The following is a 57,671-nucleotide window of genomic DNA, read 5'->3' on the forward strand; positions in this document are numbered from 1 at the left end:
CTTCGCAAGCCGTTTGTTCCCGGTTGGTGTTGAAGCCGGGGCCGCAGGTTGTACATGAAGTGGCGCCATTACCGGAGATGGTTCCGGGGGGACAGGTAACGCAGGTTTGTCCGTTGCTGAAAGTCCCGGCGGGGCAGAGTTCACAGTCGGTTCGTTGGGCGTTGGCGACGGAACCGGGAGGGCAAGTTGTGCATTGAGTCGCTCCCACACCAGAGATGGTGCCGGGGGGGCAGGTTATGCAGGTTTGTCCGTTGTTGAAGGTGCCGGCGGGACAACTTTGGCTCAGCAGGGAATAGGGCAGAAATACCAGAAAAAAGAAGGAAAGTACGAACTTTACGAGCATGGGAGCAGTGTTTCGGGGGGTGCGGGGATTCACCTATTAATTACCTCACCTGGGAAACCGTTACGGTAATAGAGGGAAAGTCTATCTAACCCGGCTTTTATACCATTAATTTGCACCTGCGGCCGCGCCCTGGTATTTTAAATAGTTACCGAAGGTCTGATATAGATTGGGCGTATAATGCAAGGATTAAACAGGTTCTTAAATGCTTCAAATTTCACTATGTACCAGATCAACCCCAACCTCCACAAAGCCGAAACCCTCCCAACTGATTTCTACCAAAATCCTGCGGTATGGGAAGTTGCTAAGGAGAAGATATTTTGTCGTAGTTGGCAGTTTGTGGGGGATGAGCGGCGGTTGTTTAACGGACCAGAGAATATCCACCCATCCTGGATACTGGAAAAATATCTCGACGAACCGATTTTGTTGACAAAGCAAGGAGAAGACATCAAATGCCTGACCAATGTCTGCACCCACCGGGGGTTCCTGATGGCGCAACATCCGGCACAGGTACGGAAGCTGACGTGCCAGTATCATGGTCGGCGGTTTGACCTCGACGGTAAGTTTGAGTTTATGCCGGAGTTTAAGGAGGCAGAGGATTTCCCTCGTCCGTGCGATCACCTGCACCAGCTGCCGCTGCTACGCTGGCGGCAGTGGTTATTCACGGCGGTTGATCCCCGGATTGATTTCCAGGCAATTGTTAATAAGCTGGAAGAGCGACTGTACTTTCTGGATTTCGAATCCTTCACCTTTTATCCAGAGTATTCCAAAACTTACAACGTACAGGCCCATTGGGCGCTGTATCTGGACAATTATATGGAGGGTTTTCACGTGCCGTTCGTGCACAACGATCTCGGCGCATTACTTGATTATGGAAGCTATGTGACGGAGACCTACGACAATATGGTGTTGCAGATAGGGTACGCGAGTAGTGGTGATTTTACCTTCAAGTTCCCGGAGGGGCACCCTGATTTTGGGCGTGAGGTTACGGCCTATTACGTTTGGGTGTACCCGAATTTTATGCTGAACATTTATCCCTGGGGCGTGCAGCTCAACATCGTTCGGCCGGTGACCCCGACGTTCACGAAGGTGGAGTTTCTGTACTACATACATGACCACGATACCTTCGAGCTGATGAATGGGGCCAACCTGGCCGAGAAAACGGAGCGGGAGGACGAATTCGTGGTTGAGGCCGTGCAGCGGGGTATCAGTTCCCGGTTTTACCAGGCGGGGCGGTTTTCACCCAAGCGTGAGAATGGGGTGCATGCTTTACACCAGATGATTGCCGGAGCGTTGGCCGAAGAATAGGCGCGGCTGCGGTCGCAGTAACCGCCGCAGGCAGCAGCTTAGCTAATGAGCGAATAGGGAAATGGTTACCTTTCGCATCCTTGCGCTTGCTCACCGTGGCGAATAAGCGCAGCGCATTGAGGAGTATCAGCGGTAGCCTTTCTCTCATTCACCATTCCCCCATTCACTTTTTTGGCGGGGCCGCAGGTGCAAGAAAAGTTGGAATAAGCAGGGTAGGGGCCTTTTGGTCTAAGGTCGTAAACTATTGGTCGATACTAAAATGCCTGGTTGAACGAAAGGGAGTCCAAGACGTATCTAGTGATACCACTCCCTTAGCTATGGAACTAACCTTTGTCGATTACCTGGGCTTTTCCGGCGTTTCCCTGATCCTGCTGGCCTTCTTTCTGAATCTGCGCAAAATGCTTGATACGGAACACCTGGTCTATATCCTGCTGAACCTGGTGGGGGCGGCACTGGCCTGCCTGGCTTCCATACTGATGGAGTACCTGCCGTTTGTGTTGCTCGAAGGCGTTTGGCTGTTGGTGTCCGCAGCTGCGCTGCGGCGGAAATACCGGCGTTGGCGGCTGGTTGACTAATTACTTTTCGCTGGACAAAATGTACTTCCGTAGAAGTACGGAGAGAGGTGGAGTTGATTACTCATCCGGAATTTTCTAAAAACCAAAATTTCACCCCCTCCAAACCAAACTGAAGTCTTCATGAAGCTTCCGACGGTCCATCAGCCGACCAGTCTTTCTATCCAACAAATTCTTTTGGTCTGGCGAAGCCGGTCAAAATGTTACCTGACGGCTAAGGACAATTGTGCCGGGAAGCAGGCTATTCCAACAGCTCCTTCATCTCATCAGAAGAGAGCACCTGAACGGGTCGATTGATACTTTCTTCGAGTGAGATGAAGGTTTCCGTGCGTTGAATACCCTCGTACGCCTGGATCCGGGCCAGCACCTTGCGTAAGTGGTTGGTATCCCGACAAACGACCTTAAGAAAAATGCTGTATCCGCCGGTGAGGTAGTGTGCAGACACTATTTCCTGAATTCCCTTCAGGTAGGCCGTAGCTGGCTGGTATTCGCCGCTGCTTTTGAGGAATACGCCGAGAAATGCCGTAATGTCGTAGCCCAGCCTTGTATGGTCTACTTCAAGCGTTTGCCCGGTAACGATGCCTGCAGCAATGAGTTTGTTCATCCGAACGTGGATGGTGCCTCCGGAAACGAAAAGCTTCGCGGCCAGGTCGGTATAGGGTCGCTTGGCATTCTCCATCAGGAGGGCCAGGATCTTACGGTCGAGGTCGTCGAGGTCGTAGGTTTTACTCATGGAAGTGGCTTGAGGGCGGGAAGATAACTAGCAGTATTGATGATTTACAGGCCGGTGATGGAAATGACTTAATATAACCCCGCTGGTATATAGGTTTTCTTCCCCTTGCTCCATTACAATTCCCTGCTGCTGCTGCTGTCACGCCTAAGAGAAATAGCAAATGGTAGCTTATTAGCTAATAAGCGGTAAAACAATCCGTTCGGGCCGATTTTACAGTCATTACGTTCGATTGTGCAATCACTTGCCTCCCCCTTGCGCTCACCTTTGTGGTATTCAATTACACACGGCTTCCACTGCTTTGGATTAGGAAGCTTTTAATCAATCCATAATGCGTTCGCTCTTTACCTCAGTCTGTTTCTCACTTCTTACCGTCTTCCTGTCTACGGGTTCGGTAGCTGCTCAGATCACGATCAATAACGATAACTTTATTCGTCCTTCCGGCTTCATCGATAGTTCCTATTCAGTGCCTCGATCGATGGTTCCACCGCCCGTAACTGGTGAGAACCTGACTTGGGATTATTCCGACCTGACTTATGACTCCACCTATTATCGCGAATTCATCGCTGGTATGGATACACTTCTGCCGACGGCACTGAATTATACTGAGGCAGGTATTTATTTTGGGGCCCTTCAGGCAAATTCCCAGACATGGGAGGGACAGTCCGTAAACGGTTACAGTGACTTAATTGGGATTACGATTCAGGATACGACCTTCAATATCACGCCATTGACCGGAGGCCCAACGGACAATTTTCACATCGTCGGTGGTACCATTCCCTACACAAACGGCGGTGCTAATTCACTGCCTTTTCCCATCACTTTTGGCAGCCAATGGGACACTGAATACAGCGAGGTAATCAATTATGATATTACCGTTGCCGCATTTGGCCTCAACTCGGTTCCCGGTACTATCCGCGAAGATGTGGCCGTCAGCCGGGAAGTTGTAGGCTACGGACGGGTCAGATTGCCGGGCGTAGGTGACGATCCCGACCCGTTCTACGATGTCCTGCTGGTAAAACTGACCAGGACGTCGGTAGACAGCGCCTTCCTGGGCGGTGCTCCGGCCCCGGTAGCATTACTGAATGCATTCATGTTTACTCAGGGAGAGGTGACCAGGGACACGGCATTCCTTTTTTACGGACTCGGAGAGTTTGGGGTTGCACTCATTAACCATAACCTTAGTAATGGCCAGGTTTTCTTCCGTCCCGTTGGCGGCAACCTCACCTCTACCTATACCCTACGCTTGCTGGAAAGTAATGTGTACCCCAACCCCATCGTGGCGGGTGACCAGTTGATTTTCGAAGTGCCCGAAGGTCTCCCTGCTGGCACTCAACTACAACTGATCGGAATGGATGGTCGCCTTACCTTTCAGAAAGTACTAACGACCAGACAGGCAGCCCGGATTGAAGTGTCCTTGCCCACCGGTCTTCCCGCTGCTCCCTACGTATATACCGTTCGTTCTGCCAACGGCCAATTGCTGGTCAGTGGTAAACTGGAGGTGCGGTAAGCGCTAAAAAAGATGTTTGAATTAATGAATTGCTATCGAATAACATTTTGAACAAGTAGGCTTATACTTTTAGGTGAACACGGCTCCCAACCGTTGTTCACCTTTTTTTTGCACCTTTATCTCCGAATTAAGGCTTTATCTCTTCGAATGGCTGTCCAAAACATTTTGTTTACGTTGCGGCTAGCTTTGATGGCCACCGTGAGTGTCGTGCCTGCCTTTCTCGCTGCGGACACCATTCCAACCTACATTTTCCAGATCGATGGAGATCAAAGAGTAATTCTGGACGATGCCGTGCGGTTATATCCCGACACCTCCTCCGCACTCACTATTGAAGAAATTTTAGCCGGTAGGGGTCCGGCCTTCGTGAAGCGCGATGCGCTTTCTTTTGGCGTAGATTCGTATAACCTGTGGTACCGGTTGCGGGCAAGTAATCCTACCAATCGTCAGGTAAGTAAAGTCGTCTTCGTTTCTCTCTCAATCCTGGAAGGAGATGTTTACGTCACGGATGGTGGTCGCATCATCAGTGAGGCAAAAACCGGGAGCCTTACGCCGCCTGGAGAGAAAGCCATTTACTCCCAGAAGAACTATTTGAAACTTGAAATACCGCCGGGGAGTACCCGTACGCTTTATCTGCGAACAAATAAGGGGAATAACTTCCTGTCTTGTTGCCCTAATCTGATGATTGCAAATTCTCCCCGATGGATGAGGGCCCGACTATTTAGGCGTGGAGTAGGGCGTTTCTTCTATCTGGGTATAATGGTGCTGATTGGGGTGATCAGCCTGTTCTCCTATTATTTATTTCGCAAGTCTATTTTTCTGTCATTTGGTGCACTAATGATCTTATTTGGTGGTTATTTCGTGGTGCAAACCGCTAATCAAGCGCCGCTTTTTCCTGGCGGAACCTCAGTTGCAACCGACACATGGATAAGGCTGATTTTGGCGGGAATACACCTGATGTTCTTTCTTTTTACGGTTTCGTACCTGAAATTGTCTGAAGCGTTACCCCGCATTTTCCAGGTTTATCGCATTCTTACTTTCTTATTGGTTAGCGAATTACTGTTTCTTTCGGTTTTGGGGCAATTGTCAGAAGGGTTTAACCAAGCTAGCAGGCTATTTAGCCTGGCCTGGGTCCTATTTACTTTCTACCTGGTGGTCAAACTTGCCATCTACGGAAGCAAAGCCGCACGTGTTTTGGCGCTCTCTTTCTTTTTGTTAATGATTGGAGCAATAGTTGACCTGGCAGCAATATTGCCCTATTTTCATAACAATGTACTGGTCTCTAATAGCCTTCAGATCAGTACTGTTTTCTTTGCTGGTATCATATTCCGGGAGCTCTTGGCAGGCTTTTCCGAACTCCGCCGTCAAAAAGAGCAACTCGCGGAAACAGCCACCCTGAAAAGCCGGTTCTTTGCCAATATTACCCACGAATTCCGTACGCCACTCACCTTAATGCTGGCACCCTTACGGCAGGTGATCAACCAGACAGAAGATACGGAGAGCATTCAGTTACTGGAGTTGGCAGAGCGTAATGCCGAGCGGCAATTAGAACTCGTGGACCAGCTGTTGGACCTGGCGCAATTGGACGCAAAGGCACTACGTTTACAGGCTGCTCGGGCAGACTTCAGCGCCTACCTTCAGCGTACCGTCGCAGCCTACGAATCATTAGCGGTACAACAGGATATACAGCTGTTACTGGACCTGCCCGAGATGCCGGTTACGTTATATTTTGATGAGGAAAAAACAGACCGAATAATCCTGAATTTGCTGTCTAATGCCTTCAAGTTTACGCCCGTTGGAGGTACAATAAAAGTGGCGATGACGCAGGATGCAAAAGAAGTTGAAATAGCAATATCTGATACTGGTCGAGGTATTACCCCGGAGCTTTTGCCCCATATTTTCGACCGCTTTTTCTTGGCTGGGAACAGCAAAACAGATACAAAAGGCACCGGTATCGGCTTGGCGCTGGTCCGGGAAATGGTTCTGTTACACCATGGGAGGGTCAGAGTGGAAAGTCAGGTAGGGGAGGGCTCTACTATCACTATTTGTTTTCCTCTCGGCAGGGAGCACCTTCAACCCGAAGACCTCTTTAAAAGTCCACTTTCTTCTACGGAGTTTCGCAGGAATAGGAGCTCAATTACCCTGAATGAAGCCAGCAGCGCAGCTTCAGGCAGAACCCTGGAACCAGCCAGCAGCGCAGCTGCAGGTACTCACTCCTCTGTACTCCTCATCGAAGACAACGCCGAAATGCGCGCCTTCATCACCCAGATGCTCGCTCCCACCTACCGGGTAATCACCGCTGTGAACGGCGTGGAAGGCGTTCGACTCGCCCTCGATTCACCTCCGGACCTCATCGTTAGTGATCTGATGATGCCGGAAAAGGATGGCTACCAGGTTTGCCGTGAACTGAAAGCTGATCTCCGTACCAGCCACGTTCCGATCATCCTCCTAACCGCCCGCGCCTCTCGGGATGCTCGTGTCATCGGACTTGACGAAGGTGCCGATGACTACCTTACCAAACCCTTCGATGCCCGGGAATTGCTGGCCCGTGCCGCTAACTTGATCCGCTCCCGCCAGATCCTCCGCGAACGCTTTGCCAGCTCCATCTTTGTTAAGCCAAGCGAACTCGCCGTTACCACTCTGGACCAAGACTTTTTGACGCGTGCCCTGGAACATGTAGAAACCCACCTGAATGATGCCAATTTATCAGTCGATCAATTAGCCGAGGTACTCAACACCAGCCGGACACAATTAAACTCGAAGTTGCGGGCCCTGGTCAATCAGTCCAGTAACCAGTTTATTCAGTCCGTAAGGTTGCAACGAGCGGCACAGTTGTTGCGCCAGGAAAATACCACGGCCAAGGAAGTTGCTTATACTTGCGGCTTCAGTAGCCCGGAATACTTCTCCCGACTTTTTAAGGCGGAGTACGGGATGACGCCAAAGGGGTATGCACGGGGGGACGCAGAGTAGTTTTATGTTTGGTACAATTTGCCCAGGTAGGCAAAAGCCTCCGACTGCTCCAATGAACCGTTCGAAAATGCCTCTTACCCTTTCATTGCACCTGCGGCCGCGCCTAAAAAGTGAAGGAGGAAATGGTTGAATGGCTGCCGCTGTTACTACTCACTGCGCTGCGCTTGTTCGCCATGGTATGCGAAGCGAACGATGCGTGTGGTAGCTATTCCCTCATTCGCCATTCAGTTATTTACTTACTCCGAAAGGCAGCCCATGCTCCCGGGAGGCCTCCGCAACGATCACCTGTTCTCCGGCGGGCATTCGTTCCAGCAGTAATCCCTCAAGGGCATTATCATAGCCGGTCTTACGTTCGGGCGTTTCCATCCAGAGTACGAAAACTGTTTTATTGACTTGTTCGCAGCGCCGCCGGGCTTCGGCCCAGAACCAATAATTGGAAGAAAACGGTTTGCGGGGCTGTCGCTCCAACCACCATAGCTGCAGCCGTCGCCACCAATGCCGCCTCAGGTAGGTATCTACGATACGAATGAGCCGCTGACTGTCGATGAATTTCGTCGCGACGTGGGCAGCCAATACCTCAGGTGGTTTCCGATTGGCCCGGTACTCCTTCCCATCGCGGTCACTGATGCGCGGGCGGTAGTTCTTTACTTCAATGAGCCATAGCTTTCCGTCCGGAGAAAGGCCAATAAAATCAACCCCTTTCAGCCCGTGGCCGCTGAGGCTCTGATACGCAACGGTATCGTCGTACTTCCGCACCGCCCAATCGTTGGGGAAGTAGAAGGTGAGATTGGATTCTTGAAATTTGATGGGTGTAAGTTACGGGTTACAGCGTCGCTTCGCTCCTGTTGCAGGTGTTGCAGGGTCGCTTCGCTCCTGTTGCAAGGGTTGCAGCAATCTCATTGGAATGCCTGCAACCCCTGCAACGCGAGCGAAGCGAACTCTGCAACGTGAGCGAAGCGAACTCTGCAACATGAGCGAAGCGAACTCTGCAACGTGAGCGAAGCGAACTCTGCAACGTGAGCGAAGCGAAATCTGCAACGCGAGCGAAGCGAACTCTGCAACGTGAGCGAAGCGAACTCTGCAACGTGAGCGAAGCGAACTCTGCAACGCGAGCGAAGCGAACTCTGCAACGTGAGCGAAGCGAACTCTGCAACGCGAGCGAAGCGAGTCTTTGCAACTTGAGCGGTAGCGAACTCCAGCAACTTGACTATCTTTGCCCCCCGTTAAAATTACCTCCCATGTTTCGTACCCACAATTGCGGTGAACTCCGCCTTTCCGACGCCGGTAAACAAGTTAGCCTAAGTGGCTGGGTTCAGATCGGCCGAGATTTCGGCGGATTGACCTTCGTTGACCTCCGTGACCGCTATGGCATTACTCAGGTAGTCTTCGATCAGGATGATAACTCCGGGTTGGCAGAGCAGGCACGGAAGTTGGGCCGCGAATGGGTGATCCAGGTAAACGGAACCGTTCGGGAGCGAACCAATAAGAATGCAAACCGCGCCACCGGTGACGTAGAGATCATCGCTAACGAACTGATCATACTCAACAGCGCCAAGACGCCGCCCTTTACCATAGAGGACGACTCCGACGGCGGTGACGACCTGCGGATGCAGTACCGGTACCTCGACCTTCGTCGTGGTCCGCTACAGCAGAACATTATGTTCCGCAGTAAACTGGCCCTTGCCGTTCGTGCCTACCTCGGTGGAAAAGACTTTGTCGAGGTAGAAACTCCTTTTCTCATTAAGTCTACACCGGAAGGTGCCCGCGACTTCGTAGTACCAAGCCGACTCAACGAAGGCCAGTTCTACGCCCTGCCGCAGAGCCCTCAAACCTTCAAGCAGCTGCTGATGGTAGCCGGTTACGACCGCTACTTCCAGATCGTAAAGTGTTTTCGTGACGAAGACCTCCGCGCTGACCGCCAGCCCGAATTTACCCAGATTGACTGCGAAATGGCCTTCGTAACCCAGGAGCAGGTACTGAATACCTTCGAAGGGCTGACAAAACACGTATTCCAGGAACTCAAGGGCATAACCCTTGAGGAGTTCCCCAGAATGCAATACGACGACGCTATTCGCCTCTATGGCTCCGATAAACCGGACCTGAGGGTTGGCATGGAACTGGTGGAGCTCAACGATGTAGCCCAAAACAAAGGCTTCGGCGTGTTCGACAGCGCCGAACTGGTCGTCGCCATCTGCGTGCCCGCTAAAGCTGACCTTACCCGCAAGCAACTTGACGGGCTGACCAATTGGGTGAAGCGCCCACAGGTTGGTGCGAAGGGACTGGTGTACGTAAAGTGCAACGAAGACGGTACCTTCAAATCAAGCGTAGACAAATTCTTCGACCAGGAAGCGCTGTCTGCCTGGGCCGCTAAATGCGACGCAAAGCCCGGTGACCTCTTGCTCGTCATCTCCGGAGATGACGAAAAAAGCCGTGGCCAGATCGGTAACCTACGCCTCCACGTAGCTAAAGAGTACGACATGATGCCGGAAGGGGTATTCAAGCCCCTGTGGGTAGTCGACTTTCCGCTGCTGGAATGGGATGAAGACAGCGAGCGTTTCCACGCGATGCACCACCCGTTCACCAGCCCCAAGCGGGAAGAGGTGGAACGAATGCTGACGGGCGATCACGAAACCATGAAGTCGCTCAAGGCCGATGCCTACGACCTTGTCATCAACGGCGCAGAAATTGGTGGCGGTTCCGTCCGAATCTACGACCGGGCACTGCAGGAACGTAACTTCAAACTCCTCGGATTCACCGAGGAAGAAGCCGAAGAACAGTTCGGCTTCCTGATGGGCGCCTTCGAATACGGGGCACCGCCTCACGCCGGCATTGCCTTCGGTTTCGACCGCCTGTGTGCCGTCATGAACGGCCAGTCCTCGATCCGTGATTTTATCGCCTTCCCGAAGAACAACCAGGGGCGCGACGTGATGATCGATGCGCCTGCGCGTATTGATGATGCTCAGTGTAAGGAACTGAATCTTAAGGTTACGGTGTAAGCTGGCCTTGTATTTGGTCAATGCAGCCAGTGGCTGCAAATAGATTAAATGCTCTCCGTGCACCACTTCCCCTACAAGTCGTACTGTTGAGGCAGCTTTACTCTTTTTGGTAAAGCTGCCTCATTATTTTCGTAGCCATTTGATGACCTCAAATCCGAACTGCTGCCATGATAGTATCATTTGATAGTATCTTGGTAGTTTCAGCAACTAATAATAATCATTGACGGGAGAAATGCTCTTTCCCTTGAGCCTCAGGTCAGGCATGCGCCAATATAACATTTGTGATTAGCCGGCGAATAGTGGTTCTTTGTGCCCTATTCTAATAACTATGGATATCAACAAGGTATTTGCGACGATACATGCCGGCTTGCCAGCTAAAAATACCGGCAAGGTAGCCGATTACATTCCAGAATTAGGTAAGGTGGACCCCGATAAATTCGGCGTACAGGCTACTACCGTCGATGGGCGTGAGTACGCTTTCGGAGAGGCAAAAGAGCCTTTCAGTATTCAGTCCATCGCCAAGGTGTTCACCCTGACGATGGCTTACCAAAGATTGAACAAAGAGCTCTGGAAGAGGGTAGGGGTTGAGCCCTCTGGCACCCCCTTCAATTCCTTGATCCAGCTCGAAGCTGATCAGGGTATACCCCGAAATCCAATGATCAATGCTGGTGCGCTGGTCGTTTGTGATGTGCTGTTGGATTACCTTAAGGACCCGAAGGCTGAGCTATTGTCTTTTGTCCGCTCTCTATCTTCCGATAAAAGCATCAATTATAATAAAGCTGTTGCGCAATCAGAGTTAGATAATGCCTCCCGGAATCGGGCACTACTCGAGTACATGCGCTCTTTCGGCAACATCCATAACGAATCAGACGACATTCTTGATTTTTACTGCCATCTCTGTGCGCTGGAAATGTGTTGCGGCCAATTGTCTCGTAGTTTTCTGTTTTTGGCCAATCAGGGCATTGCCCCCTTATCCGGCGAGCGGATCGTATCCAGCAGCATGACCAAGCGGCTTAATGCGATCATGCAACTTTGCGGATTTTACGATGAGGCCGGAGAATTTTCCTTCCGCGTTGGCTTGCCGGGTAAGAGTGGGGTCGGGGGTGGAATAGTGGCCTTGTTACCAGGGGATTATTGCATTACAGTCTGGAGTCCACCCCTGAATTATAAGGGGAATTCCCACCATGGGATGGCATTTCTGGAACAATTTACTACCGAGGTTGGGGAGAGTATTTTTTAGATGGAGCGTTAGTAAGGTTGGGTATTTAACTCGCTAAGTAACAAAGTCACCACTTGGATCATAAACGGGTAGTAACTATTTTGGTAGGTATAAATTTCCACTTTTGATGTTGTGGCCCTGCTTCACTTACTATCCCCGAAGAGATTAGTATTTATAATACTGACCTTAGTCGGGAACACGAAAAATATCCAATTCCGTATCTTACCCCCATGTACGAAACCATTCGTGAGAAAATCCGTGAAAACAGGGTCGCCGAAGCCCTGAAGGATATGGACGCGCTGCAATTGAGCCGCGAACACACCAGTAGGTTGGTCAATCTGCACCGTCGATACCGGGTTTACCAGGAAAAAGCCATTAGTAATTTGTCGGAAGAGCGGTTGCTACGGATTGAGGAGAATGGGATCGTAGAAGACATACTGACCTTTCTGGATATGGTAGAGTTTCCCGCAAAGTATGAGCAGGAAAAGGAGGGCGGGGTCGCAGGTGCAGCGGAAAGGACTAAAGAGCAAGGAAAGAAGGCTGGTTTGGGCCGATGGGTACTGCTTGTTCTCGGCTTGGCAGTGATGGCATTACTTGCTTTTTGGGTGCTGCAGCCAGACGATAAGCCTACACCAGTAAACCCAACTACGGAGCAGCCCGAAAGGACAGAAGATCCCGATAAGCCGGAGCGCCCTACCTTAACCAATCCAAGGATTCCTGACGGCAAGGTCACGCTCAACCCCGATGTCCTCGATCGGGTAGAACTAAAGCCTGCCACAGATTTAAAACTTGATCCCAACATATTATCCAGAGCATTGCTCCTGAAGCCATTCATGACCGAAGGTAAGCAAGTGCCCATGGCCCTGGCGGTCTACTACAATAAAAAATCCCCAACGGAATACAACGAAACCATGACCCGGCAGATGGGCGCTTTCGTCCGTAGCTTTCTTCAACGGGAGATCAGTATGGACGTACTGACCAAAGCTTTCCATGAATCAGATGTCCGGGAACGGATGGTGCTACGCGCGACGTCGGATGAAGACAAACGCTTGAAAGTGGAGCGCACGCCCTATTTGCTGCTCCTTGATATTCGAAGTGAGGCGCGTAATAAGGGGTCAATGAGGATTTGCCTGTACGATGTCTCCCGGCAGAAAGGGTTTACCAGGGGTAAATCAGTTCTTGTTCGGGATGGAAAAGGAAATATCGCTTATGGCGAGATGGCCGCATTTGTCCGGGAGTTTTTGACCGAATTACGGGAAAGAGGCTTGTTTAAATAAGGCGCTTAAATGGTAGATGCCAACCTTCTGGAGCCGTCAGGAAAAAAGCATCGCGTAATTTTAACACCTTCTATTACACCTAAGCAGCCTGCAAAAGCATTTACTTTAAGTCCCCAATACATTACCAGAATGCCTAGTCTACCAACTTTGCTCTCCTTGTCTTTTCCCCGCACCTGCGGTCGCGCCCTAATAAAAGGCGCAAATCGGAAAGGATTAAAAGGTGCCTTTATCATCACTTTCCTCTTTTTAACCTTTTCCCCTTTACTGCTGCAGGCCCAGACGGGCTACACCAAAGTAGACGGCAAATACTACCCATATATAGTAGACGATTGTGGCGATACGCTGATCGTTGCCCAGCTGGGAGAAATGTCAGTAAGCTCTCCGGAAGTCTTTGAAACCGAAGAAGAATACAAGCAGTATCGACGTTATCGGATCTATGCACAGCGTGCCTATCCCTACGCGGTTGACGCCATTCGGATCTTCCGTGAAACGGAATACATGACGCAAAGCATGGATAAAAAGGACCGAAAACGATACAATAAGCGGCTACAAAAGGAACTGGAAGAGAAGTTTGAGGGACCCCTTAAAAAGATGTCCAAAACTCAGGGGAAAGTACTGATCTCCATGATCGAGAGAGAACTGGATGTACCGGTTTACGACCTGATCAAGGACCTGCGTGGCGGCCTTACTGCTCGCTATTGGGCCACCCTGGCCGGTTTTTACGGCCACAGACTAAAGCACAAATATACCATCGGCGACGACCGTATTCTGGACGCGGTCCTCGACGATTTCAACGTCAGCTACGAAGTTCCTAAGCTCCAGCTGGACAGTACCGCCGTGAAACGGTAACCTCGTTTCCGCCCGCCCGCCGAGTTTATCGAGGCCTTTTTAAGTGCTAACAATTTCGTTTAGCCTTCGATTCAGGCTAAGGTTCTAACGCCACGGTATGCTTTAATTGTGGAATTATGTTTGAAAGTTAAATAGGGAACACCCTTCGGTACCTATCTTGGGCCAAGAGAACACGCGGCCTGGCCGCTACTATGAGACTATTTACGTTCAGAAACATCCACTTTAGAATGACCAAGCATTTTTTGTCGAGCCTTTTTCTATTGCTCGCCGTATCCTTCGTTTCCGCTCAGGAGACCTTGCCGCTGCCTTCCGGCACACCTCCCGAAGTACCGGGCAAATGTTACGCAGTTTGTTATATTCCGGCAGAATTTAATTCCGTAACGGAAAACATCAGCACCTATGGCGCAGGGGAACACATGCTGGTAATCGAGCCAACCTATGAAACCTTTTCGGAGCAGGTCATGATTAAGCCGGCGAGTTACCGCTTGGTTGATGTTGCAGCTGAATACACGACGACAGAAGACCGGATCCTGATCACCCCCGCCTACGAAGAGATGGTGGTAGAACCCGCGAAATTCGAAACCGTAACGGAACGCGTACTCGTCGAAGAAAGCAGCTCGAGCTACCGCGTTGGTCAGCCAGGCTTTACAACGGTAACTAACGCTAAACTATACTACGGTTCGCCCGAGGGAACTGAGCCTGGAATCGTCTCTACTGATTACGGTAACATCCTGGACCCATCCGGCCGCAAAGGCGTTGACGGAGTAACCGATCCGTTTAATCCGGGTAACCCCAATAGCTTTATAAATGACCCCAATAGCCCACTGAATGTCTCCCCCAGCCTTTACGCCAACTCTGACATGGCTAAGCTGCTGGACCCCAATAATGCCGATAGCCCGTTCAGTGCCACCTATATTAAGGCCAACGGGATCGAAGCCGCCCAGCGAGAAGGAAACCGACTGCTGCAGCGTATGCAGGTTGGAACCATTGCCCCTTACATCACCCAGGAAGCACGGGTCAAACTGGACCGCATTCCTCGTACGACGGTGACCGAATCAGTAGAGGTGGAAGTCAGCCCGGCTTACATGACCTATCAGCAAATGCCGGTAAAGTGTGAAACGGGAGACTGTGTCTCTTTCTGTCAGGTAGAGGTGCCCGCTCAGATGGAGACCATCAATAAAACCATCCCTCAGCCTTGTCCTGCCGGTTACACCGTTGCTGCCATGGAACAAGGTGGAGCTGATTACTGTGTACGCCTGTCTTACGAGCCCGCAGTTTACGGCGCCCGGCAGGTACTGGTTGGTGGTGCAGCCATCACCGAACGACAGAGCGATGCGAAATACCGCGACGTTAAGGTCAAGCGCCTGGTTAGCCCGGCCAAAGTAGTTACCCGCCAGGTAGAAGCTACTTATGAGACCATAACCAAGCGTGTGGTATCTCGTGAAGCCTTCACACGTTATGAGCTGGTTCCCGCTGAGTACAAGACAATCACTCGTCGCGTTCGTACCGGCCTGGCCGGTGCCGAGTTCATCGTTCCCGGAGGCGTATTAATGGCCCCCACCACCTACAGTGCTGGCACAGACAACGCACCTGGAACCATCGGTAGCCTGCCGACATTAGTCAACCCAGGCGCCGGAGGTAAACTCCCCGGCTCCGTTCTTCCCTACACCTTGGGCGCTGGCCCGGATCGGGCCGGAAACATCGAAGCTAATGGCTACGCCCCGATAAACTCAACACCTGGCAACGGAATCGAGGGTATGCCTGCCAACTACTATACTGCAGGCTGCCCTACCGGTTACCGCTACGATGCACTTGATGGCCTTTGCAAAACTACCGAAGCGACCTCGGGAGGTTCCGCCAGCTATACAAAGGCAGTTCTGACCGGGAAAGGTAACTTCAGCGACTGGGTGGAAGTCGTTTGTCCCGGAAAAGGATCGACTGCCTCCATTCGCGACGTGCAGCGGGCGCTCAATAAACTCGGCTACCCAGCGGGTACTGCCGACGGCATCATGGGAGCCCGCACCAAAACGGCACTGGCCAAATACCAGCGCGATAATGGCTTGCCCATCGGTGGCATGAATGCGCCTACCTTGAAGAAGCTTGGATTGCGGTAAAACACCACCTCTTACATTACACTTCCGTTCGGCCCCACGCTAAATCAATTAGTGTGGGGCCGTTTTTTGTAGAGCCTCCAGGCTCTGAGCACTACATGTCCGGTGCATAAAGCGCGTATAAACACCTGAAAACCCGCCGTGTAACTAAAGTTACTCCCAATACCCCTTAACTTCACAACTGTTGTAACACCTTTCCCTTCCGAGTAATAGAAGGAAAAAGGCTGCTGAAGGCTTGGTTGGGAATTCGCTTCCGGCCTGCAAACAGCCTCAATCGCTCTCAAACCACCCACCCATGCAAACCGGCTATTTGATATTGGCGCTCTTAAACGGGACCCTGGGCTTTATGCTTTGGTATGCTTTATCGTCTTCCCTGAGCCTGCCCAAATCTTTTCAGATTCAATACGATATTAATGTCTCTTACTTCAGGCGAATACTCCGGCGGAGGTTCGCAGGATTTCTGATCTACGGCGTGCTGCCCTTACTGCTGATCCTGAAATTCGACATCATTGGTGATGTTGACTTTTCCGAGCTGGGGATAAGCTTTGACTGGAATAGTAAGGTGACAATATGGCTGGCCGCCCTGTTACCCATCACCCTGATCCTGAACCAGCTTAGTGCCCGTTCCCGGGAAACACTGATCAATTACCCTGAAATCAGGGTGACGATCTGGACACCCCGCATGCTTTTCATGAGTGCCCTTTACTGGTTCCTGTACCTTGTGGCCATGGAGTTCCTCTATCGGGGGCTCATCCTTCAGTCCTTATTCATGAACACTGGGAGCGTTTGGTGGACGGTCATCATCAGTGCCTGCCTCTACGCCATGATCCACTATTTTAAAGACAACCGGATCTCAGTGATGAGCCTGCCTTATGGCTTGATCATGGCCTATGCCACCCTGGATTCGGGTAGCCTGTTACCGACCATCCTTGTACACGTCATCGGTGGACTATTGACGGAGTGGATGGCCATCCGGCGGCATCCGGAAATTAAAGTTCAATCCAAACTATATCACTGATCAACTTAGCTAACGTGAATAACAGACTCAAAAAAATATCTACGGATCGCTATACCTGGATCAATGCCTCCCGCAATGTGAAGGTCTGCCCGTTACGCTTCTTTTATCCGCGGAATGAGGAGGATATACAGCTCATCGTCCGGGAAGCGGAAGAAAAGGACCTTCGTGTCCGGGCCGTAGGCTCCGGCCACTCCTACTCCGAAGTAGCCAAGGGACGAGATTATCTGCTTTCCATGAAGTTCATCTCCTCGGTGGCCCTTACCCAGAAGGCAGGCCTGAAGCAAGCCTGGCAAGAAGCTCACCTCGCAACCGTTGGGGCAGGTACCATCCTGAAGAAACTTACCCGCTCCCTGGACCGGATGAACCTCGCCCTCTCAAATATGGGTGCCGTTGATTTCCAAACCATTTCCGGTGCGATGTTGACCGGTACCCACGGTACGGGCATTACCCGACCGGCGGTGCAGGATATGGTCCGCTCACTGAAAATGGTGGCCACGGGCGGAGAGATCCTGCAAATCGAACCCGCTGATGGCATTACGGACGCCGCGAATTTCTCCTCCTCCAGTGCCATCAGGCTGATTCAGGACGACGACACGTTCTATAGCGTGATCCTCGGTTTTGGCGCCATGGGCATCATCTATGAGTTGACGCTTGAGGTGGAGCCACAGTTCTGGATGAAGGAAAAAAGGTACCTCGTAAGCTGGGCAGAACTTCGTTCGGACCTTCTAAACGGAAGTTTTATGACGAAAGTCCGCAATACGGATTTCGTCGCCTTTCGGGTGAATCCCTACGAAGTTAAGGGCGAACACCGATGTGCGGTGGTCGAACAAGAAGTCATCCCTTTTGCCGACCGTCCGCGTGGTTTCGGCGCGTTTCGGCGCAACATCTTCTCCAGTATTTTGGGCAATCTTGAATTTCTGATGGAGAACACCATTGTTAAGACTAACCTGAAGCCCGACGGTGTCCGGAAATCTATCAATCTGGCACTCTGGGCAACCCAGGACATGCGGTTTTCGGGCAAAAGCCACGAGCTGCTGTACCAGAGTGGGGAGGCAGTGATCAGGTATGGCATCAGTTCCGAATTCGCGTTCCCGGCCAAGGCAGAGAAGATAGTCGAGGTTATGGAAGCCATTTTTGCTCAGGCCGAGCTGAATGCTGCCGAAGGCGGTGTTTACCAATCGGCACACATCCCGGTCAGGTTTGTCCCACCCTCAAAAGCGCTGTTATCATCAGCCTATGAACGGGAAACGGCCTATATAGACGTCCCGCTTTTGTTTGGGACGCGTGGAGACATCGACATCCTGGAGCGGTACCAGGAACGACTCATCGGGTTGGGAGGGATCCCTCACTGGGGCAAACACAATAGCCGTTTGTACCAGCACCACGATTTTATCAGGTCGCAGTTCTCCCGGACGGATGATTGGATACGCGTCCGGAAAGCCCTTGACCCTAAGGGCACTTTCCTGAACGATTTTGTGATCCAGATGGGACTGGCGATGCCTGATAACTCGACAACCTGACAACCCGATAACTAGATACCCCGACAACTCGACAAACTGCCCACCCATGCAAAAACCCATCAGAGTACTGACCATCGACGGCGGAGGCACCCGAGGCCTCTTTCCGGCCACCATCCTGCGAAAACTGGAGGAAGAAACGGGGCAGTCCGTTACGGATATGTTTGACGTGATCGCCGGTAATGCTACCGGCGGCATTATTGCCATGGGGCTTGCCGCTGGTATGAAGATCGAAAACATCGCCGAAATTTACCGGGATCAGGCAGGCTTTATCCTTCCTTCGAGCTTCTGGCGCAGGGTCTGGAACCCGGTCAATCTCTTTGCGCCAAGGTATCCGAATAAAAACTTTAAACAGTTGTTGACGGAGCGCTTGGGGGCTGATAGTACACTCGCTGATGTAACGAATCGTTTCGGTACGAAGACTATTTTTCTGACCGGCACCCTGGACATGAGCCCGGCCCTGAAGGACGGGGAGGCGCCCGGCTTTAAGATCGTGGTGTACAATTCGGCCTTTAAAACATACGATGACGAGTCATTGGTGGACATTAGTATGCGGACTTCCGCCGCTGCCGTTAACCTCCCATTGTACCAGCATTATTCGGAAAGTGGGAACTATGCAAATGATCCCGCCATGATGGCTTTGTCCTTTTGCATGAACCAACAGCGGGCCGCTTCACCGGGAGAGAGTATCCTCCCCGACAACGCCCTCGGGCTCAAGGCCAGACCGGAGGACATAAAGTTTTTGTCTCTTGGCTGTGGTTCAGACGGAAGTTCCTATGTACCCAGGGAGAAGATCGGGAAAGGGACCTGGGGGCTGATGAAATGGGCGGGACGGCTCATCAGCCTGGTCATCCATACCAATATGGCAGCCAACCAGTATTACGTACAACAATTTCTCAACCCCTCCCAGTACTTCCGGCTCTCTGCTTATTATAAGGCTGACGATGCTCCGGGGGTGCTGAAAGACAAGAAGTTGAAGATTGATGTAACCGATAAGGAGCAATTGCTGGCCATTCAATCCTACGCCGAAAAGACGTACGCTAAACAGCGGGAGGCGTTGCTTGCGTTTCTTGATCTTTAGGGCGACGGCGCGCGGGTGCAGAGGGGAGTTGTAAGAGCAAGGGGAACCCCTCGTTTTCGTGGAGCGTCACCTAACCCCGGTCGAAGGGGCTTCCAGCACCGAGCGTAAACGCCGGCCTCCGGCCGCGTGGCGATGAACAGCTAAATCGCAAAAAGACGCAAGGAACAGAAAGCCAAATAGGTCACGCGTGCGGAGCGCGGCGTTTCCGCTCGCCGTCGGAGACGGCTTCGTCCAGCCTGACGGCCCAGGTCCGGAGGTCCGTCTCTACTATCCCCCAGACATTCCAGTCTTGCTAATGAACAACTTTCCCCTGCACCCGCGTCCGCGCCTCCTGCTCACGATGGCTGAAACTTGATGATCTGGTAAACTCAGCGACAATATTTCTGGTAGCTACAAGGAAATCTCTCTGAATTAATTAGCTTTAAGCTTTCATTGTCAAAAGCTTATCACACACACATCATGACGATCTCTCTCCGTCCAGGCTTTCTTAGCCTGCTACTAGCCTTATTAGCGTTTCCCATACTCCTTCCAGCACAACTTAGCGAACCACTACGCCCCAAAAGCCAGGTGGTCAATCTTTCTCCCGCAGTGAAAGAAGTGGTCATGCCGGGCATTGACATGCCAGCCATTCAACTGGAGGACAAGCGTGAAGATAAATTCAACCAGCCAACCCGTTTTGCCTTCCCTTTTCCCGTAAATCTGGGTTTTAAGGATGGTACCTGGACCAACCTACCCAACGGCGACCGTGTATGGCGCCTCAGCATTAAGGCCCCCGGTGCACAGGGTATGACCCTGCTGTATGACCGGTTTTTTTTGCCTCCCGGCGCGACGTTGCACCTGAGCAACCCCTACACCAACGAACTGCTGGGGGCGTTCACGGAAAAGAACAATAATGAAGTGAAACGCTTCGCCACGGGCATCGTTCTGGGGGACATTACGGTTCTTGAATACTACGAGCCCGCCTCACAGCGTGGTCGTGGAGCTCTTAACGTGGTCCAGGTTGGCCACGCCTATCGTATGATGGGCGAACTCAAAGGATTGAACGATTCGGGCCCTTGCCAGGTAAACGTCAATTGTGAAGAAGGCGCCGATTGGCAAGACGAAAAGCGTGGTGTAGCCCACTACACCGTCAACGGAACAGCCACGTGTAGCGGATCGCTGATCAATAATACGGCACAGGACGCGACGCCCTATTTCCTGACGGCCGATCACTGTATCGGTAACCTGGATGCCCTCGGTAATATGGATGCCAGTGGCTACGTCTTTTATTGGGACTACGAACGTGCTGGTTGTACCAACACGGGGCCCGTACCCACCAATACTACGGCCGGTGCAACACTGGTGGCAAACAACGTAGATAGTGACTTCGCTTTATTCCGGTTGACGGAGTCGCCAAACATCGACTTTATGCCTTACTTCAACGGCTGGTCTGCCGAACAGACCCCCATTCGGGGTGGGGTAGGCATCCACCATCCGGCCCTTGATGCCAAAAAAATCGCTACGCACAGTATGGTGCCGACAAACTCTTCGGTATCCTCTGTGGTTGGCAATTTCTGGCGGATACTTTGGGATGCTACCCCCAACGGCCACTCCGTCACTGAAGGCGGTTCCAGCGGTTCTGCGCTGTTTAACTCCGAAAGCCGGATCATCGGTCAGCTTTTTGGAGGCTCTTTTCTTAACTGTGATGACCCGGCCAACGACCAGGGCCTGTACGGTAAAATTGCCTACAGCTGGGATGCCGATGGGGCCACTAACCCCGGACGGCGCTTACGCGATTGGCTGGATCCGGCCAATACTGGGGTGGATGTCTTGGACGGTGCCTACATCGTTCAACCACCGCCTACCGTTGGTTTTGCTAATGCTCTACTGATCAACAATACTTCCTTCCAGGAGGGCAGTAATGCCTTGGACGCTTTACCCGGCGATTGTCGCCCATACACTGACTACCCGGTTACCATTACGGCTTCTTACACCCTGTCGGATCCCTTCACGGCAGTCGTTGGTGCTTCGGGAAGTGCGTTAAATGAAAACGACTACACTATCTTTCCCTCCACCGTAACCCTGACGCCAAACAATTCTTCAGAAACGATTACCCTGCGCATCTTCGATGATTTTGGTATTGAGGATACGGAGCAAATTGATCTGGTGGTTACCGGAACCGGTGCCAATGCATCTATCGGTTCAAACAACCAACTAAGCTTCGGTCTGGAAGATAACGACCAACCCATTGCAGCTACCCGCCTGGCTCCCGCTGCGGCGACCGATTTTAACGCAGGAATCCCAGCAGACTGGCCAGTGGTAAACAACGGTAGTACTACTATGACCTGGATGAATGTGCCGAACTACGACGGAGGCAACAACATGAACGGCACCAGCTTTATCATTGTAGACAGTGACGCACCGGGCCAGGGTACGACTACCAACGAGACCATTACCACGCCGGTTAAGGACTTGTCCGCTTCCACGAACATCGTCTTGTCGTTCGATCAATACTTCCGGGCATACAACCAGGGGGGATTTGAAACGGCCACCGTTTCCGTTTTTGACGGAACCTCCTGGATTGACGTCTATAACCTCGACCAGGATAGCGGCAACGTAGGTAGTTGGGCTAACCCTGATCAGCAAAACCTCGATCTTTCCGCCTTTGCGAACGACGCCTTCCAGGTGCGCTTCCGCTATACCGGTGCTTATGATTGGTGGTGGGCGCTCGATAACATAGAACTGGTGTCGGAAGAATCAACAACGGTGCTGGAAAATGTCACGGAAGCCCCCCTCGAAATCTACCTGGATGCCTTTACTACCGTTGGGATCATTAACCCGGAGAACGGGGAACTGCTACTCGAAATAGAGAACCTCACGAGTACCGATCATGGCTGTACTAACGTATTTCTGGATCGCGTGATCAGTGACGGTGCGGACACTTATCCGCTGTTCTCGAATTTTCCTTCCAACGCAGTTATGGCGCGTGCCGTACGGATTGAACCCGCCAACAGCTCCGAAAATGGCAGCTTCAGGCTGCGTTATTTCCTGGGAGAGAATGACCTGAGCGGTTGGACCGCAGCAACGGGCGCTGGGTTGGGTGATGCTGGCATCATTCAACTGGCCGGCGTATCCGTATTAGACGTCAACCCAGGAAATTTTGCCGCTCAAACGAGCAGCTGGTACCCCATTACGGAGGGCTTTCTAGGAACGAATCAATACCTCGAGACTGAGATTAACGGCGGTTTTGGTGGGTTCGCCATCGGACGTGATCCGGAAAACAGTAGCCTTCCGGTAACCTGGTTGTCCTTTACTGGCCGCAACCTATCGGAAAAAGCAAATGAACTGAACTGGGCGACTTCCGAAGAAGTTGATAATGATCGCTTCGAGTTGGAGGTATCTCCTAATGGTCGGGATTTCCAATACGTGGGTACGGTTGCTGCCAGCACGAGCCAGGCCTACACTTTTGTCCACGAACAACCTTTCAGTGGAGATAACTACTACCGTCTCCGGCAAGTAGATGTTACGGAAACTTATTCCTTCAGCGAAGTGATCAATGTTGTCACACCATTTGGTGGTCTGGGCCGGGTCTTGGTTTCCCCTGTCCGGGCGGGCGTACTTTCCCTGAGCGTACGTGAAGATGTTCAGTCGGTTGAGTTAATCGATGCCGCCGGCCGGCAGGTTAAGGCTGTTCAACTGGCTTCAGGCCACGCATCGATCATCAACGTCGGGCTGCCGGGGCACCTTGCTGCCGGGGTGTATTTCGTACGCTTCGTTGGGGATGGTGAAATATTTGCTGACCGGGTGGTGATTCGATGACCGGGAGACTACTAAGTGATTGACTGGTTGCCGTTCGCAGCAGCGTAGCTAAGGGCCGCCGCAAGGCCCAATCACTTCGCTACGCTTGCTCCCACCTGGGCCTAGCGAAGTGAGCGTAAATAGCGGCAGTAAATCAGTGATTAACCAATACTTTCACTCACTTCCTGGCGCGGCCGCAGGTGCCGGGATGACTCATGTTTACCATTTTTTTAGGTGGCTAAGTCTATTGCTTTACGATGGTACGAAGTTGGCTCCGTCTACCGGCAGGGCGTCGGTGACGGCATCAGGCACGCCGGTCATTGGGAGAAGAGATGGACACAGGTTGGCGCTGGTTTCCGACGAGCAGAAATTAGCGAAGCGGACGATCTCGTCTTTCAACGGCGGGCTGGCAGAGGCATTAAGCGAACGGTAAATGCCCCATTTGGGACGGTTGATGATCCCTCCTCCACTGTTGCCTCTGAAAAGGTCAATGTCTGCGTTGGCATAACTCATCAATAAAGTGCCGGTAGCTACGTCGTTGACGGTCATGGAAATACTACCCGAGTTTTCATGAAAGATTTCCATTGTCACTTCCACCCATTTACCCTGAAAGTCACTCAGCGGAGCGGTAGCAACGGAGCCCTGGTCTCCACCGGGGTTATCGTCTCCGGCGTCGTGCTTCAGTTCCACCCTGTCGGTCCTTGCGGTCAGCGTAAGTATTGGGAAGTCACTATCGGTTCCGCCCAGAGCCTTTAATTGGAAAAGGTGGGAGAAACTACTGGCACCCACAAAATCTGAAGGTAAACGGAACTACAAAAGGTAGTAACTGGTGTTGCCGAAGTCGTGCTCTAATTCGGGATCGGTTTGCCCGGAGGGGCCACCTTTGATTTCGATCCGAACGCGATCAAAAGTGACACACCGGTCACTATCGTCGTCGATGTGACTGTGGAACTCAAAGACATTTTACTCAAGATCCGCGTCGGCAGTCTGGGTAATATGTTCTCCAAATGCCTGGTGATTCCCAGTACCGCCCCCCTGGCAGGCGGAGGAGCTATTGTCTGGACCCTCGATGGCAAAGCCAGCTGTCGTAAAAACTGAATAAGCACCACCAGAGGGGGCTGTGGCAGAAGCAGTCGCCTGGGCGCAAAGGCCGAAAGACAGTAGGCCAAATATAGCCAATGAGAAAAAGTAGCGTAATGTCATAACCGATCCTTTTTGTGCGTCAAGTATAAACATAAAAGAAAGTCGCCTCCAGTTTTCTCTACCAGAATAGGTTAAAAAGGTTTTTGTCTGCCTTTTAAACTGCTTTTTATGCACCTGCGTCCGCGCCGGGTTATTAACTGACCACTAGAAACCAGGGCCTTAAGTGGATTTTTCTAAATCTTTTCCCCTGATGTTGTCAGGAGTAACACTTTAAGCGAACCTCTCCGAGAGCCATGTGGTTATAGACCTACTAATTGACTAACCACTCGCTTTGAAAAGATCACATTATCTACCGGGCATTTTTTGTCTGATGGCACTTCTTGTTTCCTGTGCTGATTATAAAGTCCATGAGATGGACCTGGAAGGGCTGACCAGCGAAGCTGCCCCTTCCGGTGCGCTTGAATATTCCACCTTCCTGGTTGGAGATCTTGGGTACGACTACGATCGGGGGCTTACCACGCTCGATGCCATGATTCGTGCAATGCCAGAAGGGAAAAAGAAAAGTTCTCTGCTTTTGCTGGGGGACATTACTGGTGAAGAAGGGCTTAAAAAGGAAGGGGGCGCCGAACGTGACCACCTTGACGCTATCGGCCAGCGCCTGTTGAAAGTACCAGGGAAAGTTTTCTATACGCCCGGTGAAAATGAGCTTGGCCGAGCCAGTAAATTTGGCCGGCTGGACCGCCTGGAAGATTACTTCGAAGAGAACATCAAGAAGAAAGTTCGCTTCATGCCCAATAGGACCTGTTCTGGTCCTGACGATGAACAATTATACGATCGAGTTGGGCTGATCGGCATAAATACCGCTTGGTTCATGGCGGATTGGACGCGGGATGAGGAGGTTAGCGAGGGGTGTGATTACCGTAATCGGGACGCGATGCTTTTTGCGCTGACGGATGAAATCAAAGGCTACCGGGATCAGGTGAAAATCGTTATGATGCACCACCCATTACAGGGCAATGGAAACCGGGGAGGACAGTACAGTATCAAACAGCACCTGTTTCCGCTTACTGACGTTATTCCCGGAGCTTATTTGCCCCTGCCAGTTATTGGGTCAGTGCTGCGGGGAATTCAGAGTGTAGGCGGAGGCCCTCAAGACGTGAACAGCCTACTTTATCAGCAATTTGTCAATAAGGTGAAGGCTGGTATCGATGACGAGATCAACGTCATCTTCGTTAGCGCTCATGAGCAGAATATGATGCTGGTGCACGAAAAGGAATACCTCCAGGTGGTTGCTGGTTCGGGGAGTGTTCGCGGTCCTGCCCGTGGTGGGAATGACGCCAATTTCGTTTATGGGCAGGTCGGTTACAGCCGGATTGATTTTTACGATTCGGGTGAGGTGTACCTTGGGTTTTATACGGTTAACGAGGATGGGCAGGAAGACCGGATGTTCTACCGGCGGGTAATTGAAGACCGTTTTAAGCAACAGGACGAAGGGATTGAGGCAGTGAAGATTGAGCCCGTTACGGAAACGGTTGTTAAGTCCTCGGTTTACGGCAAAGAAGAAGACGAGAAAAATATGTTGGCGAAAGGTATTCTTGGCCGACATTATCGCTCACTTTACTATGTGCCAATTGAAGTGCCGGTACTGAACGTCGATACCATCTTTGGCGGCCTGGAACCCTACCGGCGTGGTGGCGGTATGGCCACCATGAGTTTGCATACCAAAGGAGGAGACGGTCATCTTTACCAAATGCGCTCCGTTCGGAAAAATCCGGCGCAGCTGTTGCCCAGTATGCTGGAAAAGTCCTTTGCGGCTGATCTTACAGCCGATGTTTTTACGAGTGTTCATCCTTATGCGCCACTTACGCTGCCGATAATGCAGCGAAAACTGGGATTGTTTGGGGCTGATCCTTATTTGTTCTATGTCCCGAAACAATCGGGACTCGGGGCGTACAATACCAATTTTGGAGGAGAAATGTACTGGCTGGAACAACGGCCGGATGAGGATTGGAGTGACACTCCTTACTTCGGCGGAAGTAAAAAAATCATCAGTAATTCTGATATGCGCGAGGCACTGACGAAGAACTGGAAGTCATACGCTGACGATAATAATTACGCCCGTGCCCGGCTCTTTGATATATGGATCGGTGATTGGGACCGACACCGGGACCAATGGCGTTGGGCATCTTTTAAGGAAGATGACGGCCGTACACGCTACGTTCCCGTGGCCCGTGACCGAGATCAGGTTTACTCAAACTACGACGGAGGGTTACTGGGCGCAGCCCGGATTTTCGTTGGGGAAGCCCGTAAGTTCCGTCCCTTTACCGGAGAGCTGAATAAAATAAAATGGCGGGCCATGAACGGTAAGTGGAATGACCGCTTATTCCTGAACCAACTGACACGAGAGGAAATGCTGGCGGAGGCCAGGACCATTGTTGAAACCATCACGCCCGAAGTGATTGATGAGGCAATGGAGTTTTTCCCGAAAGAAGTCAAAGCTTTTAGCCTGGAACAAGAAAAAATTGGGGAGAAGCTGAAAGAAAGGATGACCCACCTGGAGGAAGCAGCCGCAGATTATTATGCTGACCTTGCGGAGAAGGTGAATGTTTTGGGGACGGAAAAGGATGACGTAATCCAGGCCATGGGGTTGGAAAACGGTGATCTTCATGTGCAGCTTTTTGATGCGAGTAAGGAAGGGGAAGCTGATGAGAAATATTTTGATCGTGTTTTTCACAAGGACGAAACAAAGGAAGTTGTGATCTATGGTCTCGATGGTGATGATCGTTTTGAACTTTCCGGAAGCAAAAGTGACGTCCGGCTTCGGTTGATAGGGGGTACTGACGGCGATGAAGTAGTGGCCTCCGGCAGCCTTAGGGCAAAGGCCTACGACGAAAAAAAAGGGATGAAGTTCTCTGGGGAAACCTCGCACGTTAAGGACTTACGAAATGACCAACACCCGGAACTTAATCAGTACAATTTTGAAGAATACTATCCCGACTACACCACACCAGTCCCTGCTTTTGGGTTCAACGTGGACGACGGTTTGTTGATTGGCCTGGGCTTTTCCAGAACCAACCATGGCTTCCGTCCGGACCCCTTCAAAACACGCCACACCGCCCTGGCTACTTACAGTACCAACGAATTTTTAAAGCTGTCATATGACGGGATATTTAACGACTTCTTTGGTAGAAAGAAAGACTTTTTGCTAAAAACTCATTTTTACAGTGATGGCTACGTAGCTAACTTTTTCGGCTTGGGCAACGAAGGCCCGGGGCAACCAGAGGAAGGAGAAATTGAAGGCCTGGATGATGATTTGATCCTCGAATATAACCGCGCCCGTCGACGCGAAATCATGGTGAATCCTATGTTCCGGTTCCGGGGTAAACGCAATCGGCTGGAATTCGGTATCGGACCTTTCTACCACGCCTACGAATTGGATGACGATACGCCTGACTTTGCCCTGATTCGAAATACCGAAGGTATTCCTGATCGTATTTTTAACGATCAACCGTTTGGTGGTATCAAAGCACGGTTAAGTGCAGACAACCTTGCCATCCCGTTGATGGCCGACAACGGCATCAAATATGACCTTTACGCCAGTCAGTCGTGGAACCTGAAGGATGACGGGTTATCGACCCTGAAAGTGGGTGGACAGTTCAGCTTTTACCGCATGATTACCAAGGCGATCAATTTTGCCACACGCATCAGTATTGAACACAACGACGGTTCCCCGGAGTACTACCAACTGGCTACGATGGGTGGGCGAACCAATTACCGGTCTGCACGAGCTGATCGGTACCGTGGGAACACGATGTTTGTACACAATATCGACCTTCGTTTCCTGGGCTTTGCCCTGGGCAAAAAAGAAGCACCTACGGTGGCAGGGTTCATCCTGGGTATGGACTACGGCCGGGTATGGCTCGATGGGGAAGACAGCGATGTTTGGCACGTTGGCTATGGAGGTGGCTTGTGGGCAGCTCCATTGGGGGCAACTATTCTCAGCCTTACCTATTTTCAGGATAGTGAACAGAAGCGTTTTGCTTTTGCTGCTGGCTTCCCATTTTAAACTTGGATACAATGAGCTTACTTGATAAACCGAATCTGCTGTCGTTACTCATCCTGGGGGGAGTGGTGCTTCTTGCTGGTGGGTACGGGGTAGTAACCTATACTCAAAGTCCTGATTTAGAGCACTTTCCGGTAGACCCGGATTACGGCTTTGCCTTCAACTTCGACCAACCTAATATTGTGGTAGATGTGCCTAAGGACCTTAAGGAAATCAGTGGTCTGGCCCCATGGCGGGCTGACGATGAGGTGCTGGCCGTTCAGGATGAGGACGGCAAATTATTTGTTCTTAATACCAATACGGGAAAAGTGAAGCATGAGCTTTCCTTTGGTAAGGACCGCGACTACGAAGGGGTCGCAAGAAAGGGAGACAATATTTATGTACTGGAACGAGACGGAGATATTCACCACCTGGTTTATGCGGAAGGGAAGGAAATCTTCGAAGCTGATAAACTGGAAACATCCTTCAGCTATAGAAATGATACGGAAGGAATTTGTCTGGATCCCGCTACCGGTCATTTGTTAATTGTACCTAAAGAGCAGGAGCTTAACCCATCAGATGAGGACAAATACCGACACGGAATCTATGGTTTCAACCTGGCAGATTCAGTACTGGCCTTCCAGCCACTTTTTTACATTGATGAACTGGAGGTTGGAGAAATAATTTATGGAAAAATTGCCCGATATAGCTTTAAACCAAGTGGTATCGCAGTAGATCCGGTCACTAAAGACATTTACGTATTGGCCTCCGTAGGGAAAATATTGATTGTCATTGGGCGCGAAAGTGAAATAAAACACATTGAGTTACTTAAGGAGAAAATTTTCAGCCAACCGGAAGGAATCACTTTCAATGAAGCAGGAGATCTGTTCATCAGTAGTGAGGGCAGAGGGAAAAATGGAATTGTCGCTACCTTTAAGCGTAACGTAACGCAGGTAAAAGGGAATAAATAATGAGCCAGGATAAGAAAAAGGGGGACAAAGATGAGCTGCTGAAAAGAGCAAGAGCTCACGTCCACGAACGGTTTGATGCCCGCCTGGCCCCCAAATATCTGTTTCACAACTTTGCCTATTCGTCTGAGATCGAAGGAGCATTGGACGACCTGATGGAAAAAACTGAACTGGATGAAAACACCCAGTTTCTTCTAAGGATCGTCGCCCTTTTTTATCCGCTCGGTTACATTAATGGGCACAAAAAATTTCAGGATACCTCCGTCGAAGAGCTGAAGGCCTGGGCCGGAGCTGAAGGCCTGGACCTTTCTTCTCCTGACGGAACTGCTGCGGATTGGCTGAAAGCGGTAAAGAACGCCGACCAGGACAGCCTGCTACCGGTTCGCATATTGCACGATGCCTGCTGGAGTTGGTTAGGGCGTAAGCGATTTGATCGCCGCAGTAACCTCTTACAACTGGAACGAGACGCGATCGCCAGTAAAGAGGGAGATCCCATAAAATTTGGGGAAGAAATGCAGAATTTACTGCTCAATTTCAATTACCTCACCTCCGTTGGTAAAAGGAAATATGACAAACGCCGGCGCAAGAATGTCAGTAGCCAACAAAGCGATAACTACAAGATTGAACAAAAGGAGGTTAAGGCCCGGACCGGTAAAAACTTTGGACGCGGCATTGACACGATGTATCGTACGGCATTTCGGAACCACATTAACCTTAGCAGGATTGCCGACGGTAAGGCGAACATGATGATCTCGATCAACACGATCATTTTGTCGATCGTCATTACGGTATCAGGTGCCAGTCTCAGCTTTTTCGAGGATGTATTCTTTGAGAATCCGGAATTCCTAGTACCCATCATCAGCTTACTGCTCAGCTCTCTGATTGCCGTCATCTTTGCGGTGTTTTCCGCACGGCCAAGTGTAACCGAATATCGGATCAAGAAGGATAAACTCATCAAGAGTAAAGAAGCAAGTCTCCTGTATTTTGGTAACTTTCTCAAACTCGAAAAGAAGGAATTTATTGAGTACATGGCCACCATGAAACTCGACCAGAATGCGCTGTATGATGACCTGGCCAAGGATCTCTATGACCTGGGGCAGGTGATGCACAAAAAATACCTCCTGCTTACCATCAGCTATAACACCTTTGTTGGCGGGCTGGCGCTGGCGGTGCTTAGTTTCCTGACGGTTTACCTGCTCAATATTCTGTAGGGCCTCATCACTTAGCCATCTGACTAACAATCAACTCACTCAGGTCATACACCATCACTGAATCCTGCTTCTCCTTTCCGGTAACGCCGTCCTTCATCATCGTTAGACAAAAAGGACAGTTTACGGCGATTACCTCCGCTCCAGTACCCAGAGCTTCCTCAACTCGTTCTACGTTAATGCGCTTTTCTCCGGATTCGTCCTCTTTCCACATCTGGGCGCCACCGGCGCCACAACAAAGTCCGTTGGTCTTGCTTCGCTTCATCTCCACCAACTGCCCGTCGATGGATTCGAGGACCGCCCGGGGGGCTTCATAAATGCCGTTGGCGCGGCCCAGATAACAGCTGTCATGGTACGTAATGCGCTTGCCCTTAAAGGTTCCACCCTCCGTCATCTTTATCCGCCCACTATCGATCAGTTCCTGCAGTAACTGGGTGTGGTGTACAATGTCGTAATTCCCTCCAAGTACGGGGTATTCATTCTTGATGGTGTTAAAACAATGCGGACAGGCCGTCACCATCTTTTTAACCTTGTACATGTTCAGCACTTCGATGTTCTGCAGGGCGGTCATCTGAAAGAGGAACTCATTGCCAGCGCGCCGGGCGGGGTCTCCGGTGCAGGCCTCTTCGTCGCCCAGGACGGCGAAATCAATGCCAGCCGAAGTTAGGATCTCAGCAAATGCACGGGTTACTTTCTGGGCCCGATCGTCGAAGGAACCGGCACAGCCTACCCAGAAAAGGATCTCGGGAGTTTTGTCTTCGGCGGCGAATTCGGCCATTGTTTTTACAGTCATAGTAGTGATTGGGTGAGTTAGAGAATAAAGGAATGTGAGAATAAGAGAATGAAGGAATGGAAGAATAAGAGAATGAGGGAATTACCCTTTATTTACTGAACGAGATGCATTTTCCTTAGCCTTCGCCATTATTTTAAGAATTTGAAGCCATTCCTTTTGGAAAATTCGGACTTTGTCCTTATCGACTATAATCTCAGATTCATCCAAGACTTCAAGCCAAAACATGGTCTCGTCCGTCTCTTCAACGACATACACATTTTAGCGTAGAACCCTCTGCCTGATCTGGCTCGGCATGCGGCACGATAGTTGGCTGCAGCCGAAGTCGCTGATTTTATCAGCTGGTACCTTACTACATTCACACCAGGGGAGGTTCCTGTTTTCTCCAGTAAGTTCACGATGTCAATGGCAGCTCGTTTAGTTCGTGTTTTTAGCCAGATAACGAACTCTTCCTTCGATTTTCGCTTAGGTTGGCCGTAATCAGAAGCAGGGTCTGCCACCAACATGGAATTTCCATCGATTCCTTCACTATTAAGAACATCAGCAACTGAGAAAGTAGGGTCAGGCAAAATATTATCAATCCCTTGATTCAGTATATCGGTAAACCTAGTTGACATTCCAGACCTGATTTTACTTGTTAATGAAAAATATGATGACGGGGTATTCTCCCATTCTATTATTCTCTCAATCTCTCATTTTTTTACTCCTCAGTCCAGGCAGTTCGTGAAGTCCCCACACTCCAGGCCCGCTGCTGGTTCTCAATCGAGTTGAACAGCGGCAGCCAGTCCTGAGGTCCGGCGGCTTCGGTAAGGATTTCGTGGCGGCGCAGCTTCGTGATCATCTCCAGCGGATTGATCAGGACGGGGCAGGCTTCCACGCAGGCATTACAGGTGGTACAGGCATGAACCTCTTCGCGGGAAATAAAATCCCAGAGGGTCTTGCCGTCGTCGAAGTTATCTGCTGAAACGGGTAGGGTGTCGTCTTTGGCGTATTCGGCATTTCCGGAACGGATCTTTTCGCCAACTTCCTCTGAGCGGTCACGGAGGTCCATAACGATCTTCCGCGGACTGAGCTTTTTACCGGTGATGTTGGCAGGGCAAACCGACGTGCAGCGGCCGCATTCAGTACAGGTGTAGGCACCGAGCAGGTCGATTTGGCTCATCTCAAAGATGTCGTTGGCCCCGAATTCTGGCAGTTCTGCATTCATGTCGGGCTCCGGAGCATTGGGATCACCGAGACCCATCATGGATTTTACCTCCTCCATAATGGCGGGCATATTTTCCATCTCACCCGCTGGCTTCAGGCGCGCAAACCAGGTGTTGGGGAAGGCCAAAAGAATGTGCAGGTGCTTGGAAGCAGGTAGGTAACCCAGAAAAACAAAGACCATTAAAATATGTCCCCACCAGCCGACGCGCTCGAGGATACTGAGTGTCCCCTGGCCAAGGCCGCCAAAAATAGCGGGGCCCAGCCAGCCGGTAATGGCCAGGTTGGTATCTGGGTAGTGGGCCGGGTCCATGCTTTGCAGGACTTCGTCGGTACCGTTCATGGTGAAAATAAAGGCCAATAGCATGAGTTCGAAAATGAGGATCAGGTTGGCGTCGAGTTTGGGCCAACCCGACATTTCGGGCTTATTAAAGCGGGGAATAAACAAGATGTTGCGCCGAATCAGGAAGATGACCGTAGCAATAAAGGCTAGTACGGACAATACCTCGATGGTGCTGATGATGAAGTTATAAAAACCACCCAACGGCACCGCAAAAAAGCGATGGACACCAAAAACGCCGTCGATGAATATCTCGATCAATTCGATTTGCGTAAAAACAAAGGCGACGTAAAGCATAAAATGGAGCACCGCAGGAATCAAGCGCTTAAACATCTTTTTCTGCCCCATGGCCACCAGGGCCATATTTTTCCAACGTTCGCCCGTTGGTCCCGAGACGGTTTCCTTTTTACCCAGATGAATGTTTTGGTAAACCTTACGAAAACCGACGAAAGCGTAGCCCAGTGCCGCAGCGGCTACCAGAATAAAAATGATCGACTGTACCATGTGGCCAAAGGTAAAGTAATGGGGTGGGGTGGACAAGGGGTTTATAGCGAAAATTCGCTATGTTTTATTCAGGGCGGGGCCGCAGGTGCAAGGGATAAGGGAAAGGAGCAATGAGCATTCCCTAGGTGGGTTATCCAACTAGTCCGTTCTGGGGATGATGTTCACGGAAAGGCTTCCGCTATTTCTCAGGCTAGGTTTTTTAATGGTTAGTCCATTATCTAGTGTAACAGTCGGTTCGTCTTGGCCATCATCGAAAGCCTGATCGAGACAGCGCCTGATGGTATAGTCCACTGTGTCGAAACCGGTGTCAATACTATGAATGATTAGACTAGTGACACGTACGGTAACTGTTGAAAATAAGGAGCGCCTGAAAGTGAAACTGCGAGTGATTGAATTGATGGTCACGGCGTCTACTAATTGTCTATTGATCTCATTGCTGACTCGGTACTGGCAAGTGGAGAGATCGATAGTCAGACTAGTAGCGTTTTTATCCGGAAAGGGAGGGGTCAATTCCATACGAAGAGAGGCACCGCCGAACAGCGGAGGTTTGAGAAATCGAAAGTTGTAATCTGATTCCACAAGAATGGTTCCATTGGCTAAGGCAGTTTTTGTACGGACTATCTCCCGCCTTAAGAAATATTGATCAGCAAGACCGCCCATAGGTCCCTTTAGACGAAAAATATCTCCCGATTGATGGTCAAGGTAACGACGAGATACCCATGAATTGTCAGATTCTTTGTGCATTGAATCAGCCGGAAGGAGAGTTAAGTGACCAGCAGCAACTTCTTTTTCTAATGTGTTGAGGTAAGCGACGGTATCGGTTTTTTCATTGATAAGAAGGGCCTCGGAGGTTATCATGGATTTTCGTTTATTGAATACTAGCTCTCAATATAGTCGATACCTTAACACCTTCACAACTCACCTTTAAATCAACCCTAACACCTTTGCGGTGGGCCATCATTTACCTTCATGTCAAACCCTTAACATGAAGAATTTATACCTGCTTCCCATACTTCTTTGCTTTCTTTTTGCCGGCTGTACATCCGTTCCCAAACTTTTGGAGAATGGTGAATTTGAAAAAGCTTACGCGAAAGCACGCAAACATTGCACCCGCGACCGCGCCCCCAAAATCAAACACCTGGAACAGTTTCTGGATGCTTACGCAGCGGTTCAGGCCCGGGATTATGCCCACACTACGGAAATATTACGAAGATCGGGTAGTGATAAATGGGCACCCCTGTACGAACTTTATTCCGACCTGCACAAGCGCAGCCTGGACCTGGTGACAATCGCACCACGGGCCAGAGAATTGGAACGTCACCCCGAACTGCTGCCCGCAACCCTGGAAGCACAACGGGAAGACGCCCGCAAAAAGGCGGGCGACCATTACCTGGCGTTGGTCCGGCCACTTCTCCAGCCGGCGCTGGCGGGCGAGAAACCCGCCGCTCGTGAAGCCTGGTCTTTGCACCAGAAAGTTGCCTATTTCTTGCCTGAACGCAATTCCGAATTTAAGCGCCTCAGAACGGAGTTACAGGATATCGGCACCCTGCGTGTCCTGCTTTACGCCGGGTCAGGAGAATTCGATTATGAGCTGACGCAAGGCCTCCGCCGCTTCAAACGTTTTGACCGTGGCTGGACCACCATCCTGACCCAGGCGGCGGGTGAACGGATTGACCTGGAAGCCGAAGTGAGTTTTACCCACTATTCTGAGAACTTACCCACCGAGACGTGTAACACCATCCAGTACGAAAAAGAAGTGCTGGATTGGGTCGAGAGAAAAAAGGTAAAAGAACGGATCAACGATTCAACCGTCGTCGAGAAGATCGTTGTTATTGAACACTACAAAACGGTCTATGCTTCGGTGACGGAATGCCAACAGGAAGCTGGCGCATGTGCTTTCGGAGAGGTGCGTACCTATCTGCCGGGAAGCGAGCAGCCGGAATGGATCAGCACTTTGTCTTCCTGGAAGACCTGGTCCAATACTTACCGTTTTTCGGATGGCGACGCCAGGGCTTTGCCGGCTTGCCCTACTCAGGGGGGCTACCAATACCCGCCGTCGTTACACGAGTTGCTGAGCAACGCCGTTACTGCCTTTCCCCATCATGCCCGCAATCAGTTGATCAGGCAATATGCTCCCCGAAAATCTATCTTTAGGGACCTTGCCAGGAGAGAATAGCGTTTGATTTACGGGCTAAAGAAAAAACCATTCTCCTTCCAGCCCGTTACTACCAGATATGGCCAAAAAGGATAAAGACAACACCCCGATGGAAAGCTTTATTAACCCGATTGATCCGGAGAAGATCGCCGAGAACCCCGGGCTTTTGCCCTACGCGCATGAGCGTGGCGGAGCGACGATCAAACCGATGGATGCCGGAAAGGTTAAGGGATTGGCCATGTCGGCGATGTACGAGCAGACGGATATGCAGCTCGACCAAATCAAAGCACAGATCGAATTGTTGGCGCGTCAGGCCAATGAGATCCAAAATCGGATGACGATCAGTGAACGCATCTATGAAGCAGAAATGGGCATCGATCCCATCATCGGACGAACGTATTACCTCTACTGCCGGGAGAACGGGCAAAATCTGCTCAGTATGATTAGTCCGGTAGAGTGGGGCCCCCGACTTCCTTACAACTACATCGCTACCATCAGATTACTGGGCGACCATACCTGGGATATTTTGGAACGGCGGGAAGAGATTTAGTCAGAGAGTCAAGGAGTCACGGAGCTCTGCCGCACGGGGGTGCTCGCTTGCGCTCGTGGAAGGATAAAGATGGTTTTAGATATCTATTCAGAAATGCCTTCGTAGCTGTTTGACTCCCGACTGTTTCAATTAAGCACATAATTCACAGAAAACACACAAGGCACAAAAAGGTGGAGAGTGTTTTTGTGCCTTTTGTGTGCTGTGTGTCACTTGTTTCAGCCCGTCCATTGATGATTTTGATCTGATGAGAAGCTGGAACACTGCACACTTAAGCCTGAGTCCTGATAACTGATCCCGATGCCTGAACACTGCATCCTATAGCCTGAGTCCTGATAACTGATGACTAAGCCTTAACCTGCAACATCACCATAAACCTGCAGCGTAGAAAGGTCCGGTGCAGGTTTTCCGCCTTCGTCCTCCAGCGTAATGGCAAATGCCGCTACTGCAGGAAGGTAATTTACTTCCAGGACAACATTTCCTTCCAGATCGAGCGCCAGAACGCCGAGGTCTTTTGGCCCGTCGGCATCGATGGCCCACAGTTGGTATTGCTTACCAGCAGGTGGTGGCGGTAGGTTGACGGCCTTGAACAGGGTTTTGTTGGTTGCCTGGTTGTAGAAGACAATGGCCTGTTTGTCGGGTGCATTGTCGGTTCCAGCCAGGATAATACCTTGAGTGGCAGGATTGGTTACTTCGTTGAGGCGTTGTTGGGCGGCACGGATCACCTCCTGGTTTTCGTCGCAGTCTTTCTGCAGGATTTCTAACCGACCTTGCACATCCTGAAGTTCTTCCGTCCGATTGCCCAGTTGGGTATAAGCGTAGAGAAGAGCGGCGAGGGCGGCAATTGCAAGTAGCCAGGGAATCCAGGCAAAAGAAGAACTGGTGGCTGGAGTAGGTACATCCGCTGTTCTTTCCGGGGTGGAGGCTGGTGCCTTTTTTCCTTTGGCTTCTTTCAACAGGCGATCCAGTATTTCGGGGCTAACCTCCGGCGCTGCGGCGATGGCGAAAGCTTCCAGTACTTGTTCGATCTGATCTATTTCGGAGCGGATTTCAGGATGCTGTAGGGCATTAGCCTCCACCTCCCGCATTTCTGCGGGTTCTAAGCGTTCCAGAACGTAAAGTTCCAGTATGCCGGAGGTTATGTACTGCTTAATATCCAAAATTCGTTAAGTATGAAATAGATTGTAGAGTAATGAAATAATGAGGAGCCAGCCCATTTCGTGCTTCAACAACTCACGGAGTTGCATGATCGCACGACGCGACCTGGTTTTGACCGTTCCTAATGGAAGTTCAAGTTTTTTGGCGGCCTCTGATTGAGTGTAATCCTGAAGGTAAAGCAATTCGATGATGGCCCGATGACTAGCATCGAGTTTATCAAGAATAGCCGTGATTCCGATATGATCAATTGAGGGCGTCTGACTAAGCTCTCTGCGTCTACTTACGGAATCATCGATCTCATCGGTTTTACGATTCTTTCGGTAATTTTTTGATCGCGTCTTATCGATGGCCGCATTTCTTGCAATTCGGGCCATCCAGGTAAAGAACCTGCTTTTGGAAGCGTCGTAACTTTCAATGTTGTTCCAGACTTTCATCAATACATCATGCAACACCTCTTCTGCTACCTCTTTTTGCGGCAGAATCGGCTGAAGTATGGTCATCAGCGCACCACCATAATGGTTGAATAACTGACGCATCCCCTCCTCATCCTGAGCCCGGATGAGGCGAAGGACAATGTCTTGTCGTTCGTTAAGCTGATTAGTGGCTGACATGAATGATCAGTGAAAGTAGGTTATGGAAAAATCCAGATGGATTCTCCAGCGACAACAAACATAAAAAAAAATACGAGAGGAAAGGGTAAACGGGAATAAGTCATTGGTATTTTGCGTTTCCAATAAGCTCCTGACTGGTTGAAAAAGGCACCTTCATTTTTAGGTCTAAATATTAAACGGGGCTTAAGTGCTGTTTTTTGGTGGCTGAAGCTGATTTAGAAGCGCACGAAAGGCGACAGCTAGCCTTTTATAGCTGAGTTGTTAAAAAACATAATATGAGACATCTATTTACCGGTATCGGCATCGGGTTAGTTTTTTTGACCGGATGGTTATTGTTGGCTGGTGCGGAAAAGGTCAATCCTAATCCGACAGATCAAACCGTGCATCAGGACGCTGACCTTAATAACGGATTACAATTGCCGCAACGCGTAAGGCCCGTTGACCTGAGTGGTCCTTTTACCTTTGCCGGGGAAGAAATTCCTGTAGCTGATAATTTCGATGTTAAAGAGCGACTCGACCAGGAGTTGTTGCGCAACGCCTATTTTCATCGGAATACAATCCTGCTGTTGAAACTGCAGACCCGGTATTTTCCAACCATCGAAAGAATTCTGGCCGAGGAAGGAGTGCCCGACGACCTCAAATACCTGGCGGTTGCGGAAAGCGGCCTGAGCAATGCCACTAGTGTAGCGGGGGCAAAAGGGGTCTGGCAGTTTATGTCGCCGACCGGAAAAGGCTACGGCCTGGAAATCAACAGCGAGGTTGACGAACGGTATCATCTGGAAAAGGCCACCCGCGCGGCCTGTAAGTACCTGAAAGATTACCACAAGGAATTTGGCGACTGGCGGTGGGTCGCAGCGGCCTATAACATGGGCGGGCCGAACGCCCGCAAATGGAAGGAACGCCAGCGGGCCTCTTCCGTCTTCGATCTTGACATCAATAATGAAACGATGGCTTACCTCTTTCGCATCGTGGCTCTGAAGACTATTTTAAAAACGCCCACTAACTTCGGCTATGAAATCGATGAGGTGGATCATTATCCGGCACTCGACCAATACAAGACCATTACGGTGGACAAGAGCATCTCCAATCTTGGCGATTTTGCGCAGGAGAATGGCACCAGTTACCGCATGCTGAAGTTGTACAATCCCTGGCTGATCAGTGGCTCGCTTACGGTGAGTACGGGCAATAGCTATGAGGTGAAAATACCGCAGTAGGTATTCCCGCACCTTTTTAGCCTTGGGCGAACTACTCGTAGTAGGTTCCTGACCTCCAGGTCCGGAACCTGGTTGGTATAAGTGGCGCTTGATGCCATTCGATTTTGGCGGGGCCGCAGGTACAAAGACTGGTTGAAGGCAAGGCGGGTAGGTGGCGTCTTGAATGAGCCGTAATCCAATGCTTCCCTTTTTCTTTGCTCCATTAATCCATTCCACTGCACCTGCGCCCACGCCCTGATCCTGGTGAAAATATCCTTATTCAAAAGGCCTTGCTCGTATCTTTGCCGTCGAAAATCACCTTCTGGTAATGGTTTCCACGTAACTGGAAGGGGGAAAACTCAACCTTCACATGAAATCAAGGATACTCAAACCTTACGCTTATTTTGTCCGCCGCCAGGTTAATTCCTCCGCCGCACGGGCAGTTTTGGCACAGCAGGAAATCCGGGCTGACCTGGTGCGTACCGCCAGAGATACGGCCTTCGGCAAAGACCACGATTTCGCCGGAATTAAAACCTATGAAGACTTTAAGGCCCGGGTGCCCATCGGTGATTACGAGGCCTTTAAGCCTTACGCTGACCGAATCAGGGCTGGAGAGAGCAACGTAAGCTGGATTGGTAAGCCCAAGTATTTCGCTAAAACCAGTGGGACAACCAGTGGGGCTAAATACATTCCACTGACGCGCCAAAGCATTCCCAATCATTTTGGCTCGGCTCGTAACGCCCTGTTCAATTACATCGCAGAGACGGGTAAAAGCCGTTGGCTGGACGGAAAAATGATCTTTCTCAGCGGCAGCCCCGAAATGTCGGATACAAACGGCATTAAAACGGGCCGACTAAGTGGCATCGTCAATCATCAGGTCCCGGCCTGGCTTCGGACCAACCAATTACCGAGTTACGAGACCAACTGCATTGAAGACTGGGAAACGAAGCTGGAGCGCATCGTTGATGAGACGATACATGCCGACATGCGCCTTATTTCCGGTATTCCTCCCTGGGTACAGATGTACTACGAACGGTTGTTGGCCCGCAGCGGTAAATCTACTATCCTGGAGATTTTCCCTAATCTGGAGATGTTCGTCTATGGTGGCGTTAACTTTGAACCCTACCGGCAAAGCCTAGAACGGCTCGTGGGTGCGCGCATACCAAGTGTAGAAACCTACCCGGCCAGCGAAGGCTTTATTGCTTTTCAGGACAGCCAGACCGAGCCCGGATTGTTGCTCAACGCCGATTCCGGAATCTTTTTCGAATTCGTCCCAGCAGGAGAGATCTTTGATGACAACCCGACCAGGCTTAGCCTGGGACAGGTTGAAACCGGCGTTAACTACGCCATAATTCTTAACACCAATGCCGGCCTCTGGGGCTACAATATTGGTGATACGGTGGAGTTTGTCAGCCTGCGCCCTTTCCGCCTTAAGGTTACTGGACGTATTAAGCACTTTATTTCAGCCTTTGGGGAGCACGTGATCGGGAAGGAAGTGGAAGCTGCCATGAACGAAGCAACTGCCAAGCATGATGTGAGCGTCACCGAATTTACCGTTGCACCACAGGTAAGCCCGCCAGAGGGAGGGCTGCCTTACCACGAGTGGTTCGTCGAGTTTGCCAGCCCGCCAGCCGACCTGAAGGCGTTTGCTACTGACCTCGATGCCGCTATGGTGGGACAAAATATTTATTACCAGGACCTGATCTCCGGGAAAGTGCTGCGACCTTTGGTGGTCAGAGCTACTAAACCCGGTGCTTTCCGGGAGTACATGAAAAGCCAGGGGAAACTTGGTGGACAAAACAAAGTTCCCCGTCTTGGCAATGACCGAAAGGTCGTAGATGCTTTTTGAAGATCTGAGGTAAAAGATCTATTCCTTAGCTGTGGTCAATTAAGCCTGTCGAAGTAATTTACCTCGTTGTCCGTGTGGAATATTTCCAAATGTATCTGTAGAAATGAAAGATCAGCCTTAAAAAAGGCAGATCTTTCGAGAGAAACATTTTGAACAACACAAATTCTTAATATTGGGGAGCAATTGACAAAAAAGTATAGTAAAGCTCCCCTAAAAGGTGTGCAAAGTTAGTGTGTGTGGCTTACACGCAAATTGCCAAATGTTAACTTTTATTTTCGGAGGCAATCTTTTTGCGTATTCGGCTAAGTGAGTGCCGGGTAATGCCCATATAAGATGCCAGATGATGGGCTGGAACCCGAAGTGCAATAGTCGGTTCTTTGTCCAGTAAGACCTTATATGCTGTTGTTGCGTCCTGATCGATCATTAGCCGTTGAAATCTCAGTTTACGCATTAACTGGTCTTGAGAAAGACGTTTCATGGCAAAATCCCAATCTTTGACTAATGTTCTCAGTTCCCGCCAGGCCGGCTTAGGAAAGATTACAACTTCCGTATCGGTTTCAGCTTTTATGCTGCATATTGAAGGAGATTCATTGTAAAAACTGGTTGTTTCAGTAAACAGGTCACCCTCCTTAATAAACATGTAGGTAACTTCATTTCCACTTTTGTCGACGTAGTAAACTCTGAGCACACCAGAGAAAATGAAGCACAGTTCTTTAGCTACTTCGTCGACCTTCAGCATGAAATCTCCCTTACTAAAAGATTTGTAAACTGCGCGGGCTTCAATTTCGCTGATGTCTTGGTCCGTTAAATGAATGTACTTCTTGATGAAGTCTGTTAGGGGTGTAATCATTTTGAGAGATGCTAATTAGCTGAAATGGGAGGCGTCAAATCGAATTCGCAGTTAATGTAGAACTAACATTTGCTTTGAGGGCACTCAAATGGCCTAAAATTTTAAGCAAGGCTAGAAAAAGTAGTTTGTGCAGACTTCAACAAAAAAGACAAAAACTTACTGTAACTGGAAAATCCTTCTCTCCATGCCAAAAGGGAAATTGATGAAGGAAACTGGTGAAAAAGGAAAGGTCACCCGTTGTCAAGATGACCTTTCATGAGAAACACTATGAACAACACAAATTCTTGATTATTGTAATTAACGATCGAACGCTAATTCCTCTTTTCATACAAATCTAGACAAGATTTACAATATTAAAGTTGTCATTTGTTAATTTTTACTTCCAGCGGCTAGTTTTTGCGTAGGTTACTTAGTGAATGTTTGGTAATACCCACTGCAGGATGCCAAATGGTGGGAGGGCATCTTTTGGGTGATGGAAGAGGTCTCCTTCAAAAGAGTCTGATGGGACTTGGAGGCTTTTTGGTAAGTTCATTGTACTAATCTCCCCGGCTAAAACAATCATCCAGGATAAAACGTACTCTCGATCAGTAATAACTACTTATATGTCAGCAACCCTGATTCTGGGCGCAACGCCCAATCCTTCTCGTTACGCCTTTCTTGCGGCTAATAAGCTGACGAAATACGGGCATGAGATCATTAACGTTGGCATCAAGAAAGGGGAAGTCGCAGGCGTGGAAATTCTGGGTGGTTTACCAACTGTAAAAGACGTTGATACCGTTACTTTGTATCTTGGTTCGAGGCATCAGCCGCCTTATTACGATTGGCTCATCGGCCTCCATCCGCGAAGAATCATCTTTAACCCGGGAACTGAAAACCCCGAACTCGCTATGCTTGCCAGAAAAGCAGGTATTGAGACGGAGGTAGGGTGTACCCTGGTGATGCTGTCCAGCGGGCATTATTAGTGGCCGTTCTCAGCTTTCAGGGCTCAATACTCAATATCCAGGGTTTTAAAGATCAGTGAGTAAAGGGAAATGTCCGCGAGCGATCTTGAGTGTGTTTGAGTTACGTTACATCCTGCAACCTGAACCCAGTAACGAGTAAAGAATGCCCAAAGTCAAATACATCCTCCGTTTTGCCACCGTAACGGCCTGCCTGGGCTTAGGCTTAAGAGCCCTGTTCAGCGATTTGCCGATCCGCGCGCTTGTGTGGGATGAACAGTGGTGGGGCTGGTGCGCAAGTCTCGTTGGAATGTCCTGGAAGGAGTGGGTGACCAGCGCATCCGTCGATGCTGGGATTGAAACAGTAAAGCTCATTATCGGGATTGTGATGATCGTAATCGCCGGGTTGGTGATAACGGTAGAACGGGATACCAAAGTCATCAAAACAGCTTTATGGATCGCCTTTGTTATTTTACTCATCCAGAATTTTCTTAATTGGAAAGAACACTTTTGGCAAATAGGACAATTGCTTGAGCTGAGCTTATTAACGGCGACTCCTCTGCTCTACATGAAGTATGGTGGCGGGAGGGGGCTTACCCGCTTTGAGCAAACGAAGGAAGATTCTTACCTACCGTACGGTACCCTTAGGAGTTGGCTAAGCCGGTTGCGACGGCCTGCAGAAGTTCAAGGGGGGAGGACGAGTGAAAACGCTGCGCGTTTTTCACCGATGCCGCCGCAGCACTCAGGCCCTGAGATTGGCATAGGTCACAGTACGATTGACTCTTTTGGTAGTGTCGAAGCGGTAAGGGTCACTACGTGTTTAGTAGCTTTGACTTTTATTGGGCATGGCTTTTACGCTGCCGGCGTTCACCCGGTTCCGGCCAGTTTTGTGATGATGACTCAAGCTAGCCTGGGCGTAGGGGAGGGGGTGGCTCGTAATTTACTGTTTAGTGCAGGTCTGCTGGACTTTATGGCCGCGGCTTTGCTGCTGATCCCCCGGAACAAGGCAATGCTTATTGCTTTGTGCTGGATCATTCCGTGGGCCATACTTACCACGCTGGCCCGTTGGTGGAGTTATCAGGGCATCGTTGAATGGAATACTTTACTGACCCAGTGGCTGCCTGAAGTAATCATCAGATTACCCCATGTGCTGGTACCGTTGGTTTTGTGGCGGTGGGTACGAAAGTAAGGTCTTGCACCTGCCCATTTGTAGTTCGTCAAATGACAACCCCGCAGATCAGCTTTGTACGAGGGTGATCTGGTTGCGCCCCAACCGAAGTTTCCCTTGTCGTTCCAGGCCCTTTAGCAGGCGGGAGATCGCTTCCCGGCTAACGTTGAGGTCATCTGCTATCTCTTGGTGGGTGGTGAGGATACTTTGGTCCTGGTGAATGGCCGCTCGTTTGTTAACGTAGTCCAATAACCGTTTGTCAAGTTGGTGAAAGGTAATCTGATCAATGGTTTTGATCAACTCGTTCATGCGGTCATCATAGGCGGTCATCACAAAGTTTTTCCAGCTTTTGTAGTTCATCATCCATTGGTCCAGCCTTTGGTGTGGGAGAGCTAAGATGGTGGTGTCTTCCTCGGCAACGGCACGAATCTCGCTTTGTTTGTCGTGCATGCAACACGAAAAAGTCATGGTGCAACTTTCTCCCCGGCTCAGATAATACAGGAAAAGCTCTGATCCGTCGTCGGATAAGCGGCTGATCTTGATGGTGCCATTAAGCACCAGTGGAAGCATTCGTATGTAGCCGCCGTAGTCCATGATGACGTCGCCTTCCTTAAAATGGAGCAATCGGCCCTCATTAGCGAGGACCTGTTGTAAGCCTGGTTCTATGAAAGCGGGGAAATACTGTTTTATTTCTTCCGTCGAAAGTTTACTCTTCACGCGATGCAGTTTGGGGGAGTAACGTTCCGATAGACAAGGAGGTTCTAATGGGCTGATGATAGCCGTGTGATGTACATCACCGATTAGTGGTCAGGTATGTCATCACCTTTGCGGAGAACTTTTACCTGTGTCCTCTATGTCCTCACTCCGTTGGCTTCCGATTACCGACTGGCTTCCCAATTATCGTAAAAACTGGTTGCCTGGTGATCTTACGGCTGGTCTTACCGTCGGTATTATGCTTATTCCTCAGGGGATGGCGTATGCTTTATTGGCTGGTCTGCCACCCATTCACGGTTTATATGCCGCCACACTGCCATTGATTCTTTACGCGATGCTTGGCACCAGCCGCCAGTTGGCCGTTGGGCCGGTGGCGATGGACTCCATGCTTACCGCTCTGGGCGTAGGTGCGATTGCCGTGGTTGGCACAAGCAACTACCTCATGCTCGCGGCCATCCTCGCGCTGTTGGTTGGGGTTATCCAACTTTCGGCTGGTCTGTTTAGACTTGGCTTTTTAGTCGATCTCCTCTCCCGTCCGGTCATCAGTGGATTTACCTCCGCCGCAGCGCTCATCATTGCCAGCAGCCAGCTCCGGCACCTATTGGGCGTCGATCTTGGCAAAACTACCTCCTTTCTGGAAACGATGACGGCAGCCATTGGTAATGTGGGGAAAGCAAATGGTTACACCCTTGCTCTTGGTATTGGTGGTATGCTGTTGATCCTTGGTCTTCGTAAGATTAACCGTAAAATTCCCGCACCACTCTTTGTAGTGGGTGGTGCTGTACTCCTTGCCTGGGGATTCGGCCTGAATGCGCTTGGTGTTAAGATTGTCGGAGATATACCTGCCGGACTTCCTGCCCTTCAGTTTCAGCTCCCCACCATGGCGCAAATCGGGTTGTTATTTCCCACCGCCCTGGCCATTGCGCTGGTCAGCTTTATGGAGACCATTGGCGTAGGCATGGCCGTGCAGCGTCGTCATGGCAATTACAAGGTAATTCCCAACCAGGAGCTCATTGCTGTAGGTGCGTCTAACATCGGCAATGCACTCGTGGGCGGCTACCCCGGGGCCGGAGGGTTTTCCCGGACGGCCGTCAACGATCAGGCCGGAGCCAACACGCAATTGGCGGCTTTGATCAGTGCCGGGCTCATCGTCCTTACGCTCCTTTTCCTTACGCCCCTATTCTACTTCCTGCCACAGGCCGTGCTGGCCTCCATCATCATGGTAGCCGTCTTCGGGCTGGTGGACGTAAAGGAAGCGCGTCGCCTTTGGTCATTGGATCGCAACGACTTCTGGATGTTGGCCGCCACTTTTATGGCAACACTTTTTCTTGGTATTCAACTTGGTATTGGCATCGGGGTGGCGCTTTCTCTGGCCGTACACATCTACCGGGGGATGCGCCCGCACCTTGCCATACTTGGCCGGCTACCCGGTACCGGGGTGTACCGGAATGTGAACCGGTTCACGGAATTAGAAACTATTCCAGGTGTGCTGATCCTCCGCTTTGACGGCCCCCTGTTCTTTGCCAACGTCGGTTATTTTCGCGAGCAGTTAGCCACCGCGCTCCGCCAGCGGGAGAAACCCGTTAGCACCATCATACTGAACGCAGAAGGCATCAGTTCTATGGACAGCACGGCAACCGATTCCCTCCGGGATTTGTTAGAGGAGTTAAGTAACAAAGACACCAAGTTGATCATGGCAGGCGTTATTGGCCCCGTCCGGGATACCCTCTTTCATTCGGGTATTACGGAGAAAATGGGGGCCGAATTCTTCGCTTTTGACGTGGCCGACGCCGTTGCTCTAATCAACCAGCCACTGCACCTGCGGCCGCGCCCTGAACATGCGACACAGTGCAACCAATAAAAAAATAGTGGCGTGTGATGTGCATCACGAAGGCCTGATTACCTAGATCTTAACTTTGCACACTGAAAAAACAAATTATGAAAGTCGAACAAATTTATACCGGTTGTCTCGCGCAGGGAGCCTACTATATTGAAAGCGCCGGAGAGGCAGTCATCATTGACCCGCTTAGGGAAACCAAGCCATATCTCGAAAAGCTGGAACAAACCGGAGCGAAGCTTAAGTACATCATCGAGACTCATTTCCATGCTGACTTTGTCTCTGGTCACCTCGATCTGGCTAAAGCCACCGGTGCCACCATTGTATATGGACCAATGGCACAACCCGAGTACGATGTTTATTCCGCTAAAGACGGCGAGGAGCTTCAACTCGGAAAGGTGACCATCAAAGTGTTGCACACACCCGGTCATACGATGGAAAGCAGTACTTTTCTACTCCGCGACGAAGCAGGCAAAGATTACGCCATCTTCACCGGTGATACCCTCTTTTTGGGTGACGTCGGCCGGCCAGACCTGGCCATTAAGCAGGGAACGGTGACAAAGGAAGACCTCGCTGGCTATCTTTTTGACAGCCTCCGCGAAAAAATCATGCCACTGGCCGACGAGGTGATCGTATACCCCGCTCACGGTGCCGGTTCCGCCTGCGGAAAGAACCTCAGTAAGGATACTTTTGGCTTGCTCGGTGAGCAGAAACAGTCCAACTATGCTCTGCGTGCCGACATGACCCGTGAAGAATTTGTTCGGGAGGTAACGGCTGGCCTGACGCCTGCACCACAGTATTTTGCCAAGAACGCGATGATGAATAAGGCGGGCTACGACAGTTTTGCTGACGTTCTTGCCAAGGGAAATCTTCCGCTTTCCCCCGAAGCATTCGAAATCCTTGCCAATGCCGAAGACGCACTGGTCCTGGACGTTCGTGACCGGAAGGAGTTCTCCACTGCCCACGTACCGAACAGCATTTACATCGGTATCGACGGGCAATTCGCCCCATGGGTCGGCGCCCTGATCATCGACATTAAGCAACCCATTCTGTTAATCGTCCCTGAGGGCCGGTCCGAAGAAGTAGTTACCCGGCTATCCCGTGTTGGCTACGACAACGTATTGGGTTACCTCGAGGGCGGAATTGCTGCCTGGACGGCGAGCGGTCGTGATACGGACAGCATTGATAACATTACTGCCGAAGAACTCGAACGCCGCGTTAAGGCCGACAACGCTATCCACCTTCTGGATACCCGTAAGCCGACCGAATTTCTTGCCGAACACTTGCTTGTTGCGAAGAATTACCCGCTCGACTACATCAACGGCAGCCACATCAATGAACTGGACCGCGATGCTACCTACCATCTTCACTGTGGTAGCGGCTACCGCTCGCTGATTGCTGCTTCCATCCTTCGGGCCAGGGGCTTTCAAAATCTCGTGAATGTTCTTGGTGGCTGGGACACGATAAAGGAAACGGGGCTGGAGAAATCTGCTTACGTGTGTCCAACCAAAATGAGTCAGCAAACCGTCGATGCGGCGGTGGAGGCTGTTCTTTAAGCATAAATTATTTTCACAAAATCGCTCGTCGGCCAAGGCACAATGTAGGTGCAGATTGGGTCGGCGAGCGATTTTTTAGCCAGTAGTCTGTCAATACAGACCCGTCAATAGCTCATTATTTGAGCCCCTTAGCTCCCTTTAATAAAATACTTATGATAGATATCATCCAAGGCCCCTGGCACTGGTCGGTGAGCGGACTGCTCATTTCCGGCGTTATGTTCGCCCTGCTTTACGCAGGCAAGCAGTTTGGCGTCTCTTCCAACCTGCGTACGATGTGTAGCATCGCAGGAGCCGGTAAGAACGTTGACTTTTTCAAATTCGACTGGAAAGCCCAGCGTTGGAACCTCCTCTTCATTGGCGGTGCAGTCATTGGCGGTTTTATTGCCACCACTTTCCTGGCTAATCCTGATCCCGTTGCCATTTCCTCCGCTACTGAAGCTTACCTGGCTTCGCTGAGTATCGACGCACCTTCTTCCGGCAAGCAGGGTGGGGGATTCGTTCCCCACGAATTGTTCAGCCTTGCTGAATGGTCCTGGGCCAGCCTGTTCTTCCTCCTTTTTGGTGGTTTCCTGGTTGGGTTTGGTACCCGTTGGGCGGGTGGTTGCACGAGTGGACATGCCATTAGCGGGCTGTCCAACCTTCAGGTCCCCAGTCTGATCGCCGTTATCGGCTTCTTCATTGGCGGCCTGATAATGACCTGGTTCATCATGCCTCACCTGCTCACTACCTACGTATAACCCCCCTAAAAAGCAAATTATGCGCACTGCATTTTATCTACTACTTGGCGTTGCGTTTGGCATCGTCATGACTAAATCCGAAGCAGTATCCTGGTTCCGTATCCAGGAGATGTTTCGCTTTGAAAGCTTCCATATGTACGGTATTATCGGTACAGCGGTCGTCACCGGAGCCATCGGCGTTTTCCTGTCCAAAAAGCTGGGTTGGAAAACTATTGACGGCGGAGCCTGGCAGCTTAACCCAAAAGATTTCACCGTTCCACGCTACATTTTCGGGGGTACCATTTTTGGCCTCGGATGGGCAATGACGGGTGCTTGTCCCGGACCAATGTTTACCCTGCTTGGTCAGGGGATCTGGGCCATTGGGCTGGTTATTCTCGCTTCGGTGTTCGGCACTTATGTGTACGGCATCCTGAGGTCACGGTTGCCGCATTAAGGGCTTATCAGGGCGCGGCCGCTGGTGCTGAGCAAGGGATTGAGAAGCAGGGTGGAAGCGGAGGACGATTCGGTTAGTAGTGTGATCAAGATCACGTTGCTGTGACAACCCGGCCCCTAAATTTGTAAAAAAATTACAGGTATGAAGACGATCAACTTTCTAGCTCTATTACTCGGTGTCCTGCTGCTTCCGGGTCAGGCCTTCGCCCAATACAATGCCGTACAAGAAGTCGCTCCAAAAGCAGTCGCTACTATGTTAGCGGAAGGCGCCCTCTTTGTGGACGTGCGCGAAACTAATGAGGTGGAGGTACTTGCTTACGATTTACCGGATTTAATTAGCGTGCCACTGAGCGAGCTTCCTGATCGCTTAGCCGAACTACCCCATAACCGTCCCATCGTTGTCGCGGGCCGGTCGGGAACGCGTAGCCTTAAAGCCGCCGCCTTGCTCAGCGAAAATAATTTCACCCAGTTATTCAACCTTACGGGAGGCATTATCGCCTGGGAAGCCGCCGGGCTTCCGGTCAGGAAGATGGACAGGATGAGGGAAACCATGCCTGCAGGTAAAAAACAATGTTGCGCATCCACCAGTGCTACAGAAGAGACTACTGGCAAGTCCTGCTGCGCTGGCAAAACCGGTGCGGCATCGGAAAAAGCAAGTTGCGGTGAGAAAGGAAAAGCAAAAGGTAAATCCTGCTGTTCCGGAGGCTCCCGCTAAGGTATTTCTACCGTTTTACCTGGGCTCTGGTTTATAAATAATCTGACCTATGCCGTACGGACGGGGCTTGAGCCCCGTCCGTATCGGCATCCTGAAAACGTTTTATTCGTTCGCTAAGCGAACGGCGATTCCATCTGTCTCCAAGGGGTAGGGCAAGCCCTATCGTTTCCGTAAATAATCCCCGATGCGCCATTACCTTTTATTTTCCTGCTTCCTTCTGGTAGTTGGACTGGCTTCCCTTTCCGCTCAATCTTACCATCCGGACCGAATGGTGCTGACAAGCACGCCAATTGCTGGTCTGGGCGGCCTGCAATCCTACGTCTACGGCGTCCACGAAGGGGAGTGGCTGGTAGCCGGCGGGCGGCTTGACGGTCTACACCGGCGGCAGCCCTTCGCGGCTTTCGACCAAGCCGGAAACAATACGAGTCTACTGGTCGTAGATCCCCTTGACCAGCAAAGCTGGTCAGCCCCGCTGAGTAGCTTGCCGGTCAACTTGCGTGAGCACCTCAGCGCGAGCAATTCACTTTTTTATCAGGATGGGGAGTTGCTCTACGTCATCGGAGGGTATGGCTATAGTCCCACGGAAGGAGACCATACGACCTACCCCTTTTTAACCACCATTGACTTGCCGGGCCTGATCATGGCCATTAAGAACGAGGTGGCCATCACTTCTTTTTTTCAACAAATAGCCGATGAAAGCTTCCGGGTTACCGGAGGACGGATGGGGAAATTGGGGGACGTCTACTATTTAGTTGGAGGACAGAAGTTCCTTGGTCGCTATAACCCCATGGGGCCTGGTCATGGGCCGGGATTTATTCAGGAATACACAAACCAGGTCCGTCGCTTTACCCTAACTGAGGTGGACGGCCAACTTACGGTTCAGCTATTGGAGAGCTGGACCGACACGGAGCAGTTACATCGGCGCGACTATAATCTTTTCCCTCAGGTCTTTCCAGACGGGAGAGAAGGTTACACCGCCTTTTCTGGCGTTTTTCGCTACGACGCTGACTTGCCCTTCCTGAATTCGGTGGACATCGACGCGGATGGCTACACGGTCAACTATGATTTCCTTCAATACTACAATCACTACCACTGCGCGGGTATTCCTTTGTACAGCGAGGAAACGAACGAAATGCACACCATTTTTTTCGGGGGTATTGCTCAGTTTTTTCGGGAGAATGGAGTGCGTGTCCAGGACGATGAGGTTCCTTTCGTAAAGACCATCGCCCGGGTGAGCAGGACGTCCAGCGGAGAAATGGAAGAGTATGTGCTTCCCCAGGAGCTACCAGCCTATCTCGGTGCGGGTGCCGAGTTTATTCTTGCACCGGGTTTGCCGACCTACGGTAATGGCGTGATACGCCTGGACGAATTACCTGTGGCCGACAGCTTGCTTATTGGCTATATCTACGGAGGGATTCAGAGCGAAGCGGCGAACATATTTTTCGTAAATGATGGTACCCAGAGCTTGGCGACTTCGGGCGTATTTGCTGTCTATTTACGCGGGGAATCAACTAATCCAGTAATGGAAGATCCGGCCGGAGGGAACCTCTCTATGCGCTTGTTCCCCAACCCGGTGAAGAACACCCTTACACTGGAATTCGAGCTGCCCCGGCCCTTCGCGGCAATAGAGCTTGAGGTTACGGACGTAGCTGGTCGTCAGGTATTTGCCACTCGCCTGACGGACCTGCCAACGGGTCCGCAACGGTATGTTTGGAATGCAGCTAAGGACCTGGTAGCAGGTACATACGTCCTAAGCCTGAGTAGTGGCGGCCGGTTGTTGGGGCAAACACGCTTTCTCTACGGTTATTAGAATTGGTGGGCGTTAAGAACCAGGGACAAGGCTGTGGTATTTACCCAAACCGTGAAAGTTTGGCATACAGTTGACTTAAGAGCAGCAGCGTTTGCTGGCGCTCAGCGCCACCGGATTTCCCAAGCTACTTCGTGATAAGTATTATTTAGGCCCTGACAAAACTAATTGTCAGGGCCCAAATATATTTGCACCTGTATTTTGGAGCTTTAGCGCCAAACTATAAAGCAGGCTTACTGTGCCATCTGCTCTTGCACATTTTGCCAGGTGCCTCCGTTAATGGACTCTATCCCGTTGCTATTAAGTTGCCGTGTAGCCATCCCACTGCGGTTTCCAGATCTGCAACACGTGATGATGGGCTGGTTCATCTGGCGAATTTTCAACAGTGAACGATCAATCTGTTGTAATGGGATATTGATGCTGCCTTTTGCGTGACCTTGCTGGAACTCAGCAGGGCTCCGTACATCAATAACGGTGCCCTTGAGCAGGTCTTCTTTAGAAAGGTTGTTTCCTGTCGAGCTAAAGATGCTTTGGATCAATTGTTGGAACATGATTTATATATTTTAGAAGGTTTTTAAAATCGTTGGCTCCTGTTTTCTTTTAGCTAATTAAACAGCTGTCTATTCGTACGCTGTATGGGCAAAGCTTTCATCCATCTCAGCTAGAATATTGGGAGGAGTAACTGAATGCAAAGCTAGGTGCATTCAAAAGTGGTAAGGTGTGATGCTCGTCACAATAGCAAAAAAAATGCATGCTTGGGAGATGAATAAGCCATCTGGCATCATCCTACATCAGATGTTATGGCGTCAAAGTTGCGTAAGCAGATAATACAGAGACACAACTATTGCCTGCCCTTAGCCGAATGAGAAGAATTCTTTCGCTTTGTGACAAACATCACGATATCGTCTGATTACTGCCCCTAAGTTCGTAGTACGATCAACGATAGCCTTTGTCAACATTAAGCAAACAACCATGACCATTAATAAAATTTATCCCCTGATCACCGGACTGGGATTTATCGTAGCAGTTTTTATATCCTGTGGAAAATCCGATAGCTCGTCTCCCGAACTTCCTGTCGATCAAGCCACTTTGGCCCTGATAGATAAAGGAGAAGGGTTGATTAGTACCAACTGTTATTCCTGTCATAGCGCTACCGCCCCCCTTGAAGGAGGCAGGCTTGCCCCGCCAATGGAGGCAGTGAAAAGCCATTACCTGAACGACGAGAGTACCCTCGACGAGTTTACGAGCCAGCTGATTCGTTTTGTTCAAAAACCGTCTGAAGCTTATTCTAAAATGCCCGGCGCCCGAAAGCGTTTCGGGTTGATGCCCGCCTTGCCTCTCCCTGAAGAAGAGCTAAGGGCCATCGCTGCATTTATTTACTACAAGGACCTGGAGGCTCCAGCTTGGCTGGAAGCACACCAGGGAGGGAAGCATGGGGCGCTTGCCAACCAAGAGGTTTATGTGGAAAGGGGAAAAAAGCAAGCAATGGAAACGAAGGCGGTCCTTGGCAAAAACCTTATGGCTGCCGTAAATGCCGGCGGGCCGGAAAACGCGGTAGCGTTTTGCAACGTCAGGGCGATACCGCTTACGGATAGCTCCTCGAATGTTCTTAGGGTACAACGGGTAAGTGATCGTCCCCGTAATCCGGACAATGCCGCCGACAGTCTGCAGCTGGTTCAGATAGCAGAAATTCGTAATGATTTGGATCAGGGTGAAACGGATGTTTACCGCATGGTAGAGGGCGAGGACGTAGTTACTGGTTACTACCCGATCACAACGAATGCTTTTTGCTTGCAGTGTCATGGTAAAAAGGGAACCGATATCAATTCTGCTACAATTTCTGCGCTGGAAGCTCTTTACCCCGATGACCACGCCGTCGGCTACGCCGCGAATCAACTCCGGGGAATCTGGGTGGTGACCATGGCACGCGAATAAGGACAACTCCAGACGGGTTTACGTCTGAGTCGTTGCTTGAGCCCCGGATCGGGATGATTTTTATCAGTTTTTTCTGTGATCAAGGACACAGTAAACAGAGGCTAAAGTCGATAATTTTGTTTTTATAATCAGTCATCAGAGTGATGACAATATTAAGAATCAAAACCATTTAACTATGAAAGTCCAACAAATTTATACCGGTTGCCTCGCTGAAGCCGCTTATTACATTGAAAGCAAAGGAGAAGCCGTTATTATCGATCCGCTGCGGGAAACCGCTCCCTACCTTGAGATGGTAGAGCAAGACGGTGCAAAGATCAAATACGTACTGGAAACTCACTTTCATGCCGACTTCGTTTCTGGCCATCTCGACCTGGCGCGTAAGACTGGTGCTCAAATCGTTTATGGCCCCACGGCTAACCCGAATTTCGAGGCATACATTGCTAAAGATATGGAGATTCTCCAGGTGGGAGACGTCACCATTCAGGTATTGCATACGCCAGGCCATACCATGGAAAGCTCCACCTACCTTTTGCGAGACGAGCAGGGTAAGGACTATGCTCTTTTTACTGGTGATACACTTTTCCTCGGGGATGTAGGTCGGCCAGACCTTGCCATAAAGCAAGGCGAGATCACGGAAGAAGACCTGGCCGGATTTTTGTTTGACAGCTTGCGGAATAAGATTATGCCGTTGGCTGATGACGTAATCGTTTATCCTGGCCATGGTGCAGGTTCTGCCTGCGGTAAGAAAATGAGTAATGATACTGAGGGCACGTTGGGGGAGCAGAAGCAATCCAATTACGCGCTGCGGGCAGACATGACCCGAGAAGAATTCGTCAAAGAAGTACTCACCGGGCTCGTTGCTCCGCCGCAATACTTCCCTAAGAATGCGATGATGAATAAGATGGGCTACGAAAGCTTTGACAAAGTCCGTATCCAGGGTACTCAGGCACTTACCGTTCGAGCTTTTAAGGCTGCGTGGGCTGAAGAAGAAGCACTCGTGATTGACGCCAGGAGTAAAGAAGATTTTGCGAAAGGCTTTCTCCCCGGCTCTATCTTCATTGGATTGGACGGAACCTTTGCTCCGTGGGTAGGGCTACTGGTGCCGGACTTGCAACAGCCTATTCTATTCCTTGCCGATGAGGGTGACGAGGAAGAAGTGGTTACCCGGCTGGCGCGCGTGGGCTACGACAATGCCATCGGCTACCTACAGGGTGGTTTTGACGCCTGGAAAGAGGCCGGGGAGGACATCGATATAATTCAACAAGTATCAGCAGAGCAGTTTGCCGAACGAGTAACGGAAAGTACCAGTTTACTCGACGTCCGCAAGAGCAGCGAATACAGTTCCGAGCACGTTATTGGTGCCAGAAATTTCCCTCTGGATACCATCAATAAAACGATGTCTGAGCTGAACCCCGCCGAGCAATACTTCCTGCATTGCGCGAGCGGTTACCGCTCGATGATCACTGCATCAATTCTTCGTGCCAGGGGCTTTCAGCATCTGGTGGACATCCAGGGAGGCTTTGATGCCCTGAAGGAAACGTCAATGAAGGTCACCGACTACGTAGAACAGACGACCGAATTATAGACTAAATTCTCCCTCAATACTGTTTGTGCGTCACTTAGGTAATTTCCGAAGTGGCGCACTTTTTTTTGGAGTAGTTTGAAGAAGATAACTAATTGGAAACCTCAACCAGTTCATCGCATAAGGCCTAGAATAGAAGAGCAGTACCGGAGTTTCACCCCGATACTGCTCTTGAAGACTTTGACTGCATCCTGCGGCCGCGCCCTAAGACTTTACCTTGCAGGTATTGATGCCCAACAAACTATAAAGCGGGCACATTCCCACGACGCTGGTGAGTAGAAAAATACCAGCCAGGACTAGAAGAATGATGCCAAGCGTACCGGTGACGGTACCGGTGAAGTATAGCGCGATGAATACGATGGCGATAATTGGGCGGATGAAGCGATCCGCAGATCCCATATTGATGGTCATAATTAGGTAGTTTAAGTTGTGAAATATTCGATAATGATGGCAATCACTCCGGCGATTGAAAGACAGCCGAGACAAGCAATGATCAGCTTTTGCCACAGCGGGAGTGATTTGATGAAAGCCATTTGAAACCGTTTAGATTACTACAAAGATCTGAGGTAAAACGGCTTGTGTTTGTAGCAAATGTTACATTGAAGTATGATTGAACTTACGACCGCTTACTTAAAGGCAAATTTCCCGGGGTTGAGCGACGACCGGTTAAGAGAAGATATTGTGATGCACGGTACGCTGCACCAGTTTGATGAAGGTTTAGTAATACTGAAAGTAGGGCAATATCTGGACCATATTCCCCTGATGAGTAAAGGGGGCGTCAAGGTGATTCGGCATACGGAAAATCACCAAAATATCTTCCTTTATTTCATACGTCCGGGGGAAACCTGTGCGATCACGCTATCATCTTGCCTCAAGCGGCAGACCAGTCGGGTACATGCCTACACAGTTGCTCCCACGGAAATCATTCTGCTTCCGGTGGAGCGGGTTTACTATTACACCAAGCATTTTTCGGGTTGGAACGAGTTTATCCTGAAGAGTTTCAGGGAGAAATTCGATGACATTATGGACGCTTTAGATTGGCTGGCCTTTGAGCCGCTGAAGACCCGCATCATGCGTTATCTGGAGGATTCGGCGCAGCTGCGTGGTCAGAATAACCTGAGCATTACGCATATTGAATTAGCAACCGACATGGGTGCGAGCCGAGTGAGTGTTTCACGGATTTTGAAAGAATTGGAACAGGAGGGAAATATCAGGCTGGAACGGAACAAGATCACCATTCGGGTCTAAGCAGACTTAAATGGTGACCTTGTTTATTTCCAGACTTGTTTTGAGATGACTTGACGATCCACCGCTTCGGAGTAATAACGATGCAGCGAAATGGTTCCTCTGTCTTGAAGGCGTGGGTTACACGTCCTTTCCCCGCATCATCTTATTCCAGTACAGGTAGGGGAGGATATACTTCTTCAGCATCCATAACCGCCAGTGCTCTTTAGAGCTGTCGCTGATGAGCATCTGCTTTAGCTTTGGATCCGGCGTAAATTTATTGTCGTAGTCAAACTCGGCCAATACCATTTTTCCGTAGCCGGTTACCAGCGGGCAGGAGGAATAACCGTTGTAGGCCATTTTGCCCATCTTATCGCTTCCAATCAGCAGGTCTATATTATCGACTACAATGGGGACCTGCTTACGAATAGCGGCGCCCGTTTTAGCGGTGGGCAGTCCGGCTACGTCGCCAAGGCCGAAGATGTTATCGTACTTCTTATGCTGCATGGTGTATTGGTCCACGTCCAACCAACCGGTTCCGTTAACTAAGGAGGAGTCCTGAATGAATTTGGGGGCCGTTGAAGGCGGTGCAGTATGCAGCATATCGAAGTGAATGCCCGTAAGGTCACCGTCGGTTTCTGTTTTGACACCCTTATGGTTGTGCTCTTTCATATGGTCGGCGAAAGCGTACCAGGCGATACGGTTTGGCCCGTCCACTTTCTTAAGCTGGTAACCAAACCGAAGATTGATGTCTTTGCGATCAACGACTTCCATTAAGGTTTTAGCTATTTGCGGTACACCGAAAATGATGGTGCCCGCAGTTGCAAAAACAACCTCGGTCTTATCGCGAACGGCCTTGTTCTTCGCCCAGTGGTCTTCGGCGAGGTACATAATCTTCTGTGGTGCACCGCCGCACTTGATCGGGGTAGTAGGTTGGGTGAACAGTGCGGTACCTCCCTTAAATTCCTGAATGACTTTCCAGGTATGGTCGGGATCGGTATAGTTGCTGCAAACCACGCCTTTGTCTAAGGCTTCGCCGAGTCCGGGTACCAGGCTCATATCATAAACGAGGCCTGGGGCAACCACCAGATAATCGTAGGTGATGTCTCCGCTGGAGGCAGTCCGGACCGTATTGTTTTCGGGGTCGAAGCCAGTGGCTTTGTCTTTGATCCAGGTGGCTTCTTTGGGGATGA

47 protein-coding genes (1 of these 47 cut by a window edge) are annotated in these 57,671 nt (G+C 50.5%); 32 read left to right on the forward strand and 15 right to left on the reverse strand.

The window, feature by feature from the left end:
* A partial coding sequence (locus B036_RS33885; RefSeq protein ID WP_044101976.1) for a hypothetical protein occupies nt 1–343 on the reverse strand: 343 nt, incomplete at its 3' end.
* 219 nt (nt 344–562) lie between these two features.
* Here B036_RS33885 and B036_RS0106355 point away from each other — a divergent pair.
* Nucleotides 563–1,648, forward strand: a complete 1,086-nt coding sequence (locus B036_RS0106355; protein ID WP_020567858.1) for an aromatic ring-hydroxylating oxygenase subunit alpha — start codon at nt 563–565, stop codon at nt 1,646–1,648.
* Between the two features lie 317 nt (nt 1,649–1,965).
* Complete coding sequence (locus B036_RS0106360; protein WP_020567859.1) at nt 1,966–2,223, forward strand: CBU_0592 family membrane protein; 258 nt, start codon at nt 1,966–1,968, stop codon at nt 2,221–2,223.
* Nucleotides 2,224–2,461: 238 nt separating this feature from the next.
* Here the strand turns inward: B036_RS0106360 and B036_RS0106365 are convergent, their stop codons facing one another.
* Nucleotides 2,462–2,953, reverse strand: coding sequence for an Lrp/AsnC ligand binding domain-containing protein (locus B036_RS0106365; RefSeq protein WP_020567860.1), 492 nt, complete (start codon nt 2,951–2,953; stop codon nt 2,462–2,464).
* Between the two features lie 328 nt (nt 2,954–3,281).
* On the opposite strand from B036_RS0106365, the gene B036_RS0106370 reads away from it, so the two are divergent.
* Both B036_RS0106370 and B036_RS31725 read left to right on the forward strand, forming a co-directional pair.
* The gene (locus B036_RS0106370) at nt 3,282–4,460 is read left to right on the forward strand and encodes a hypothetical protein (protein ID WP_020567861.1); all 1,179 of its coding nucleotides are present in this window, start codon (nt 3,282–3,284) and stop codon (nt 4,458–4,460) included.
* A 147-nt stretch (nt 4,461–4,607) separates the two neighbouring features.
* Nucleotides 4,608–7,427, forward strand: a complete 2,820-nt coding sequence (locus tag B036_RS31725; protein ID WP_020567862.1) for an ATP-binding protein — start codon at nt 4,608–4,610, stop codon at nt 7,425–7,427.
* A 228-nt stretch (nt 7,428–7,655) separates the two neighbouring features.
* Here the strand turns inward: B036_RS31725 and B036_RS31730 are convergent, their stop codons facing one another.
* Nucleotides 7,656–8,183, reverse strand: a complete 528-nt coding sequence (locus tag B036_RS31730; protein WP_020567863.1) for a hypothetical protein — start codon at nt 8,181–8,183, stop codon at nt 7,656–7,658.
* 482 nt (nt 8,184–8,665) lie between these two features.
* On the opposite strand from B036_RS31730, the gene aspS reads away from it, so the two are divergent.
* The 9 genes from aspS (at nt 8,666) to B036_RS31735 (ending at nt 23,293) form a co-directional block, all read left to right on the forward strand.
* Nucleotides 8,666–10,423 (forward strand): aspartate--tRNA ligase, encoded by a 1,758-nt coding sequence (gene aspS / locus B036_RS0106385; protein ID WP_020567864.1) that lies wholly within the window; start codon nt 8,666–8,668, stop codon nt 10,421–10,423.
* A 328-nt stretch (nt 10,424–10,751) separates the two neighbouring features.
* Nucleotides 10,752–11,663, forward strand: a complete 912-nt coding sequence (locus B036_RS0106390) for a glutaminase (protein WP_020567865.1) — start codon at nt 10,752–10,754, stop codon at nt 11,661–11,663.
* A gap of 209 nt (nt 11,664–11,872) precedes the next feature.
* The gene (locus tag B036_RS0106395) at nt 11,873–12,919 is read left to right on the forward strand and encodes a hypothetical protein (RefSeq protein ID WP_020567866.1); all 1,047 of its coding nucleotides are present in this window, start codon (nt 11,873–11,875) and stop codon (nt 12,917–12,919) included.
* A gap of 129 nt (nt 12,920–13,048) precedes the next feature.
* Nucleotides 13,049–13,768 carry a DUF4294 domain-containing protein gene (locus tag B036_RS0106400; RefSeq protein ID WP_157472059.1) on the forward strand — a complete coding sequence of 240 codons (720 nt, stop codon included), beginning with the start codon at nt 13,049–13,051 and terminating at the stop codon, nt 13,766–13,768.
* A 227-nt stretch (nt 13,769–13,995) separates the two neighbouring features.
* Entirely contained in the window at nt 13,996–15,882 is a 1,887-nt protein-coding gene (locus B036_RS0106405; RefSeq protein WP_020567868.1) for a peptidoglycan-binding domain-containing protein, read from the forward strand.
* Nucleotides 15,883–16,174: 292 nt separating this feature from the next.
* Nucleotides 16,175–16,897, forward strand: a complete 723-nt coding sequence (locus B036_RS0106410; protein WP_020567869.1) for a CPBP family intramembrane glutamic endopeptidase — start codon at nt 16,175–16,177, stop codon at nt 16,895–16,897.
* Nucleotides 16,898–16,911: 14 nt separating this feature from the next.
* Entirely contained in the window at nt 16,912–18,417 is a 1,506-nt protein-coding gene (locus B036_RS0106415) for an FAD-binding protein (RefSeq protein ID WP_020567870.1), read from the forward strand.
* A 46-nt stretch (nt 18,418–18,463) separates the two neighbouring features.
* A complete protein-coding gene (locus B036_RS0106420) occupies nt 18,464–19,495 on the forward strand; it encodes a patatin-like phospholipase family protein (RefSeq protein ID WP_020567871.1) in 1,032 nt (343 codons plus the stop codon).
* Nucleotides 19,496–19,954: 459 nt separating this feature from the next.
* A complete protein-coding gene (locus B036_RS31735; RefSeq protein ID WP_157472060.1) occupies nt 19,955–23,293 on the forward strand; it encodes a trypsin-like peptidase domain-containing protein in 3,339 nt (1,112 codons plus the stop codon).
* A gap of 231 nt (nt 23,294–23,524) precedes the next feature.
* Here the strand turns inward: B036_RS31735 and B036_RS0106430 are convergent, their stop codons facing one another.
* On the reverse strand, nt 23,525–24,061 hold the full coding sequence (locus B036_RS0106430) for a hypothetical protein (protein WP_020567873.1): 537 nt from the start codon (nt 24,059–24,061) through the stop codon (nt 23,525–23,527).
* 75 nt (nt 24,062–24,136) lie between these two features.
* On the opposite strand from B036_RS0106430, the gene B036_RS0106435 reads away from it, so the two are divergent.
* The 4 genes from B036_RS0106435 to B036_RS28320 all read left to right on the forward strand — a co-directional run bounded on the left by B036_RS0106435 (nt 24,137) and on the right by B036_RS28320 (nt 30,636).
* Complete coding sequence (locus B036_RS0106435; RefSeq protein WP_020567874.1) at nt 24,137–24,370, forward strand: hypothetical protein; 234 nt, start codon at nt 24,137–24,139, stop codon at nt 24,368–24,370.
* Between the two features lie 376 nt (nt 24,371–24,746).
* Nucleotides 24,747–28,481, forward strand: coding sequence for a BamA/TamA family outer membrane protein (locus tag B036_RS0106440; protein ID WP_157472061.1), 3,735 nt, complete (start codon nt 24,747–24,749; stop codon nt 28,479–28,481).
* An 11-nt stretch (nt 28,482–28,492) separates the two neighbouring features.
* A complete protein-coding gene (locus B036_RS0106445) occupies nt 28,493–29,428 on the forward strand; it encodes a hypothetical protein (protein WP_020567876.1) in 936 nt (311 codons plus the stop codon).
* Entirely contained in the window at nt 29,428–30,636 is a 1,209-nt protein-coding gene (locus B036_RS28320; RefSeq protein WP_020567877.1) for a Pycsar system effector family protein, read from the forward strand. Before B036_RS0106445 ends, B036_RS28320 begins: the two co-directional genes overlap by 1 nt.
* A 7-nt stretch (nt 30,637–30,643) precedes the next feature.
* Here the strand turns inward: B036_RS28320 and B036_RS0106455 are convergent, their stop codons facing one another.
* The 4 genes from B036_RS0106455 to B036_RS0106470 all read right to left on the reverse strand — a co-directional run bounded on the left by B036_RS0106455 (nt 30,644) and on the right by B036_RS0106470 (nt 34,328).
* The gene (locus B036_RS0106455; protein ID WP_020567878.1) at nt 30,644–31,426 is read right to left on the reverse strand and encodes a (Fe-S)-binding protein; all 783 of its coding nucleotides are present in this window, start codon (nt 31,424–31,426) and stop codon (nt 30,644–30,646) included.
* Nucleotides 31,427–31,611: 185 nt separating this feature from the next.
* The gene (locus B036_RS34540; protein WP_157472062.1) at nt 31,612–32,040 is read right to left on the reverse strand and encodes a four helix bundle protein; all 429 of its coding nucleotides are present in this window, start codon (nt 32,038–32,040) and stop codon (nt 31,612–31,614) included.
* Between the two features lie 83 nt (nt 32,041–32,123).
* On the reverse strand, nt 32,124–33,506 hold the full coding sequence (locus B036_RS0106465) for a (Fe-S)-binding protein (protein ID WP_245557448.1): 1,383 nt from the start codon (nt 33,504–33,506) through the stop codon (nt 32,124–32,126).
* A gap of 102 nt (nt 33,507–33,608) precedes the next feature.
* Nucleotides 33,609–34,328, reverse strand: a complete 720-nt coding sequence (locus tag B036_RS0106470; RefSeq protein WP_020567881.1) for a hypothetical protein — start codon at nt 34,326–34,328, stop codon at nt 33,609–33,611.
* A gap of 127 nt (nt 34,329–34,455) precedes the next feature.
* Between B036_RS0106470 and B036_RS0106475 the strand changes: the two genes are divergently transcribed.
* Both B036_RS0106475 and B036_RS0106480 read left to right on the forward strand, forming a co-directional pair.
* Nucleotides 34,456–35,646 carry a hypothetical protein gene (locus B036_RS0106475; RefSeq protein WP_020567882.1) on the forward strand — a complete coding sequence of 397 codons (1,191 nt, stop codon included), beginning with the start codon at nt 34,456–34,458 and terminating at the stop codon, nt 35,644–35,646.
* Nucleotides 35,647–35,704: 58 nt separating this feature from the next.
* Nucleotides 35,705–36,175, forward strand: a complete 471-nt coding sequence (locus B036_RS0106480; protein WP_020567883.1) for a DUF2452 domain-containing protein — start codon at nt 35,705–35,707, stop codon at nt 36,173–36,175.
* A gap of 350 nt (nt 36,176–36,525) precedes the next feature.
* On the opposite strand, the gene B036_RS0106485 is transcribed toward B036_RS0106480, so the two are convergent.
* Together B036_RS0106485 and B036_RS28325 are read right to left on the reverse strand one after the other, a co-directional pair.
* Nucleotides 36,526–37,332, reverse strand: a complete 807-nt coding sequence (locus B036_RS0106485; protein WP_020567884.1) for an anti-sigma factor — start codon at nt 37,330–37,332, stop codon at nt 36,526–36,528.
* A gap of 6 nt (nt 37,333–37,338) precedes the next feature.
* A complete protein-coding gene (locus B036_RS28325; protein WP_020567885.1) occupies nt 37,339–37,941 on the reverse strand; it encodes an RNA polymerase sigma factor in 603 nt (200 codons plus the stop codon).
* 275 nt (nt 37,942–38,216) lie between these two features.
* Between B036_RS28325 and B036_RS0106495 the strand changes: the two genes are divergently transcribed.
* Nucleotides 38,217–39,155: a lytic transglycosylase domain-containing protein gene (locus tag B036_RS0106495; protein WP_020567886.1), complete on the forward strand. Its 939-nt coding sequence runs from the start codon at nt 38,217–38,219 to the stop codon at nt 39,153–39,155.
* A gap of 349 nt (nt 39,156–39,504) precedes the next feature.
* Nucleotides 39,505–40,983 carry a GH3 auxin-responsive promoter family protein gene (locus B036_RS0106505; RefSeq protein WP_020567887.1) on the forward strand — a complete coding sequence of 493 codons (1,479 nt, stop codon included), beginning with the start codon at nt 39,505–39,507 and terminating at the stop codon, nt 40,981–40,983.
* Nucleotides 40,984–41,245: 262 nt separating this feature from the next.
* On the opposite strand, the gene B036_RS0106510 is transcribed toward B036_RS0106505, so the two are convergent.
* Entirely contained in the window at nt 41,246–41,833 is a 588-nt protein-coding gene (locus B036_RS0106510; RefSeq protein ID WP_020567888.1) for a Crp/Fnr family transcriptional regulator, read from the reverse strand.
* Nucleotides 41,834–42,435: 602 nt separating this feature from the next.
* On the opposite strand from B036_RS0106510, the gene B036_RS0106515 reads away from it, so the two are divergent.
* A complete protein-coding gene (locus tag B036_RS0106515; protein WP_020567889.1) occupies nt 42,436–42,795 on the forward strand; it encodes a CoA-binding protein in 360 nt (119 codons plus the stop codon).
* 142 nt (nt 42,796–42,937) lie between these two features.
* A complete protein-coding gene (locus tag B036_RS0106520; protein WP_020567890.1) occupies nt 42,938–43,960 on the forward strand; it encodes a hypothetical protein in 1,023 nt (340 codons plus the stop codon).
* Nucleotides 43,961–44,008: 48 nt separating this feature from the next.
* Here B036_RS0106520 and B036_RS0106525 read toward each other — a convergent pair whose 3' ends face one another.
* Nucleotides 44,009–44,656: a Crp/Fnr family transcriptional regulator gene (locus B036_RS0106525; RefSeq protein ID WP_020567891.1), complete on the reverse strand. Its 648-nt coding sequence runs from the start codon at nt 44,654–44,656 to the stop codon at nt 44,009–44,011.
* A 136-nt stretch (nt 44,657–44,792) separates the two neighbouring features.
* On the opposite strand from B036_RS0106525, the gene B036_RS28330 reads away from it, so the two are divergent.
* The 6 genes from B036_RS28330 to B036_RS0106555 all read left to right on the forward strand — a co-directional run bounded on the left by B036_RS28330 (nt 44,793) and on the right by B036_RS0106555 (nt 51,740).
* Nucleotides 44,793–46,514: a SulP family inorganic anion transporter gene (locus B036_RS28330; protein WP_020567892.1), complete on the forward strand. Its 1,722-nt coding sequence runs from the start codon at nt 44,793–44,795 to the stop codon at nt 46,512–46,514.
* A 77-nt stretch (nt 46,515–46,591) separates the two neighbouring features.
* Nucleotides 46,592–48,046 (forward strand): MBL fold metallo-hydrolase, encoded by a 1,455-nt coding sequence (locus tag B036_RS0106535; protein WP_020567893.1) that lies wholly within the window; start codon nt 46,592–46,594, stop codon nt 48,044–48,046.
* Nucleotides 48,047–48,198: 152 nt separating this feature from the next.
* Nucleotides 48,199–48,783, forward strand: coding sequence for a YeeE/YedE family protein (locus B036_RS0106540; RefSeq protein WP_020567894.1), 585 nt, complete (start codon nt 48,199–48,201; stop codon nt 48,781–48,783).
* A gap of 19 nt (nt 48,784–48,802) precedes the next feature.
* Complete coding sequence (locus B036_RS0106545; RefSeq protein WP_026231745.1) at nt 48,803–49,216, forward strand: YeeE/YedE thiosulfate transporter family protein; 414 nt, start codon at nt 48,803–48,805, stop codon at nt 49,214–49,216.
* 141 nt (nt 49,217–49,357) lie between these two features.
* On the forward strand, nt 49,358–49,930 hold the full coding sequence (locus B036_RS31740) for a rhodanese-like domain-containing protein (protein ID WP_020567896.1): 573 nt from the start codon (nt 49,358–49,360) through the stop codon (nt 49,928–49,930).
* Nucleotides 49,931–50,114: 184 nt separating this feature from the next.
* Nucleotides 50,115–51,740: a T9SS type A sorting domain-containing protein gene (locus B036_RS0106555; protein ID WP_020567897.1), complete on the forward strand. Its 1,626-nt coding sequence runs from the start codon at nt 50,115–50,117 to the stop codon at nt 51,738–51,740.
* A 230-nt stretch (nt 51,741–51,970) separates the two neighbouring features.
* On the opposite strand, the gene B036_RS0106560 is transcribed toward B036_RS0106555, so the two are convergent.
* On the reverse strand, nt 51,971–52,288 hold the full coding sequence (locus B036_RS0106560) for a rhodanese-like domain-containing protein (RefSeq protein ID WP_020567898.1): 318 nt from the start codon (nt 52,286–52,288) through the stop codon (nt 51,971–51,973).
* 421 nt (nt 52,289–52,709) lie between these two features.
* Between B036_RS0106560 and B036_RS0106565 the strand changes: the two genes are divergently transcribed.
* A complete protein-coding gene (locus tag B036_RS0106565) occupies nt 52,710–53,672 on the forward strand; it encodes a c-type heme family protein (protein ID WP_020567899.1) in 963 nt (320 codons plus the stop codon).
* 175 nt (nt 53,673–53,847) lie between these two features.
* On the forward strand, nt 53,848–55,257 hold the full coding sequence (locus B036_RS0106570) for an MBL fold metallo-hydrolase (RefSeq protein ID WP_020567900.1): 1,410 nt from the start codon (nt 53,848–53,850) through the stop codon (nt 55,255–55,257).
* Nucleotides 55,258–55,458: 201 nt separating this feature from the next.
* Here B036_RS0106570 and B036_RS0106575 read toward each other — a convergent pair whose 3' ends face one another.
* Nucleotides 55,459–55,665: a YgaP family membrane protein gene (locus tag B036_RS0106575; RefSeq protein ID WP_020567901.1), complete on the reverse strand. Its 207-nt coding sequence runs from the start codon at nt 55,663–55,665 to the stop codon at nt 55,459–55,461.
* A gap of 195 nt (nt 55,666–55,860) precedes the next feature.
* Here B036_RS0106575 and B036_RS0106580 point away from each other — a divergent pair, with 195 nt between their 5' ends.
* Nucleotides 55,861–56,502 (forward strand): Crp/Fnr family transcriptional regulator, encoded by a 642-nt coding sequence (locus B036_RS0106580; RefSeq protein WP_020567903.1) that lies wholly within the window; start codon nt 55,861–55,863, stop codon nt 56,500–56,502.
* Nucleotides 56,503–56,619: 117 nt separating this feature from the next.
* Here B036_RS0106580 and B036_RS28340 read toward each other — a convergent pair whose 3' ends face one another.
* Nucleotides 56,620–57,671 carry the 3' portion of an NAD(P)/FAD-dependent oxidoreductase gene (locus B036_RS28340; protein ID WP_026231746.1) on the reverse strand. It continues 199 nt past the right edge of the window, so 1,052 of the gene's 1,251 nt are visible here — the last part of the coding sequence; its start codon lies off the right edge, out of view; its stop codon occupies nt 56,620–56,622.

The sequence above is a fragment of the Neolewinella persica DSM 23188 genome (assembly GCF_000373105.1).
GTDB classification, from domain to species: domain Bacteria; phylum Bacteroidota; class Bacteroidia; order Chitinophagales; family Saprospiraceae; genus Neolewinella; species Neolewinella persica.

What these genes read in the sequence shown, in the direction of transcription:
- B036_RS0106370 (WP_020567861.1), top strand. Translation starts at nt 3,282, where the DNA reads ATGCGTTCGCTCTTTACCTCAGTCTGTTTCTCACTTCTTACCGTCTTC.
- B036_RS0106580 (WP_020567903.1), top strand. Translation starts at nt 55,861, where the DNA reads ATGATTGAACTTACGACCGCTTACTTAAAGGCAAATTTCCCGGGGTTG.
- B036_RS0106515 (WP_020567889.1), top strand. Translation starts at nt 42,436, where the DNA reads ATGTCAGCAACCCTGATTCTGGGCGCAACGCCCAATCCTTCTCGTTAC.
- B036_RS0106505 (WP_020567887.1), top strand. Translation starts at nt 39,505, where the DNA reads ATGAAATCAAGGATACTCAAACCTTACGCTTATTTTGTCCGCCGCCAG.
- B036_RS31735 (WP_157472060.1), top strand. Translation starts at nt 19,955, where the DNA reads ATGACGATCTCTCTCCGTCCAGGCTTTCTTAGCCTGCTACTAGCCTTA.
- B036_RS0106355 (WP_020567858.1), top strand. Translation starts at nt 563, where the DNA reads ATGTACCAGATCAACCCCAACCTCCACAAAGCCGAAACCCTCCCAACT.
- B036_RS0106455 (WP_020567878.1), bottom strand. Translation starts at nt 31,426, where the DNA reads ATGACTGTAAAAACAATGGCCGAATTCGCCGCCGAAGACAAAACTCCC.
- B036_RS0106510 (WP_020567888.1), bottom strand. Translation starts at nt 41,833, where the DNA reads ATGATTACACCCCTAACAGACTTCATCAAGAAGTACATTCATTTAACG.
- B036_RS0106400 (WP_157472059.1), top strand. Translation starts at nt 13,049, where the DNA reads ATGCCTAGTCTACCAACTTTGCTCTCCTTGTCTTTTCCCCGCACCTGC.
- B036_RS28325 (WP_020567885.1), bottom strand. Translation starts at nt 37,941, where the DNA reads ATGTCAGCCACTAATCAGCTTAACGAACGACAAGACATTGTCCTTCGC.
- B036_RS28330 (WP_020567892.1), top strand. Translation starts at nt 44,793, where the DNA reads ATGTCCTCACTCCGTTGGCTTCCGATTACCGACTGGCTTCCCAATTAT.
- B036_RS0106360 (WP_020567859.1), top strand. Translation starts at nt 1,966, where the DNA reads ATGGAACTAACCTTTGTCGATTACCTGGGCTTTTCCGGCGTTTCCCTG.
- B036_RS31740 (WP_020567896.1), top strand. Translation starts at nt 49,358, where the DNA reads ATGAAGACGATCAACTTTCTAGCTCTATTACTCGGTGTCCTGCTGCTT.
- B036_RS0106405 (WP_020567868.1), top strand. Translation starts at nt 13,996, where the DNA reads ATGACCAAGCATTTTTTGTCGAGCCTTTTTCTATTGCTCGCCGTATCC.
- B036_RS34540 (WP_157472062.1), bottom strand. Translation starts at nt 32,040, where the DNA reads ATGTCAACTAGGTTTACCGATATACTGAATCAAGGGATTGATAATATT.
- B036_RS0106545 (WP_026231745.1), top strand. Translation starts at nt 48,803, where the DNA reads ATGCGCACTGCATTTTATCTACTACTTGGCGTTGCGTTTGGCATCGTC.
- B036_RS0106480 (WP_020567883.1), top strand. Translation starts at nt 35,705, where the DNA reads ATGGCCAAAAAGGATAAAGACAACACCCCGATGGAAAGCTTTATTAAC.
- B036_RS0106535 (WP_020567893.1), top strand. Translation starts at nt 46,592, where the DNA reads ATGAAAGTCGAACAAATTTATACCGGTTGTCTCGCGCAGGGAGCCTAC.
- B036_RS0106565 (WP_020567899.1), top strand. Translation starts at nt 52,710, where the DNA reads ATGACCATTAATAAAATTTATCCCCTGATCACCGGACTGGGATTTATC.
- B036_RS0106390 (WP_020567865.1), top strand. Translation starts at nt 10,752, where the DNA reads ATGGATATCAACAAGGTATTTGCGACGATACATGCCGGCTTGCCAGCT.
- B036_RS0106575 (WP_020567901.1), bottom strand. Translation starts at nt 55,665, where the DNA reads ATGACCATCAATATGGGATCTGCGGATCGCTTCATCCGCCCAATTATC.
- B036_RS28320 (WP_020567877.1), top strand. Translation starts at nt 29,428, where the DNA reads ATGAGCCAGGATAAGAAAAAGGGGGACAAAGATGAGCTGCTGAAAAGA.
- aspS (WP_020567864.1), top strand. Translation starts at nt 8,666, where the DNA reads ATGTTTCGTACCCACAATTGCGGTGAACTCCGCCTTTCCGACGCCGGT.
- B036_RS0106395 (WP_020567866.1), top strand. Translation starts at nt 11,873, where the DNA reads ATGTACGAAACCATTCGTGAGAAAATCCGTGAAAACAGGGTCGCCGAA.
- B036_RS0106410 (WP_020567869.1), top strand. Translation starts at nt 16,175, where the DNA reads ATGCAAACCGGCTATTTGATATTGGCGCTCTTAAACGGGACCCTGGGC.
- B036_RS31725 (WP_020567862.1), top strand. Translation starts at nt 4,608, where the DNA reads ATGGCTGTCCAAAACATTTTGTTTACGTTGCGGCTAGCTTTGATGGCC.
- B036_RS0106570 (WP_020567900.1), top strand. Translation starts at nt 53,848, where the DNA reads ATGAAAGTCCAACAAATTTATACCGGTTGCCTCGCTGAAGCCGCTTAT.
- B036_RS0106475 (WP_020567882.1), top strand. Translation starts at nt 34,456, where the DNA reads ATGAAGAATTTATACCTGCTTCCCATACTTCTTTGCTTTCTTTTTGCC.
- B036_RS0106420 (WP_020567871.1), top strand. Translation starts at nt 18,464, where the DNA reads ATGCAAAAACCCATCAGAGTACTGACCATCGACGGCGGAGGCACCCGA.
- B036_RS0106365 (WP_020567860.1), bottom strand. Translation starts at nt 2,953, where the DNA reads ATGAGTAAAACCTACGACCTCGACGACCTCGACCGTAAGATCCTGGCC.
- B036_RS0106495 (WP_020567886.1), top strand. Translation starts at nt 38,217, where the DNA reads ATGAGACATCTATTTACCGGTATCGGCATCGGGTTAGTTTTTTTGACC.
- B036_RS0106520 (WP_020567890.1), top strand. Translation starts at nt 42,938, where the DNA reads ATGCCCAAAGTCAAATACATCCTCCGTTTTGCCACCGTAACGGCCTGC.
- B036_RS0106470 (WP_020567881.1), bottom strand. Translation starts at nt 34,328, where the DNA reads ATGATAACCTCCGAGGCCCTTCTTATCAATGAAAAAACCGATACCGTC.
- B036_RS0106555 (WP_020567897.1), top strand. Translation starts at nt 50,115, where the DNA reads ATGCGCCATTACCTTTTATTTTCCTGCTTCCTTCTGGTAGTTGGACTG.
- B036_RS0106540 (WP_020567894.1), top strand. Translation starts at nt 48,199, where the DNA reads ATGATAGATATCATCCAAGGCCCCTGGCACTGGTCGGTGAGCGGACTG.
- B036_RS0106560 (WP_020567898.1), bottom strand. Translation starts at nt 52,288, where the DNA reads ATGTTCCAACAATTGATCCAAAGCATCTTTAGCTCGACAGGAAACAAC.
- B036_RS0106445 (WP_020567876.1), top strand. Translation starts at nt 28,493, where the DNA reads ATGAGCTTACTTGATAAACCGAATCTGCTGTCGTTACTCATCCTGGGG.